The 54,419-nt window shown below is 68.6% G+C and carries 53 protein-coding genes and 1 riboswitch (2 of these 54 cut by a window edge); of the genes, 30 read left to right on the top strand and 23 right to left on the bottom strand.

Annotation, left to right across the window (positions count from 1 at the left end; translation table 11 throughout):
* A protein-coding gene (locus ACXRVZ_RS02320; protein ID WP_457419172.1) for a LysR substrate-binding domain-containing protein crosses the window boundary here: on the bottom strand, positions 1-853 show its 5' portion. 95 nt of this gene lie to the left of the window's left edge; only the first 853 of its 948 coding nucleotides appear in the window; the start codon lies at positions 851-853; its stop codon lies beyond the left edge, outside the window.
* Positions 854-943: 90 nt separating this feature from the next.
* Between ACXRVZ_RS02320 and ACXRVZ_RS02315 the strand changes: the two genes are divergently transcribed.
* Positions 944-1,255, top strand: a complete 312-nt coding sequence (locus ACXRVZ_RS02315; RefSeq protein WP_457419170.1) for a DUF2917 domain-containing protein — start codon at positions 944-946, stop codon at positions 1,253-1,255.
* Here the strand turns inward: ACXRVZ_RS02315 and ACXRVZ_RS02310 are convergent.
* Both ACXRVZ_RS02310 and ACXRVZ_RS02305 read right to left on the bottom strand, forming a co-directional pair.
* The gene (locus tag ACXRVZ_RS02310) at positions 1,196-1,642 is read right to left on the bottom strand and encodes a TfoX/Sxy family protein (protein WP_457419168.1); all 447 of its coding nucleotides are present in this window, start codon (positions 1,640-1,642) and stop codon (positions 1,196-1,198) included. The two genes, ACXRVZ_RS02315 and ACXRVZ_RS02310, sit on opposite strands and share 60 nt — an antisense overlap.
* An 8-nt stretch (positions 1,643-1,650) precedes the next feature.
* Positions 1,651-2,778, bottom strand: a complete 1,128-nt coding sequence (locus ACXRVZ_RS02305; RefSeq protein WP_457419166.1) for a sterol desaturase family protein — start codon at positions 2,776-2,778, stop codon at positions 1,651-1,653.
* A gap of 101 nt (positions 2,779-2,879) precedes the next feature.
* Here ACXRVZ_RS02305 and ACXRVZ_RS02300 point away from each other — a divergent pair, with 101 nt between their 5' ends.
* From ACXRVZ_RS02300 to ACXRVZ_RS02280, 5 genes are all read left to right on the top strand, one after another.
* Positions 2,880-3,449, top strand: a complete 570-nt coding sequence (locus ACXRVZ_RS02300) for a 5-formyltetrahydrofolate cyclo-ligase (protein WP_457419164.1) — start codon at positions 2,880-2,882, stop codon at positions 3,447-3,449.
* Positions 3,450-4,139: 690 nt separating this feature from the next.
* Positions 4,140-4,373, top strand: coding sequence for a DUF1161 domain-containing protein (locus ACXRVZ_RS02295; protein ID WP_457419163.1), 234 nt, complete (start codon positions 4,140-4,142; stop codon positions 4,371-4,373).
* A gap of 10 nt (positions 4,374-4,383) precedes the next feature.
* Positions 4,384-5,703 (top strand): Xaa-Pro dipeptidase, encoded by a 1,320-nt coding sequence (gene pepQ / locus ACXRVZ_RS02290; protein WP_457419161.1) that lies wholly within the window; start codon positions 4,384-4,386, stop codon positions 5,701-5,703.
* The gene (locus ACXRVZ_RS02285; RefSeq protein ID WP_457419159.1) at positions 5,700-7,427 is read left to right on the top strand and encodes a VanW family protein; all 1,728 of its coding nucleotides are present in this window, start codon (positions 5,700-5,702) and stop codon (positions 7,425-7,427) included. Before pepQ ends, ACXRVZ_RS02285 begins: the two co-directional genes overlap by 4 nt.
* Positions 7,420-8,466 carry a hypothetical protein gene (locus ACXRVZ_RS02280; protein ID WP_457419157.1) on the top strand — a complete coding sequence of 349 codons (1,047 nt, stop codon included), beginning with the start codon at positions 7,420-7,422 and terminating at the stop codon, positions 8,464-8,466. The genes ACXRVZ_RS02285 and ACXRVZ_RS02280 overlap by 8 nt, the downstream gene beginning before the upstream one ends.
* A 6-nt stretch (positions 8,467-8,472) precedes the next feature.
* Here the strand turns inward: ACXRVZ_RS02280 and ACXRVZ_RS02275 are convergent, their stop codons facing one another.
* On the bottom strand, positions 8,473-9,504 hold the full coding sequence (locus tag ACXRVZ_RS02275) for an RNA polymerase subunit sigma-70 (protein ID WP_457419155.1): 1,032 nt from the start codon (positions 9,502-9,504) through the stop codon (positions 8,473-8,475).
* 111 nt (positions 9,505-9,615) lie between these two features.
* Between ACXRVZ_RS02275 and ACXRVZ_RS02270 the strand changes: the two genes are divergently transcribed.
* Complete coding sequence (locus ACXRVZ_RS02270) at positions 9,616-10,407, top strand: SDR family NAD(P)-dependent oxidoreductase (protein WP_457419153.1); 792 nt, start codon at positions 9,616-9,618, stop codon at positions 10,405-10,407.
* Here ACXRVZ_RS02270 and ACXRVZ_RS02265 read toward each other — a convergent pair.
* Complete coding sequence (locus tag ACXRVZ_RS02265; protein WP_457419151.1) at positions 10,404-12,662, bottom strand: WD40/YVTN/BNR-like repeat-containing protein; 2,259 nt, start codon at positions 12,660-12,662, stop codon at positions 10,404-10,406. The two genes, ACXRVZ_RS02270 and ACXRVZ_RS02265, sit on opposite strands and share 4 nt — an antisense overlap.
* Before the next feature lie 224 nt (positions 12,663-12,886).
* On the opposite strand from ACXRVZ_RS02265, the gene ACXRVZ_RS02260 reads away from it, so the two are divergent.
* The 3 genes from ACXRVZ_RS02260 (at position 12,887) to ACXRVZ_RS02250 (ending at position 15,923) form a co-directional block, all read left to right on the top strand.
* Complete coding sequence (locus tag ACXRVZ_RS02260) at positions 12,887-14,398, top strand: MFS transporter (RefSeq protein ID WP_457419149.1); 1,512 nt, start codon at positions 12,887-12,889, stop codon at positions 14,396-14,398.
* Positions 14,399-14,504: 106 nt separating this feature from the next.
* Positions 14,505-15,269: a hypothetical protein gene (locus ACXRVZ_RS02255; RefSeq protein WP_457419146.1), complete on the top strand. Its 765-nt coding sequence runs from the start codon at positions 14,505-14,507 to the stop codon at positions 15,267-15,269.
* A gap of 6 nt (positions 15,270-15,275) precedes the next feature.
* Positions 15,276-15,923, top strand: coding sequence for a hypothetical protein (locus ACXRVZ_RS02250; RefSeq protein ID WP_457419144.1), 648 nt, complete (start codon positions 15,276-15,278; stop codon positions 15,921-15,923).
* Here ACXRVZ_RS02250 and ACXRVZ_RS02245 read toward each other — a convergent pair.
* From ACXRVZ_RS02245 to ahcY, 5 genes are all read right to left on the bottom strand, one after another.
* Positions 15,920-16,393: a low molecular weight protein-tyrosine-phosphatase gene (locus tag ACXRVZ_RS02245; RefSeq protein WP_457419142.1), complete on the bottom strand. Its 474-nt coding sequence runs from the start codon at positions 16,391-16,393 to the stop codon at positions 15,920-15,922. The two genes, ACXRVZ_RS02250 and ACXRVZ_RS02245, sit on opposite strands and share 4 nt — an antisense overlap.
* A gap of 21 nt (positions 16,394-16,414) precedes the next feature.
* Complete coding sequence (locus tag ACXRVZ_RS02240; RefSeq protein WP_457419140.1) at positions 16,415-18,718, bottom strand: TonB-dependent receptor plug domain-containing protein; 2,304 nt, start codon at positions 18,716-18,718, stop codon at positions 16,415-16,417.
* 71 nt (positions 18,719-18,789) lie between these two features.
* Positions 18,790-19,623: a methylenetetrahydrofolate reductase [NAD(P)H] gene (metF, locus tag ACXRVZ_RS02235; RefSeq protein WP_457419138.1), complete on the bottom strand. Its 834-nt coding sequence runs from the start codon at positions 19,621-19,623 to the stop codon at positions 18,790-18,792.
* Positions 19,620-20,366: a TlyA family RNA methyltransferase gene (locus ACXRVZ_RS02230; protein ID WP_457419136.1), complete on the bottom strand. Its 747-nt coding sequence runs from the start codon at positions 20,364-20,366 to the stop codon at positions 19,620-19,622. Before ACXRVZ_RS02230 ends, metF begins: the two co-directional genes overlap by 4 nt.
* 10 nt (positions 20,367-20,376) lie before the next feature.
* A complete protein-coding gene (gene ahcY / locus ACXRVZ_RS02225; protein WP_457419134.1) occupies positions 20,377-21,789 on the bottom strand; it encodes an adenosylhomocysteinase in 1,413 nt (470 codons plus the stop codon).
* A gap of 76 nt (positions 21,790-21,865) precedes the next feature.
* Positions 21,866-21,944: riboswitch (S-adenosyl-L-homocysteine riboswitch) on the bottom strand.
* A gap of 68 nt (positions 21,945-22,012) precedes the next feature.
* Here ahcY and ACXRVZ_RS02220 point away from each other — a divergent pair.
* Positions 22,013-23,026: an aldo/keto reductase gene (locus ACXRVZ_RS02220; RefSeq protein WP_457419132.1), complete on the top strand. Its 1,014-nt coding sequence runs from the start codon at positions 22,013-22,015 to the stop codon at positions 23,024-23,026.
* Here ACXRVZ_RS02220 and ACXRVZ_RS02215 read toward each other — a convergent pair.
* The 5 genes from ACXRVZ_RS02215 to ACXRVZ_RS02195 form a co-directional block, all read right to left on the bottom strand.
* Positions 23,023-24,252 carry an MFS transporter gene (locus ACXRVZ_RS02215; protein WP_457419130.1) on the bottom strand — a complete coding sequence of 410 codons (1,230 nt, stop codon included), beginning with the start codon at positions 24,250-24,252 and terminating at the stop codon, positions 23,023-23,025. The genes ACXRVZ_RS02220 and ACXRVZ_RS02215 overlap by 4 nt on opposite strands.
* Before the next feature lie 106 nt (positions 24,253-24,358).
* Positions 24,359-24,709, bottom strand: coding sequence for an RNA recognition motif domain-containing protein (locus tag ACXRVZ_RS02210; protein ID WP_457419128.1), 351 nt, complete (start codon positions 24,707-24,709; stop codon positions 24,359-24,361).
* Between the two features lie 120 nt (positions 24,710-24,829).
* Positions 24,830-25,039 carry a hypothetical protein gene (locus ACXRVZ_RS02205; RefSeq protein ID WP_457419126.1) on the bottom strand — a complete coding sequence of 70 codons (210 nt, stop codon included), beginning with the start codon at positions 25,037-25,039 and terminating at the stop codon, positions 24,830-24,832.
* Between the two features lie 236 nt (positions 25,040-25,275).
* A complete protein-coding gene (locus ACXRVZ_RS02200) occupies positions 25,276-26,373 on the bottom strand; it encodes a DNA glycosylase AlkZ-like family protein (protein WP_457419124.1) in 1,098 nt (365 codons plus the stop codon).
* Positions 26,354-28,078: a diguanylate cyclase domain-containing protein gene (locus ACXRVZ_RS02195; protein ID WP_457419122.1), complete on the bottom strand. Its 1,725-nt coding sequence runs from the start codon at positions 28,076-28,078 to the stop codon at positions 26,354-26,356. The genes ACXRVZ_RS02200 and ACXRVZ_RS02195 overlap by 20 nt, the downstream gene beginning before the upstream one ends.
* A gap of 129 nt (positions 28,079-28,207) precedes the next feature.
* Between ACXRVZ_RS02195 and yajC the strand changes: the two genes are divergently transcribed.
* From yajC to ACXRVZ_RS02175, 4 genes are read left to right on the top strand one after another with little or no spacing between them, the layout of a single operon-like run.
* Positions 28,208-28,537, top strand: coding sequence for a preprotein translocase subunit YajC (gene yajC / locus ACXRVZ_RS02190; protein WP_457419120.1), 330 nt, complete (start codon positions 28,208-28,210; stop codon positions 28,535-28,537).
* A 49-nt stretch (positions 28,538-28,586) separates the two neighbouring features.
* On the top strand, positions 28,587-30,473 hold the full coding sequence (gene secD / locus ACXRVZ_RS02185) for a protein translocase subunit SecD (protein WP_457419118.1): 1,887 nt from the start codon (positions 28,587-28,589) through the stop codon (positions 30,471-30,473).
* Positions 30,474-30,482: 9 nt separating this feature from the next.
* Positions 30,483-31,517 carry a protein translocase subunit SecF gene (gene secF, locus ACXRVZ_RS02180; RefSeq protein WP_457419116.1) on the top strand — a complete coding sequence of 345 codons (1,035 nt, stop codon included), beginning with the start codon at positions 30,483-30,485 and terminating at the stop codon, positions 31,515-31,517.
* 45 nt (positions 31,518-31,562) lie between these two features.
* Positions 31,563-34,016, top strand: a complete 2,454-nt coding sequence (locus ACXRVZ_RS02175; RefSeq protein ID WP_457419114.1) for a DUF1631 family protein — start codon at positions 31,563-31,565, stop codon at positions 34,014-34,016.
* Between the two features lie 44 nt (positions 34,017-34,060).
* On the opposite strand, the gene ACXRVZ_RS02170 is transcribed toward ACXRVZ_RS02175, so the two are convergent.
* From ACXRVZ_RS02170 to ACXRVZ_RS02160, 3 genes are all read right to left on the bottom strand, one after another.
* Entirely contained in the window at positions 34,061-34,513 is a 453-nt protein-coding gene (locus tag ACXRVZ_RS02170; protein ID WP_457419112.1) for a DUF494 family protein, read from the bottom strand.
* Positions 34,514-34,623: 110 nt separating this feature from the next.
* Complete coding sequence (dprA, locus tag ACXRVZ_RS02165) at positions 34,624-35,715, bottom strand: DNA-processing protein DprA (RefSeq protein ID WP_457419229.1); 1,092 nt, start codon at positions 35,713-35,715, stop codon at positions 34,624-34,626.
* Positions 35,716-35,717: 2 nt separating this feature from the next.
* Positions 35,718-36,878 carry a LysM peptidoglycan-binding domain-containing protein gene (locus ACXRVZ_RS02160; RefSeq protein WP_457419110.1) on the bottom strand — a complete coding sequence of 387 codons (1,161 nt, stop codon included), beginning with the start codon at positions 36,876-36,878 and terminating at the stop codon, positions 35,718-35,720.
* A 116-nt stretch (positions 36,879-36,994) separates the two neighbouring features.
* Here ACXRVZ_RS02160 and def point away from each other — a divergent pair, with 116 nt between their 5' ends.
* The 9 genes from def (at position 36,995) to ACXRVZ_RS02115 (ending at position 45,451) form a co-directional block, all read left to right on the top strand.
* Positions 36,995-37,531 (top strand): peptide deformylase, encoded by a 537-nt coding sequence (def, locus tag ACXRVZ_RS02155; protein WP_458232163.1) that lies wholly within the window; start codon positions 36,995-36,997, stop codon positions 37,529-37,531.
* Positions 37,531-38,463, top strand: coding sequence for a methionyl-tRNA formyltransferase (fmt, locus tag ACXRVZ_RS02150; protein WP_457419106.1), 933 nt, complete (start codon positions 37,531-37,533; stop codon positions 38,461-38,463). The genes def and fmt overlap by 1 nt, the downstream gene beginning before the upstream one ends.
* 58 nt (positions 38,464-38,521) lie before the next feature.
* Positions 38,522-39,367, top strand: a complete 846-nt coding sequence (htpX, locus tag ACXRVZ_RS02145) for a zinc metalloprotease HtpX (protein ID WP_457419104.1) — start codon at positions 38,522-38,524, stop codon at positions 39,365-39,367.
* A gap of 36 nt (positions 39,368-39,403) precedes the next feature.
* Positions 39,404-39,781: a hypothetical protein gene (locus ACXRVZ_RS02140; RefSeq protein WP_457419102.1), complete on the top strand. Its 378-nt coding sequence runs from the start codon at positions 39,404-39,406 to the stop codon at positions 39,779-39,781.
* Positions 39,782-39,896: 115 nt separating this feature from the next.
* A complete protein-coding gene (locus ACXRVZ_RS02135; RefSeq protein WP_457419100.1) occupies positions 39,897-40,649 on the top strand; it encodes a head GIN domain-containing protein in 753 nt (250 codons plus the stop codon).
* A gap of 25 nt (positions 40,650-40,674) precedes the next feature.
* Positions 40,675-41,394 (top strand): AzlC family ABC transporter permease, encoded by a 720-nt coding sequence (locus ACXRVZ_RS02130; protein WP_457419098.1) that lies wholly within the window; start codon positions 40,675-40,677, stop codon positions 41,392-41,394.
* Positions 41,387-41,716, top strand: coding sequence for an AzlD domain-containing protein (locus ACXRVZ_RS02125; protein ID WP_457419096.1), 330 nt, complete (start codon positions 41,387-41,389; stop codon positions 41,714-41,716). The genes ACXRVZ_RS02130 and ACXRVZ_RS02125 overlap by 8 nt, the downstream gene beginning before the upstream one ends.
* Positions 41,717-41,777: 61 nt before the next feature.
* The gene (locus ACXRVZ_RS02120) at positions 41,778-42,971 is read left to right on the top strand and encodes a phosphoglycerate kinase (protein ID WP_457419094.1); all 1,194 of its coding nucleotides are present in this window, start codon (positions 41,778-41,780) and stop codon (positions 42,969-42,971) included.
* Between the two features lie 152 nt (positions 42,972-43,123).
* Complete coding sequence (locus tag ACXRVZ_RS02115) at positions 43,124-45,451, top strand: NADP-dependent malic enzyme (RefSeq protein ID WP_457419092.1); 2,328 nt, start codon at positions 43,124-43,126, stop codon at positions 45,449-45,451.
* Here the strand turns inward: ACXRVZ_RS02115 and ACXRVZ_RS02110 are convergent.
* On the bottom strand, positions 45,393-46,325 hold the full coding sequence (locus ACXRVZ_RS02110; protein WP_457419090.1) for a DMT family transporter: 933 nt from the start codon (positions 46,323-46,325) through the stop codon (positions 45,393-45,395). The two genes, ACXRVZ_RS02115 and ACXRVZ_RS02110, sit on opposite strands and share 59 nt — an antisense overlap.
* A 20-nt stretch (positions 46,326-46,345) precedes the next feature.
* On the opposite strand from ACXRVZ_RS02110, the gene ACXRVZ_RS02105 reads away from it, so the two are divergent.
* The 4 genes from ACXRVZ_RS02105 (at position 46,346) to ACXRVZ_RS02090 (ending at position 49,546) form a co-directional block, all read left to right on the top strand.
* Positions 46,346-46,939: a helix-turn-helix domain-containing protein gene (locus tag ACXRVZ_RS02105; protein WP_457419088.1), complete on the top strand. Its 594-nt coding sequence runs from the start codon at positions 46,346-46,348 to the stop codon at positions 46,937-46,939.
* 15 nt (positions 46,940-46,954) lie between these two features.
* A complete protein-coding gene (locus tag ACXRVZ_RS02100) occupies positions 46,955-47,449 on the top strand; it encodes a GNAT family N-acetyltransferase (RefSeq protein WP_457419086.1) in 495 nt (164 codons plus the stop codon).
* 69 nt (positions 47,450-47,518) lie between these two features.
* Positions 47,519-48,949 carry a pyruvate kinase gene (gene pyk, locus ACXRVZ_RS02095; protein WP_457419084.1) on the top strand — a complete coding sequence of 477 codons (1,431 nt, stop codon included), beginning with the start codon at positions 47,519-47,521 and terminating at the stop codon, positions 48,947-48,949.
* Between the two features lie 15 nt (positions 48,950-48,964).
* On the top strand, positions 48,965-49,546 hold the full coding sequence (locus tag ACXRVZ_RS02090; RefSeq protein WP_457419082.1) for a putative 2OG-Fe(II) oxygenase: 582 nt from the start codon (positions 48,965-48,967) through the stop codon (positions 49,544-49,546).
* A gap of 411 nt (positions 49,547-49,957) precedes the next feature.
* On the opposite strand, the gene ACXRVZ_RS02085 is transcribed toward ACXRVZ_RS02090, so the two are convergent.
* The gene (locus ACXRVZ_RS02085; protein ID WP_457419080.1) at positions 49,958-50,380 is read right to left on the bottom strand and encodes a Cd(II)/Pb(II)-responsive transcriptional regulator; all 423 of its coding nucleotides are present in this window, start codon (positions 50,378-50,380) and stop codon (positions 49,958-49,960) included.
* Between the two features lie 76 nt (positions 50,381-50,456).
* Here ACXRVZ_RS02085 and ACXRVZ_RS02080 point away from each other — a divergent pair, with 76 nt between their 5' ends.
* Positions 50,457-51,089 (top strand): cation transporter, encoded by a 633-nt coding sequence (locus tag ACXRVZ_RS02080; RefSeq protein WP_457419078.1) that lies wholly within the window; start codon positions 50,457-50,459, stop codon positions 51,087-51,089.
* On the opposite strand, the gene ACXRVZ_RS02075 is transcribed toward ACXRVZ_RS02080, so the two are convergent.
* The 3 genes from ACXRVZ_RS02075 to ACXRVZ_RS02065 form a co-directional block, all read right to left on the bottom strand.
* A complete protein-coding gene (locus ACXRVZ_RS02075; protein WP_457419076.1) occupies positions 51,061-52,311 on the bottom strand; it encodes an NRAMP family divalent metal transporter in 1,251 nt (416 codons plus the stop codon). The two genes, ACXRVZ_RS02080 and ACXRVZ_RS02075, sit on opposite strands and share 29 nt — an antisense overlap.
* Before the next feature lie 293 nt (positions 52,312-52,604).
* A complete protein-coding gene (locus tag ACXRVZ_RS02070) occupies positions 52,605-53,606 on the bottom strand; it encodes an MBL fold metallo-hydrolase (RefSeq protein WP_457419074.1) in 1,002 nt (333 codons plus the stop codon).
* Positions 53,603-54,076 carry a group I truncated hemoglobin gene (locus ACXRVZ_RS02065; RefSeq protein WP_457419072.1) on the bottom strand — a complete coding sequence of 158 codons (474 nt, stop codon included), beginning with the start codon at positions 54,074-54,076 and terminating at the stop codon, positions 53,603-53,605. The genes ACXRVZ_RS02070 and ACXRVZ_RS02065 overlap by 4 nt, the downstream gene beginning before the upstream one ends.
* A gap of 117 nt (positions 54,077-54,193) precedes the next feature.
* On the opposite strand from ACXRVZ_RS02065, the gene ACXRVZ_RS02060 reads away from it, so the two are divergent.
* A protein-coding gene (locus tag ACXRVZ_RS02060; RefSeq protein WP_457419070.1) for a substrate-binding periplasmic protein crosses the window boundary here: on the top strand, positions 54,194-54,419 show its 5' portion. Its footprint extends 491 nt past the window's final position; only the first 226 of its 717 coding nucleotides appear in the window; the start codon lies at positions 54,194-54,196; the stop codon falls past the right edge of the window.

The following is a 54,419-nucleotide window of genomic DNA, read 5'->3' as shown; positions in this document are numbered from 1 at the left end:
CGGTGATCAGCCAGTAGCTAAAGGGGCTGCCCAGCCGGCCAGCCTTGCCGAACGGCTCGACGAGTTCACCACGCTCCAGGTGCTCGTGCACGAGCGGCAGGCGGGCCAGGGCCACGCCCTGGCCGGTCAACGCGGCCTGGATCTGCTGGTAGGTGAAGTTCAGGTAGAGCCAGCGGCGCGGTTGCAGGTCCGGCTCGCCGTGCTCGGTCAGCCAGCGCCGCCAGCCCAGGAACTCGGCGCTCGGGCGGGCGTCATCCTCTTCGGCGAGGGCATGGCCGGCCAGATCGGCGGCGCGCCGCAGCGGTGCGGGCGGCTTCTGCAGATACCAGGGGCTGACGGTGGGCGACAGCGTCTCCTCGAAGAGCTGTTCAGCATCTGCCGGCACGGAGGAGCGGTCGTCGTAGCGCAAGGCCAGGTCGCTCTCGCCGTCCTCCAGGTCGACCTTGCGGTCATAGGCGGACACGCGGATGTCGATGTCCTCGTGCGCACGCTGGAATGCCTCCATGCGCGGGATCAACCACAGCGAGGCGAAGGACGCGAAGGTGCTGACGTTGACGATGCGCCGGCCGCGCGTGCGGCGGATCTGGCGCACGGTCTGGTCGAGCTTGGAGAGCACGGCCACGGCGGTCGGCAGCAACACGGCGCCTTCGCCGGACAGCTCGACCTTGCGTGTGCCGCGCAGGAACAGGGTGCAGCCGATCTCCTCCTCCAGCGACTGGATCTGCCGGCTGATGGCCGACTGCGTCAGGCTCAGCTCCTCCGCTGCGGCGCGGAAGGACAGCAGCCGGGCGACGGCCTCGAAGGCGCGAAGCGGGCCGATGGACAAGGGGCGCTGGCGTAGCGGCTGATTCATGCGCGGATGGTATCAATCGGCGCGTCGGAGTCATTGGACCGCCTTGGGTGATCTAAGCAGAATCCCTGACATCAATCCAGGAGTCTCATCATGAGCGACGCGCAATCTGTATGGCATTTGGACGGCGGCCGGGCCATGACCCTGGCCGGTGGCGCCGAGGCGCGCCGCCTGGCGGTGGCCCGTGGCCGCGTCTGGCTGACCTTGTCGGGCACCGTCGAGCAGCCGGCCGAGGACAAGTGGCTGCAAGCCGGCGAGGCCGTCGCGCTCGCGCCTGGCCAGACGGCCGTGCTGGAAGGCTGGCCGGCGGCGGACTTCGAACTGCTGGTGCCGCCCTGCTCAGCCTCAGCGAGCCGCGGTCTTTTTGGCAGCCGGCTTTTTGGCGGCGGACTTCTTGGCCGCTGATATGGCCGCCCGCTTCGCGAGGGCGGCGGCCGCTGATTTCTTTGGTTTCGGTGCCGCCTTGGCATTCGCCGCGCGCAGCGCGGCCTCCAGCGCCAGGCGCGCCCACGGCAGCATCAGCGGCGGCGACTCCAGCGTTTCTTCCGGCGGCTGGTAATAGCTGATCACCTGGCGCTCGCCGTTCTTGGTCGTGTAGCTGAAGGGCTGGCAGCCGGCCGCGACGAAACGCTCGCGCGACACGTCATCGGTCTTCAAGTAGAGCTGGTTCTGGATGACCAGGGCCATGAACAACCCGTCCACATAGATGCCGTGACCCCCGAACATGCGGCGCACGCGCACCGGCCCGAGTGGCGACAGCATCTCCACGCAGAGTTCGATGAAGGCGTCCATGTCAGCCTTCAACCTTTCCAGGTGAACGGAAAGTGCAGCTGGCGCAGGAAGCCGTCCGGCACGTAGTCACCCAGCACGCCGTAATGCTCCGGCCACTTGCGCTCCGACTGCACAGCGGTGCCGAACAGGTGGTCCAGGAAGGCGAAGTGGGCGGCGTAGTTCTTGTCCAGCGCCTCCTGGTCCTGCGAGTGGTGCCAGTGGTGGAAGTTGGGCGTCACGATCACGTAGCGCAGCGGCCCCAGGCGGACGCTAACGTTGGCGTGGTTAAACACGGCCTGGAATCCGACGACCACGATGTAGGCGTCAATGACCTCCTTGCTGAAGCCCAGCACGAAGATGGGCGCCAGCACCAGCGTGCGCGTGATGACCAGCTCCAGGATGTGCTGGCGCGAGCCGGCCAGCCAGTCCATGCTTTTCACGCTGTGATGCACCGCGTGCAGCCGCCACAGCGTCGGCACCTCGTGATAAGCGCGGTGCGTCCAGTACTGCACCAGGTCGGCCACCAGGATGATGAGGAAGAGGGCGATGGGGAAGGGCAGGTCCTGCACCCAGGCGCGGATGCCGTCCTTGGCTGCCCAGCCGAACAGGCGGTGCACCAGCAGATTGGTCGCCAGCATCACGAAACCCACGGCCAGGTGGTTGACGATGAAGTGATGGAAGTCGGTCTGCCATTCGGGGCGGAACACCGGCTGGTCGCGGCGCAGCGCGAACAGCTTCTCGATGAAGACGAAGATCAGCGTCGAACCCAGCAGGTCCAGGATGAACCAGTCCAGGCCGATGTAGGGCGTGTTGTCGGGGAAGTTCGGGTCCACCTCCACCTTGTGCCCGCCCAGGGCCAGCGCCAGGCCCAGCAGCACGAAGGTCCACAGCGCCAGCCAGCGCGAGCGGCTGAAGACGATGTTGAACAGCGCCAGCCCGCCCGACAGCACCAGCGCCCAGTACAGCAGCCGGCGCACCACGTCGACGTCGTAGGACTGGCGCAGCTGTGGTGTCGTCAGGTATTCGGGGAAGTGAAAGGCCAGCACGCCCAGGAAGCACAGGATGGCCAGCGTCAGCGCGATGACGCCGCTGATCAGGCCCTTGCCCGGCTGGAGTGCGCCGCTCGATTCACTGAGCTGATTGATGCGGTTCAGCATGCCTTGTTCTCCCTGGGTTTGCTGTTGCGAGGCGCGACTCTACGAGGCGAGGGCATGGCCCACAATGCCACGATTCCCCAGGCCAGGAAGGAAGCCCGCCCTTGGACGCCAATGACCGCGCCGCCATCCGGCACAAGCTCATCGAACAACGCCTGGCCCTGCCCAACCGGCTGGACCTGGCCGCCGAGTTGCAGGAGGTGCTGAGCGTCTGGCTGCTGCGCCGCCGCGAGACCACCATCGGCGCCTACTGGCCCATCAAGGGTGAGTTCGACCCGCTGCCCGCGCTCTACCGCTGGGGCGAGACCCATCCCCACCGCCGCATCGGCCTGCCGGTGGTGGACAAGGTGCACGGCACGCTGCGCTTTCACGTCTGGTACCCAGGCTGCCCGATGGAGGAAGACGCCTTCCACATCCCCAAGCCCAAGGGCACCGAGGAGTTCAAGCCGCAATTGATGCTGGTGCCCTGCCTGGGCTTCGGGCCCGCCGGTTTGCGTCTGGGCTATGGCGGCGGCTTCATGGACAAGACTTTGACCGAGATGGACCCGCGGCCGGCGTCGGTCGGCATTGGGTATGCGCATGGCTTTTTGCCGTTGCTGAAGCCGAGTCAGCTGGATGTGGCGTTGGATGCGATGTTGACGGAGGAGGGCGTGGTTTGGGATCGGGAGGGGTGAGTTTGGTGGGGTGTTTTTGCGGAGCGTGTGCGTGCTCGGTGCATTGCCGGGAGTCCCGTCCGGCGGCGGGGTAACTTTTCTTCTGCGGCGCCAGAAGCAAGTCACCAAAGAAGAGGCGCTGAACCGCACACCAGCGCCACATGCACGAGTTGCGCCATGCAACAGCCTCTCGGTGAGCGGGACGACGCGATCCGCTTCGCTCTCGCTGCTGTCCTTGTCACCAGCACCATTCATCGCCGCGTCGGGCCGCCTAACGCGCGGCTGCACGCCGTGCTCACGAGCAGCCCCGAATACAGCGTCGCTCGGGCGACGCGATGCGCGCGCCCAACCCCTGTGGCGTCGCCCTAGCGACGCGGTATCCCCTGTTGAGCCCGGCGTGCAGCCGGCGTTAACCGGCGTGAAGAGGCGATGGATGGCGCTCTTCACAGGGACGGCAGCGAGAGCGCAGCGGTTCGCTTCGGGGTGCGGCCCGGTCCGAGCAACGCGAGCGTTTCATCTCACTCGAGTGCGGATTGCATTGAGCGCTCTTCTTTGGTGACTTTCTTCTGGCGCAGTCAGAAGAAAGTTACCCGCCCTCGCGGGGCGGATTCCCGCGGCACTGCATCGGGTCGAAAGGCTCTTCGCAGAAGCAAAACGGATGAGATCACCTGTCACACAATCCAAATCTTCGATTGCCACAAGCAAACCGCCATGACCAAGCCGACCCTGCTGATCCTGTCCACCGCCGCCCTGCTGCTGACCCAAGCCGCCCACGCCGCCCCCAGGCCCTGCGACGAACTCAAGGCCGAGATCGCGACCAAGCTCGATGAAAAAGGCGTCAAGGGCTACGAGCTCACCGCCGTCGAGAACGACAAGGTCGGCGACGCCAAGGTCGTCGGCAGTTGCGACGGCGGCACGAAGAAGCTGACCTACGTGCGCAAGTGAGGTGACGGCCATGAGCCTCTATCTCGACCATCTCGCCACACTGCAGCGCCAAGCGGAAAGCACACTCGAACGCACCGGCTTCGACACGCTGCTGATCGCCTCCGGCATCGAGAAATACGCCTTCCTCGACGACCGGCCCTATCTCTTCCAGGCCAACCCGCATTTCAAGCACTGGCTGCCGCTGACGAACCATCCGCACTCGTGGCTGGCCGTGCGGCCGGGCAGGAAGCCGCGCGTCGTCTACTTCCAGCCCGACGACTACTGGCATGTGCCGCCCAGCGCGCCGAGCGGCGAGTGGGTGGACGCGGTCGAGCTGGTCGTCATTCGCGAGCCCGAGGAAGCAGGCAGGGCGCTGGCCGACGTGGTCACGCCGCGCACGGCCATCGTTGGCGAGGCCGATGCGGCGCTGCCGGGCCTGACCCCGAACAACCCCGAACCCCTGCTGAACCTGCTGCACTGGGCGCGTGGCGTAAAGACGCCGTATGAGCTGGAGCAGATGCGCGCCGCCCAGCGCCGCGCGGTGCCGGCGCACCGGGCCGCGCGCGCCGCCTTTCTGGCCGGCGCCAGCGAGGCCGAGATCCACCGCGCCTACCTCGTCGCCAGCGGCCACACCGACCGCGACCTGCCCTACGGCAACATCGTCGGCCTCAACGAACACGCGGCCGTGCTGCACTACCAGTACCAGGACGAGAGCCCGCCGGCCCAGTCGCGCAGCTTCCTCATCGACGCTGGCGCTCAGGTGAACGGATATGCCAGCGACATCACCCGCACCTGGGCCGCACCCGGCCATGACGAATTTGCGGCGCTGATCGCGGCGATGGAGGTCGAACAGTTGGGCCTCGTCGACGAGGTGCGCGAGGGCGTGGACTACCGCGACATCCACCTCAGCGCCCACCGCCGCACGGCGCGCGTGCTGCGCGGCGCGGGCATCGTCAGCATGAGCGAAGAGGCCATGGTGGTCGAGGGCGTCACCAAGCCCTTCTTCCCGCATGGCATCGGCCATCTGCTGGGCCTGCAGGTGCACGACGTGGGCGGCTTCATGGCCGGCGAGACCGGCGGCGTGGCGGACAAGCCCGAGGGTCACCGCTACCTGCGCCTGACGCGGCCGCTGCAGGCCGGCATGGTGGTCACCATCGAGCCGGGCCTGTACTTCATTCCCATGCTGCTGCGCGAGCTGCGAGCCTCCAAGAATGCGGGACAGGTGGACTGGGCCGTCGTCGAGCGGCTGTCGCGCTACGGCGGCATCCGCATCGAGGATGACGTGGCCTGCCGCTCGGGCGGCGAGGCGCCGGAGAACCTGACGCGGGACGCGTTCGCGACCCCCCCATGACGACTGAATCCTGGCGCGTGCCTCAGCGCCGGGATGCGTTGAGCTATTGGCTGCGGACTCGCTTGCTCAGCCTGCGGGCCTGGCTGCTGGCAGAGTGGCTGCGGCCCGTCGCCCGTTGGCCTGCGGCCTCGTCGCTGGCCGACGCACCCGTCGTCGCCGAGCATCGCAGCCCGCTGTGGTCTGACGGTGATGACGCCGAGTTCGCCCTGGTGGCGGGCAAGGTCGAGAACCTGCGTGTGGCCATTGCGGCCTTTCGGGCCGTGGAGGTGCCCGCGGACGGCGTGCTGAGCTTCTGGGCTCAGCTGGGGCGGCCGAGTGCGCGACGCGGCTTTGTCGTCGGGCGCGAAATTCGCGAGGGCTGTGTCGTGCCCACGGTCGCGGGCGGCATCTGCCAGTTGTCCAACGCGCTGGCCGCCGTGGCCGCGCAGGCCGGCCTCGCGTTTGTCGAACGTCACACCCACAGCGCCCGAGTGCAGGCCGGGCCGCCGACGGCGGCTGATGCGACCGTGTTCTGGCGCCATATCGACCTGAGGTTGCGCGCCGGCCACGCCTGGCGGCTCGATGTCGCGATGGACGCGAACGAATTCGTCGTCTCGCTGCGTGCCCACCTGCCAATGGCGCCGCGCGGCGTTGCCATGTTGCCGCCGCAGGCTTCACGCGCACCGGCCCGTGGCTGCCTGAGCTGCGACCAACGCGAGTGCTTCCGGCATGCCCGGCATCAGGGATTGCGAGGCCAGCAAGGCCGCACGGCTGCGCTGCTGGACGCCTGGAGCCCCGAGTTCGCCGACCACCTCGCCGAGCGGCTGGCCGACCGCTTTGCGCCCTTGCCACTGCGTCTGGCGTTCTGGCGGCCGACTGCGCGCGCTTGGGTCGACACCGCCTGGCGGGCGCGCTGGGCCAGCCTGCGCGGCGCGCTGTGGCGTCGGCTTTGGGCGCGCCACAGCGGTGGCCGTCGCCAGGCGGCCATGCTGGACGCGCAGCGCTGGCTGGCGCAGGCCCATGCCGCCGCGTTGACGCCGCTGCACACCCGCCTCATCGTCGATCAGGCGCTGCTGCCCCATCTGGAGCAATGTGGCGCGTTGGCAGGCCGGGAGGTCGAGGTGCTGGCGCACTCGCTGCCGCTGGGCGAGATCCACGCCCGGCTGGATCGTGCCGCGCAGCAATGGCCACTGGACGACAGCCTGCGCGACTACCGCGCGCCGCCCGGGATGGTGGCGGCCGAAGCGCGTGCGCTGGCACGTGCGCATGCGCTCGTCACGCCGCATGCTGACGTGGCCGCCGCGCTGGCCAGCCGCAATGTGCTGCGTCTGGCTTGGGCGATGCCGCCTGCAAAGACTATCTCGCCGGCCGATCCGGCATTGGCGCCGCTGCTGCTGTTTCCTGCCTCGACGCTGGCGCGCAAGGGGGCGCGCGAACTGGCGGCGGCCTTGCAGGGGCTGGACTGCCGCTTGCGCGTGACGGGCCAGGGCGACGCCTGCGCATGGCCGGGCATCGCGTTGGAGAGCGCCGAGGTGGCGGACCCGCTGGAGGGCGTGGCCGCCGTCGTGCTGCCGGCCCATGTGGAGCATGTGCCGCGCCTGTTGCTGCGGGCGCTGGCCTGCGGGTTGCCCGTCATCGCGACGCCGGCCTGCGGCCTGGCGCCGCAGCCTGGGCTCCACCTTGTCGAGGCGGGCGATGTGGCGGGCCTGCGCGACGCTCTCATGAAGCGGATCGGCGATGGTTGAGCGACGCATCGCCCTGCTCGTGGCGCTGCTGATGGCGCCTTGCGCGCAGGCCCAGCCTGAGGCGAAGCTGGGCCGCGTCGAGGTGCAGGGCGAGTCGGCAATAGCGCGGGAGAAGAAGACGCTGGGCCAGCTCTTCAAGGCCGAGGCGCTGTTCGCGCAGTACCACGCACTCGCGCCGGCCGCCGCGCTCACCTTCAAGGTCTACCCGCGCAAGCAGGCGGAGTCGGCACCCAGCCTGGAGCTGGGCCTGATGACGCCGGCCGGCCGGCAGCCGGTGGTGCTGGATGCCGACGACCGCTTCGTCATCGCCCCGGCCTGGCGCGAGTTGCCCGAGCGCACCGAGCTGCGCAGCCGCCTGGCCGATGGTCGTGTGACGTGGCGGCCCGACATTCGCACGCCCGGCGTGGCGGACGGCGAGCGGCGCCTGGGCGACCTGCGGCTGCAGTGCCGCGTGGGCTTTGGCAGCGGCGTGGCGCGCGGCGCGACCGGCGTTGCCTGGCTGCTGTCCTTTGTCGTCGATGACTGCGCGGACAAGGAATGGAGCCCGAGCAACTTTGCCGACCGGCCCTTGTTTGCCGTGACGCTGGTGCACGGCGAGCGGCGCATGACGATCAGCGAGCGCCTGCTGCACGGCCTGCGCGACAGCGGCGCCGAGGACTACGACTGGGGCTATTCGCTGCGCGACAGCGTATTCCGCGTGCCGCTGGGCGACGCGAGCTGGCCGGACGACACGCGCGTCGTCTTCGAGGCGATGGACGACCCGCCCGCACCGCCCGACCCGGCGCTGCAGGCGCTGCCCGACGACTGGGCACAGGCCGCGCTGGCACTCGCGCCCGGCCTGTCGCCGGCCGACGTGGTGCAGCGCCTGGGCGCGGCCAGCGACGACACGCGCTTCGAGTCGGGCCGGCGGATGCAGCGCCACCTGCATGAGGCCAAGACGCCGGCCGGCCCGCTGCTGCTGGAGCTGGTGAGCCTGTTCGACGCCGAGGACCGGCTGCTGAAGACGTCGCTGCGGCGGCCGGCCCTGAATCGGCCCTGAACGCCGTCAGGCCGGCAGCGACAGCGGCAGCCCGAACCAAGGCAGCACGCTGCTCTCGAAGCGGGTGAGCGCGCAGATGCGCTCGCCGGCCAGCGTCAGCACGAACAGGCCGGCGCCGTGGCGCACGCCGTCGGCCGCGCGGATGTAGGCGCCGAAGGCCGGCTGCCCGTTGGCGCGCGTCGGCACGAGGTGGAAGCGGCGGCCGGCGCCGAAGATGCTGGCGAAGAAGCGCGCGGCGACGTCGCGGCCCTCGTACTCCAGCGGCATCGGCGGCATGGAGACGAAGACGTCGTCGGTCAGCAGCGCCACCAGCGCGTCGAGGTCGGCGGCCTCGTAGGCGCGGGCGAACTTCGCGGCGATGGCGGCTTCGGCGGGCGAGCCTTTGGCGGGCGGTGGTTCGGCCGCCGGCACGGCGCGCTGCAGGCCGGCGCGGGCCCGCTTCAGCGCGCTGTTGACCGAGTCCGGCGTCGCGCCCAGCAGGGCCGCCACCTCGTCCGCCTGGAAGCCGATCACCTCGCACAGGATGAGCACGGACAGCTGCCGCGGCGGCAGCCGTTGCAGCGCGCTGATGAAGGCCAGCGACATGGACTCGGCCCGCTCGGCGCGCGCCTGCGGGCCTGGCGCGGTGCCGAACATGTCATCGGCCAGGTCGTCGGGCCAGGGTTCCAGCCAGGCGACCTCGCCCAGGCGCGTCGGCTCGGGCGGTTCGACGCCGGGCACGTCCCAGGGTTTGGCAGGGCGGCGGCTGGCAGCGCGGCGCAGGTTCAGGCAGCGGTTCGTGGCGATCTGGTAGAGCCAGGTGCGCAGCGACGCGCGCTCCTGGAAGCCGGCCAGGCCCTGCCAGGCGGCCAGCAGGGTGTCCTGCAGCGCGTCCTCGGCGTCCTGCAGCGAGCCGAGCATGCGGTAGCAGTGCCGCTGCAGCTCGCGCCGGTAGGGTGCGACCGCCGCGCGGAAGGCCTCGCCGTCGCCGGCCCTTGCCTTGGCGATTAGTTCCATCGTTGCTTCCTTTGCGCGCGGGCTGTGGTGGTGTGTAGACACCGGCCAAGGGGCGAACTGGGCGGTCGGCGAGCGCCCATTTTGTCGACGTCGCGGTGTCTACAGCTGGGACGGGGTGGCGCTGGGTCGCCCCGCAAGGCCAAGGAGCACGAAATGATGTTGAAGGACAAGGTCGCAGTGGTGTACGGCGCCGCAGGCGCGATCGGCGGGGCGGTGGCGCGCGCGTTTGCGCAGGACGGCGCGCGGGTCTTCGTGACCGGGCGGCGGCAGGCGGCGGTGGACGCGCTCGCCGGCGAGATCGAGGCGGCCGGCGGGCGCGCCCACGCGGCGCAGGTCGACGCGCTGGACGAGCAGGCGGTGGACAGGCACTTGCAGGTGGTCGTCGAGCAGGCGGGGCGGCTGGACATCTCGTTCAACGCGGCCGGCTTCTCGAACGCGCAGGCGCTGGGTGTGCCGCTGGTGGAACTGGATCTCGCGCAGTTCTCGGGGTCGATCGCGGACTACACGCGGTCCTACTTCCTGACGGCGCGCCTGGCCGCGCGGCGCATGCTGCCGAACAAGGCGGGCGTCATCATGACCGTCACCGCGCTGCCCGGGCGCACCGGCACGGCGCTGAACGGCGGCTATGGCGCCGCGCAGGCGGCCAAGGACGCGTTGACGCGGGACCTGTCGACGGAACTGGCGCCGCACGGCATCCGCGTGCTGAACCTGCGCCCGCACGGCATGCCGGAGACGCGGGTGATGCGCGAGGCCTTCGAGCTGAAGGCCGGGCGCGGCGGCATGACGTGGGAGCAGTTCCAGGCCTTCCTGGCCAACTGGAGCCATCCGAAACGGGTCATGAAGCTGCAGGAGATTGCGAACATGGCCGTGTTCGCAGCCTCCGACCGCGCCAGCGGGCTGATGGGCACGACGGTCAACCTGACGATGGGCGGCGTCTCAGACTAACGCGCCGGATCACCGTACTGCACGCCGCGCCCATGCGTGCCGACATAGACGCGGCCGAACAGCTTGGGATCGCCGCTGATCTGCAGGATCAGGCCCCACTGGTGGGCGTCGTCGTTGATGCGCTGCCAGCTGGCCGCGCCGTCGGTGGAGCGGAACACGCCGTACTTGCCTGACACGGTGCCGACGAGATAGACGGCCGGGTCGGCAGCGCCCGGCGCCGCGCGGCCGAAGCCGAAGGCGTGGATCTCAGAGACGGCCGGCAGGCGCTTGAAGGCCTGGCCGCTGCCGCCGCGGTAGAGGCCGTGGAAGGCCGCCACCCACAGGTCGCCCTCGCGGCCGGGCGTGGCGTAGAGCCGGTCCTGGCCGCCACGGTTGTCGCCGCGGCCGGTGATGTTGTGGCTGCCCGTGGCGGTGCGGGCGACAGGCCCGTCGGACAGGGCCAGCGGCTTGGCGCTGAACGTGGCACCGGCGTCGTCGCTGGCGTAGAGCTTGTCGTCGAACAGCGCCATCGCGTGGAAGCGGCGCGGATTCACGCGGTCAGCGATGACGCGGGTGCCCGCAGGCAGGCCTTGCACGGCGGTCCAGGTGTCGCCGCGGTCGTGGCTGACGTGGGGAACACCCCAGTCCTTGGATTTCGGCGTCCACACCCAGGCCTTGCCGTCGGCGGACACGGCGATGAAGCCGTCGCCGGACTTGGGGTCGGGCACGGTGGCGGGCTCGCGCCAGGTCTTGCCGCCGTCCAGCGAGTAGCCGAGGTTCTTGGCGCCATCGCGCGGCTTGCCGATGCGAACCATGACGTCGGGTGCCGCGTCAGCGCCGGTCACGTCGTGCGTGTTGCCGAAGAAGGGCGGCTTGGGGTTGCCGGGGGCGGGCTTGTCGAGGTCGGTGTGGACGAAGCCGGAGTAGTCGCCGATGGCCGTCACCAGCGGCACGCCCTTTGTCGGGCTGTGCAGCGCCAGCGCCACGGTCTCCTCGATGCCGGTGGCCATGACGCGCCAGGTGGTCGGCTTGCCCTTGTCGGCCTGCGTCAGGTCCAGCGTCTCCCAGCCGCCGTAGCCGGTGGTGAACAGGGCGTGGTCGGGGTTGGCGGGATTGATCCTGACGTCGTAGAGCCAGTGCAGGTGGGTGTCGGCGACATAGGGCGCGGCGGCGGCGTCGAAGCGGGCGGCGGGGAAGAGCGGTGTCCACGTCGCGCCGCCGTCGGTGCTGCGGAACAACTGGTCGCCCTTGCCGCGGCCAGCGGTGCTGGTGAGYAGGCGCTGCGGCTGGCTGGGGTCGACGGCCACGGTGGCGTAGCCGAAGGCGTCCGTCGCGCTGGGGCGTTCGGGCGTGATGTCGGCCCAGGCGCCGCTGTGGGTGTCCAGACGCCAGACCGAGCCGTCCGTCATGCGGTGCGGGCCGGGCTCGCTGGCGTAGGCGACGTACAGGCGCCCGTCGCCGGCCAATGCGGCGCGCATGGGGCGGTGTTGGGTGGGCGCGCCGGGCAACGGACCCCAGGTCGCGCCGGCATCGCGGCTGATCCACAGGCTGGGCCGGCCGACGACCGAGACGCCCGCGTAGATGGTGCGGCTGGGCTGGCCGCGCGTGCCACTCGTGGGGTCGAACAGAACGAAGTTGATGGTCGCCTTGCCGTCGCTGCCGCCCCAGCTGGGCAGTGGGCCGTCGGTCTCGTTGCGACGCCAGGCGGCGTCGGGGAAGGCGTCGACACGCTGGAAGCTGGCCGCTGCATCGCCGCTGCGCCACAGGCCGGCGAGGCGGCTGGCCAGGTAGATCACGCGGCCGTCGTTGGGGTCCACGGCCAGGCGTTCGCCGTTGCCGCGCCCGCCCTCGTTGCCGCCGAGCTTAAAGGGAAGGTCGGTGCGCTGGAACGTGCGGCCGCGGTCCTTTGAGCGCAGCACGGCGCCGTTGGGCACGGCGGGGTTGGTGTAGGTGCCGCAGGCCAGATAAAGCGCGTCAGCGTTGTTCGGGTCGACGGCCAGGCTCTCCACGCCCATCAGGTTCACGTCGGCCAGGGGCAGCCAGTCCAGCAGCGGCTGCCAGGCGCCGGTGGCGGTGTCGCGGCGGTAGGCGCCGCCCATGTCGGTGCGGGCGTACATCAGGCCGGGCACGGCAGGCTGGAAGGCAAAGCCGTCGACAAAACCGCCGCCGACGATGGCAACCTCGCGCCAGCGGTAGTGCGCATCCTTGGGCGGCTCGGCCTGGGTTGATGTGACGGCCAACAGCAGGGCGCCCAGCAGGGGCTTAATGGGGTTCATGTCTCCAGCAGGTCTTGTTCGAGTGTCGGTATCGTCGTTTTGTTCGGCGGTCGAACAAATACGGTTTACCCGGGGAAACCGGTCGTTCCCCACAGCCAGCATCACGACCGGCCAGGGTTCACGGCAGGTCCCAAAGCATCCGGAAATGTGATACTTGCGTGCTGGAACAATAGGCCACAAAAAATGGAACGCAATTCCATTTGCATCAAGAGGCAGCAAGAGTCATGAGCAAAACGATCTCGATGAGGCACACGCTGAGCTACGGCAGTGCCAACCTGCTGGGCAGCGGCGCCCTGGCCATCGCGGCGGCATGGCTGCTGTATTTCTACACGACCTTCTGCGGGCTGACGGTCGTCGAGGCGGCCACGATCTTCTCCGTGGCCAGCATCCTGGACGCCATCAGCAACCCGGTGATGGGGTATATCAGCGACAACTTCTACAACACGCGATTGGGGCGCAAGTTCGGGCGCCGACGGTTTTTCGTCTTGCTCGGCATTCCCGCAGTCCTGCTGTATCCGCTGATGTGGATCGAGGGTTTCGGGTTCTGGTACTACCTGAGCATGTACGCCCTCTTCGAGCTGGTCTACACCATGGTCATGGTGCCCTATGAAACCCTGGCGACGGAGATGACCGACGATTTCTCCGTGCGTTCCAAACTGACGGGCTCCAAGGCCATGTTCGGCAAGGCGGCCAACTTCCTGGCCGCCTTTATCCCGGCTCAGTTGTTCCTGGTCTACAGCAAGGAGTCGGCCACGCCCTTCCTGCTCACCGGCATCATCTACGCCCTCATCATGTGCGCGGCCATGACGGCCCTGTACCTCTCCTCCTGGGAGCGGCCCGTGCACGAAGTGGTGCAGGAGCGCGCCGGCAGCCTGGGCCAGGCCCTCCAGAAACTCGGCCGGGACATGCTGTCCACCTTTCATCTCAAGATCTTCCGCAAACACCTGGGCATGTATCTGCTGGGGTTTGGCGCGGAATGGCTGTTTGCTTCGATATTTACCTACTTCATTGTCTTCTGCATGGGGCAGGACAAATCCGTTGTCGGTTATCTGAATAGTTTCAGCTCGGTCATGCAGCTGATATCGACCATGCTGTTCATCGGCCTGTGCATCAAATTCGGTTTTGCCCGGCCCTACCGTATTGCCCTGTTCGTCGTTTGCGGCAGCGTGCTGGCCTATGCCGCGCTGTTCTACCTGGGCTGGTCCAAGCAGACCACCGCCATCGCGCTTTTCGCCATCACGGCGGTGTTCGGCCTGGGCACCGGCGGCGTCTATTACATCCCCTGGACGGTCTACACCTTCCTGGCCGACGTCGACGAAGTGCTGACCGGCCGGCGGCGTGAAGGCATTTATGCCGGCGCCATGACCTTTGCCGGCAAGATCACCCGCTCGGCCATCGTCTTCGCCATGGGTTGGATCCTGGGCCAGTTCGGCTTCCTCTCCGGCCAGGCCACGCAGCCGGACACTGCGATCAACGCCATCATCGGCATCTTCACGCTGGGCGTGATCGGCCTGGGCGCAGGCGGTGTTTACTACACGACCCAGATGAAGCTTGACCGCAAGAACCACGCCGTCCTGCTGGAAGAAATCGCCCGCATCAAGGCCGGTGGCCTGATCGCCGACGCCCCGGCGGAGGCCCGCGCTGTGGCCGAGGAGCTGACCGGCTGGAAGTACGAGCAGTGCTGGGGCAACAACCCGCTGATGCCCAAGGGGATGGACCTGCAGGCGCGGGCCTGAGAGGGCCGGGCATCCCTGCGGTGCGACCTTGGGCTTCGAGCATTCCGCACGCTGGCTGCGCATTCCGTCTGCGCCTGGCTTGAGCTGCGGGGCACAGTGCTGGCCCATGACCCTGCTGACGATTTGCCGACACCTCGGCGCCGCCCTGACGCTGGCTCTTGGCCTGGGCCTCTTCTGCCCGGCCTGGGCCGCGCTCATCGACCACGAGCGCGCGCAGATCGTGCTGCTGCCCTTGCTGCAAGCGCCCAGGCTGGCGGTGGCCGCGCCGCCCGAAGAGCGCTCGCTGCGGGCTGGCGACCTCATCTCGATCTTTGTTTCCGACAAGGCCACGCTCAAGTTCGTCGAGAAGGGCGAGCCGTCAGCCACCCTCGTGGCGCTGGATGAAGCGCGCTACCGTGAACTGTCGGCGCAAGGCGGCGGGCGTGTCCCCGAGCCGGGGTTGCCGCCCGTGCGTGGACACTCCTGGAAGCGCTTGGGCGCCGCCAAGGCCGGCATCGTGCACCTGCAGATCAGCCAGGCGGGTGAGGTGAAGTGGTATCGCTTCGACATCGGCGCGGCGCCGGAGTTCAAGTACGGCCGCGTGGTCAAGCGCAGCGACGCGGAACAGCACGAGGCACTGTCGCTGACCGACTACGACGAACTGGTGCTGGACCTGCCCGGCGAGGCCGGCGACGGTTGGACGGTCGGGCCGGCCGCCACCAGCGGGCTGAAGCTGGTGTCGCTGTCTCAGGCAGCCGTGCACCGGGTCAGCCTGACCTTGGCGGTGGCACGCTCGGAGGGGGTGCCGGCCGAGCCGTCGCTGGTGGTCAGCAACGGCACGAAGCAGTTCGTCTTTGCCTGGCGCCGTGCGGCCGTGCCCTTGTCGCGCTGAGGCCCCATGAAACTTGCCGCCGCCTTGCCCCTGGCCCTGGCGCTCTCCATGGGCGCCGCCCATGCACAGCAGCCCGCCGAAGAGATTGACCGCGCACGAGCCGCCAAGGCGCGTGAGATGCTGGACAGCGATGCCGGCGTCCATGCGCAATACGCGGCCGACGCACCCCGGCGCGAGGCGCAACGGCGCTGGCATGAGAGCCACAGGTCGTGGCGCTTGCTCGTCTTCCATGCGTTCCGGCCCGGCATCCTGTCGCTGTGCGCGAACGCCCACCAATGGCCCGATTTCGAGCGCCTGGCCATGCCCGAGGCTGCCGATCCGCTGAAGGCGCGCTGGCTGGCCGAGGCGGCCAGCATTCAATGGCCGGGCGGGCGCTTCTCCCAAGCGGACGCCAGCGATGCGCCTGCCAAGCCTGGCCTGCTGACCGATGCCTGTTTCACGCTGTTTGTCGATGGCAAGCCCGTGATGTCGGGCGCCGTGGTGTCCAGCTACTCCGCCCGGCGCTTCGACTTCCCCGCCTTGGTCGTCGCGCAGCGCGCGCCTGCCGACGGGCCTCTCGGGCTGACACTGGCGCCACGTTTTCCTGCGCCGCCGGGCGAGCCCGTGCCGGCAGGTTGGGGCGAGTTGCTGAAGGGCCTGGCGGGCGCCGACTAGGGCTTGGTTCGGCGCAGCCCTGTGGCGATGAGCCCGTCGCACGCCGCTTCCACCAGATCCAGCACTTCGTCAAAGCCCGCCGCGCCGCCGTAGTACGGGTCTGGCACATGCGGATTCCCGGCATGCGGCGCGTAATCCATCAGCAGCTTCAGCCGATGGCGCTGGTCCGGCGGGCAAAGGCGCTCGGCATGAGCGAGGTTGTCGCCGTCCATCGCCAGCACAAGGTCGAAGCGCTCGAAGTCCGCAGCCACCAGCTTGCGGGCGCGCAGCGGGCTGAGGTCGTAGCCGCGCAGCGCCGCATGCTCCTGGCTGCGCTCATCCGGCGGCGCGCCGATGTGATAACCGTGGGTGCCAGCGGAGTCGACCTCGACGTCCAGCCCGGCGGCTTTCAGCTTGGCGCGCATGACGCCCTCGGCCGTCGGGCTGCGACAGATGTTGCCCATGCAGAAGAAGAGGATGCGGCGTGTCATGGCCGCATTCTCTCCAGCGCATCAAAAGCGCATGTCGGCACGCAGCGAGATCACCCGGAAGGTCTTGTTGCGCGACCAGCTCTCGTTCAGGTACTCGTGCTGCGTGACGCTGTTGGTGCTGATGCCTTCGGAGGTGGATGCGGCGTCGCGCGGCGTCAGGTTGGCCATGGACAGGCGCCAGTTGATGCCGTCGCGCACGGCGCCGCTGCTCCAGGACAGGTAGGCATCGAACTGGCGGCGCGCGGTTTCGTCGCGGCGCAGCGTCTCGGTCACCTGCTCGCGGGTGGCGGGCACGTAGTTCGCGTTGAAGCCGCTGCCGAACTTCAGTCCCCAGGCGTTCCAGCGGTGGTCGATGCCGAAATTGAAGCTGCCGCGCGGCTGCTGGTCGATGCGGTTGCTGTTGCCTGGCAGGCCCTTCACGTCGTTCTTGAAGACGGCGGCGTTGAAGCGCAGCAGCATCATCTGCAACTCGGCCGGCGCGTCCTCCCAGAGTTCGTCCATGCGGGCCTTGAACTCGAACTCCAGCCCCATCCTGCGGGCGCTGCCCATGTTGCGTGGGCGGCTGACCCAGCGTTGCGCGGTGTCCCAGCTCACGGTTTCCAGCAGCACCTGGCTGCGCATCAGGCCCTTGATGTCGCGCACGAAGGCGGTGCCCGAGATGATGCCGCCGGTGGGCAGCCAGTGCTCCAGGCTCAGGTCGACGCCGGTGGCCAGCTCGGGCTTGAGGTCGGGGTTGCCGGCGCGGTCGGCGTAGGTCTGGTAGTTGGGGCCTTCGGGGTAGGTCGTGTTGACGGTTGGCCGCGCGACCAGGTCGTTGAGGTTGGGCGAGCGGTAGCTGCGCGTCAGGCTCAGGCGCACCTGGTCCTTGGGGAAGGCCTCGGGCTTCCACAGCAGGTGCAGCAGTGGCGACGTGACCTGCGACACGTTGCGCGTCTCGGGCAGCGACCCGGCGGCGGCCGCCGTCGTCTCGATGCGCTCGTAGCGCAGGCCCGCGTAGAGCGACCACTGCTTGCTGGGGCTCCACTCGTCCTGCGTGAAGGCGGCGAAGCGCTGGTTGCGCGAGGCCAGCGTGTTGCCGAAGCGCACCAGGCCCGGCAGCACGGCGCCATTGACCAGCGTGTCGACCACCTGCGTGCGCTGGCTGCGCTCGGCTTCGACGCCGGTGACCCACTGGTGCTCTTGGGCGGTCTTGAGGCTCCAGCGGCCGCTCAGGCTGGTCTGGTCTTCCTCGACCGAGCTGTGGTCGTCCTGCGCGCGTTCGGTGGTGACGCCGCCGATGGTCAGCTTGTCGCGGCGGTGGTTGTTCCGGGTGTTCTTGGTGGTGCCGGTGCCCAGGCGGAGGGTGAAGCTCTCGCCCACCTTGGGTCGGTAGTCGGCCGACAGGTTCAGGCGCAGGTGGTGATTGCGGGCGTCGTTCTCGCCGTGGTTGTCGCGAAAGCGCGTGCCTTCGCCGTTGGTCTGGCTGCTGCCCTCGTTCTGCGACAGGAAGAACGACGGCGTGAGGTTGAAGTTCAGCGTGTCGCTGTACTTCCAGCGCAGCCTGGCATTGCCGTTGAGGCTGGTGTTCTGGCTCTCGCTGTTGCCGACCTGCGTGTTCTGCTCGACGACCTGGCCGGTCTCGGTGTCGGTGATGCGGTTGCCCGTATCGACGTTGTTGTAGAACCGGCGGATCGCGCCGTTGGTGGAGATGGCGCCGACGAACTCGTCGCCGTTGGGGCCGCCCCCCTTCACATTGCGCGTCCAACTGGCGTCGAGCTGGGGCTTGTTGCGGTCCCAGCCCACACCCATGCGCACCTCGTGGTTGGACTTCTGCAGCGGCTCGCGCAGCACGATGTTGATCGTGCCCGCAATGGCCCGCGCGCCGGTGGCGGCAGTGGGCGCGCGGTAGATCTCGATGCGCTCGATCTGGTCGGGCGGCAGGTCTTCCACGGCGAAGCCAGGCGGCGGGCGTTCCTCGTCCACGAGGATCTGCGTGGCGCCGCCGCCCATGCCGCGCATGCGGATGTCGCCGCCGCGCCCTGGGCGGCCGCCGAGGGTCACGCCGGGCAGGCGGCGCAGCACGTCGCCGAGCGACGTGTCGCCGTACTTCTCCAGGTCCTCGCGTTCGATGACGATCTTGCTGGCCGTGCTGTTGCGCCGCCGGCTGTTGGCGCTGGGGCCGCTGCTGACTTCGACGCGGTCCAGGCGGTTGCCCGCGCCGCTGGCGGCGGGCGCCGGGGCACTGGCGGCAGCGGAAGCTGGGACGGGAGACTTGGTGGGCGGGGACTGGGCCGCGCAGACGGCACTGACGCACAGCGCGACCAGCGCGAGAAGGAGACGGCTCATGGCCGCGATTCTCCGTACGCCTGGTTACGTTGAATCACGTAAAGCGCTCATTTACATGAGCGGACAACGAGTTAGCGGTTGAGGCCGAGACGCTTGCAGAGCTCCAGCGTCAACGCCGATTGGTTGAGCGTGTAGAAGTGCACGCCCGGCGCGCCACCGGCAATCAGCCGCTCACAGAGCCGCGTCACCACGTCCAGCCCGAAGGCGCGGATGCTGGCGGCGTCGTCCATGAAACCTTCCATCTTCATCTGCACCCAGCGCGGGATCTCGATGCTGTCGCGCTGCGCGAACTGGGCGATGCGGCCGTAGTTGTGGAAGGGCATGATGCCCGGCACGATGGGCTGGGTGACGCCCAGGCGGCGCGCCTCGTCCACGAAGTGGAAGTAGGCGTCGGGGTTGAAGAAGAACTGCGTGATGGCGCCGTCGGCACCCGCCTTCATCTTGTCGGCAAAGTGCTGCAGGTCGCGTGCGGCATAACGCTGCTGCGGGTGTGTCTCGGGGTAGGCGGCCACCTCGATGTGCCAGTCCTTCCCTTGGGTCTCGCGAATGAAGCTGACCAGCTCCGACGCATAGCGGAACTCGCCCGCCGTAGCCGTGCCGCTGGGCAGGTCGCCGCGCAGCGCCACGACGCGGCTGATGCCGCGCTCGCGGTACGTGACCAGGATCTCGGCGATGTTCTCGCGCGTCGAGCCCACGCAGGAGAGGTGCGGCGCGGCGTTGAAGCCGGCGCCGGCGATGTCCATCACCGCGTTGAGCGTCTTGTCGCGCGTGGAGCCGCCGGCGCCGTAGGTGACGCTGAAGTACTGGGGCGTCAATGCGCCCAGGTCCTGCACGACGGTCTTGAGTTTCTCGACGCCGACCGGCGTGTTCGGGGGGAAGAATTCGAAACTGACAGGGGTGCTCATCGGGAGGCCCACAAAAAGAATTCGCGATTGCCATCACCGCCGGTGATGGGGCTGTCGAAGTAGTCCAGCACCTTGAGCCCGAGCGCCGTGCAGGCCAGGCGCACGCGGCCTTCCAGGCGCGGGTAGTCGGCCTCGTCCTTGACGAGACCGCGCTTGTCCAGCGCCTTCGGCCCCAGCTCGAACTGCGGCTTCACCAGCACCAGCAGGTGGCCGTGCGACTCCAGCCAGGGCAGCAGCTCCGGCAGGCTGCCCACCATGGAGATGAAGCTCAGGTCGCCGACGATGAGCGTGAAGCCGCCCGTCGGTGCGTGCGAGCGCAGCCCGGCCAGTTCACGCACATGCACGCCTTCCAGCGCCGACACGCGCTCGTCGGCCTGCAGGCGTGGGTGCAGCTGGCCGTGGCCCACGTCGATGCCGACGACATGGCGTGCGCCACGCGCCAGCAGGCAGTCGGTGAAGCCGCCGGTGCTCTGGCCGACGTCCAGCACCGTGTGGGTGCTGACGTCGAAACCGGTGCGGTCCAGCGCGCCTTCCAGCTTGAGCCCGCCGCGCGACACATAGCGCAGCTCCGCGTCGTCGGTGACGCGCAGCTGCGCCGTCTCGGGCAGGTCCTCGCCGGCCTTCCTCAGCACGGCCCAGCCGGTGGGCGAGGCCCATTCGGCGGCGCCGTTCTGAATCAGGCGCTGCGCGGCCGAGCGCGTGGGCGCCAGGCCTTGGCCTACGAGGAGCTGGTCTGCGCGCATCAAGGAGCGATCAATAGCGGTAGGTGTCGGGCTTGTAGGGGCCAGACTTGTTCACGCCGATGTAGGTGGCCTGCTCTTCGGTCAGCTCGGTCAGCTGCGCATTCAGCGTGGTCAGCTGCAGGCGGGCGACCTTCTCGTCCAGGTGCTTGGGCAGCACATAGACCTGGCCGACGGCGTAGTTGTCCTTGTGCGCGTACAGCTCGATCTGGGCGATGGTCTGGTTGGCGAAGGACGAGCTCATCACATAGCTCGGGTGGCCCGTGCCGCAGCCCAGGTTCACCAGGCGGCCCTTGGCCAGCAGGATGATGCGCTTGCCGTCCGGGAAGATGACGTGGTCGACCTGGGGCTTGATCTCTTCCCACTCGTACTGCTCCAGCGCCGCGACTTCGATCTCGTTGTCGAAGTGGCCGATGTTGCTGACGATGGCGTTGTTCTTCATCGCCAGCATGTGCTCATGGCGGATGACGTTCTTGTTGCCGGTCGTCGTCACGAAGATGTCGGCCTTGTCCTGGGCGTACTCCATCGTCACGACGCGGTAGCCTTCCATCGCCGCCTGCAGCGCGCAGATGGGGTCGATCTCGGTCACCCAGACTTGCGCCGACAGCGCACGCAGCGCCTGCGCCGAGCCCTTGCCSACGTCGCCGTAGCCGGCCACGACGGCGATCTTGCCGGCGACCATCACGTCGGTCGCGCGCTTGATGCCGTCCACCAGCGATTCGCGGCAGCCGTAGAGGTTGTCGAACTTGCTCTTGGTGACCGAGTCGTTCACGTTGATGGCGCGGAACAGCAGCGTGCCCTTGGCCGACATTTCCTTCAGGCGGTGCACGCCCGTGGTCGTCTCTTCGGTCACGCCGATGATCTCGGCGCTCTTGCGGGTGTACCAGGTCGGGTCTTGAGCGACCTTGGCCTTGATGGCGGCGAACAGGATGCGCTCTTCCTCGCTGCCCGGGTTGGCAAGCACCGACAGATCCTTCTCGGCCTTCTGGCCGAGGTGCATCAGCAGCGTCGCGTCGCCGCCGTCGTCCAGGATCATGTTCGGGCCTTCGCCCGGCTCGTTCTTGCCGGCGAATTCGAAGATGCGGTGGGTGTAGTCCCAGTAGTCTTCCAGCGTCTCGCCCTTGTAGGCGAACACCGGCGTGCCGACGGCGGCCAGCGCGGCGGCGGCGTGGTCTTGCGTCGAGAAGATGTTGCACGAGGCCCAGCGCACTTCGGCGCCCAGGGCTTGCAGCGTCTCGACCAGCACGGCTGTCTGGATGGTCATGTGCAGCGAGCCGGTGACGCGCGCGCCCTTGAGCGGCTGGGTCTGGGCGTGCTCCTTGCGGATGGCCATCAGCGCCGGCATTTCATGCTCGGCGATCTTGATTTCCTTGCGGCCCCAGGCGGCGAGGGACAGGTCTTTGACGAGGTGGTCGGTGGTGCTCATGCAGGCTCCTTCAAGCGAATGAAGCCGCTGACAGACGTGCGAGGGGAGTGGATTCCTCACCCAGGCACGGTCGGCCAGCGGGTGAGCGCAGTTGCAGGGTGAAGTCTCCGAGCCTGGCCTCAATGGGTGCTGAGGTTGCAACGCTCCTCGGAGAGCCGTGCATTCTAGGCGCCTCCGCCAGGGTCTTGTCGATCAGGCGATGATGAAGCGAAGGAGTCCAGTGATGACAAATCCCGTTTCCGCCCAAAACCTGCCACGCCGCCGTCTCGGCGCCGCCGGCCCCGAAGTCTCGGCCCTGGGCCTGGGCTGCATGGGCATGTCCGAGTTCTACGGCCCGGCCGACGATGCGCAGTCGCTGGCCGTGCTGCACCACGCGCTGGACATCGGCGTCAATTTCCTCGACACCGCCGACATGTATGGCATCGGCAGCAACGAGCGCCTGCTGTCCCACCTGCTGGCCCTGCGCCGTGACGAGGTCATCGTGGCGACCAAGTTCGGACACGTCCGCGCGGCGGACGGCACGGTGGTGCGCATCGACGGCAGCGCGGCCTATGTGCGCGAAGCCTGTGATGCGAGCCTGCAGCGCCTGGGCGTGGACCACATCGACCTCTACTACCAGCACCGCGTCGACAAGACCGTGCCCATCGAGGAGACCGTCGGCGCGATGGCCGAGCTGGTCAAGGCCGGCAAGGTGAAGCATCTCGGCCTGTCCGAGGCCGGCGCCGCCACCATCCGCCGCGCCCACGCCGTGCACCCGATTGCCGCCGTGCAGACCGAGTACTCGCTGTGGAGCCGCGACGTCGAGGCCGAGGTCTTGCCCGCCTGCCGCGAGCTGGGCATTGCGCTGGTGCCCTACAGCCCGCTGGGCCGTGGCTTCCTGACCGGCGCCATCCGCTCGGCCAGCCAGCTCAGCCCCGACGACCGCCGCCGTGTGCACCCGCGCTTCCAGGGCGGCAACCTGGACCACAACCTTGCGCTGGCCGATGCACTCGCAGCGCTGGCCGAAGAGTGGAGCTACACGCCCGCCCAGCTCGCACTGGCCTGGCTGCTGGACCAGGGCGACGACATCGTGCCCATCCCCGGCACGCGCAGCATCGCCCGGCTGGACGAGAACGCACTGGCCGCGCACATCCGCTTCGACGCCGGCCGGCGCGAGCGCATCGCCGCGCTGCTCGCCCAGCATGCCGTGGCCGGCACGCGCTATCCGGCGGCGCAGATGGGTTCGGTCAACGTCTAGGTTGGCATCGTCGTGCTTCGGTAGGCCCAGAACCGCGGCAGGCAGAAGCCTGTCGCGATGACGCCCACCAGGCAGATCGCGCCGCCTATCCAGATCGAGGCCGACACGCCCCAGGCATCGGCCATGAAGCCGGCCCGCGCGTTGCCGATCAGCGGGCCGGTCAGATAGCTGATCATCTCGATGCCGGCCAGGCGCCCGCGCAGCGTGTTCGGGATGGTCTCGTTCCAGATCGTGCCGCGGAACACGCCGCTGACCATGTCGGCCGCGCCCGCCACCGCCAGGCAAGCCAGGCCCAGCATCAGGCTGGGCGCAAAGCCTAAGGCGACGATGCCCAGCGCCCACACCGCCGCCGCGATGACGACGGCCCGGCCATGGCGCGTGACCTTGCCCGTCCAGCCGCTGAAGACGCCAATGAGCAGCGCGCCCACCGACATGGCCGACAGCAGCCAGCCGACCGACTCGGTGCGCCCGTCGGCCGCTGCCATCGCCGGGAACAGCGCAATCGGGAAGGCGAAGGCCATGGCGACGATGTCGACGATGTATGTCCCCATCAGCACCGGCCGGGCCCACGCAAAGCGCAGGCCTTCGGCCAGGTCGGCCAGCAGATGCGGGCGTTCGGCGGGGGCATCGACGTGACCGATGCTTTCGCGCGGAATGCGGGCGATGAAGAACAGTGCCGCGATGAAGGTCACGAAGTCGAAGATGTAGGCGCCGACCGCGCCCCATTTCGCCAGCAGCAGGCCCGCGAGCGCCGGCCCTGCCACCATGCCGACCGTGCCGCGCACGGACGACAGCGCCGCGACGGCCGCGTACTCCTCCGGCCGCGCGAGCTTCTGCGTCAGCGCCTCCAGCGCCGGGCGGTGGAAGCCGCTGGCGCCTTGCAGCACCGCCACCAGCGCGTAGATGGCCAGCACGCTGGGCGCGGCGCTCAAGGCGTTCATCAGCAGGCCGGCCAGGCACAGCGCCATCAGCGATTCGGAGCCGATCAGCAGCCGCTTGCGGTCCATCCGGTCCGCCACCGCGCCCCCCAGCAGGCCGCAGACGACGACGGGGATCAACTGCACCAGGCCCAGCAGGCCGACCTGCGCGTTGGAGTGCGTCAGCTCATAGAGCTGCCACGGCACGGCCACGTAGCTGACCATGGTGCCCAGGCCGGAGATGAACTGGCTGGCGAATAGGCGACGGAAGGCGGTATTGCGGCGCAGCGGGCCGATGTCTAGAAACATGCAGTCGTGAAGAGATCAGTGCAGGCTGGCATCTTCAAGCAAGGCCTGCACGGGACGAAAAAAAACCGGCTCAGGAGAGCCGGTCATTCACAGCGAGCCGCTGGGTTCAGTAGCGACCGCCGCCGAAGCCGCCCGTGCCGTAGCCGACATCCGGACGCTTGCTTGCGGTGTAGCCATTGGCGCTGTAGCCGCTTGAATCTTTGCTGGCTTCGCGCGGGCGGGCCAGGCTCACGACGATGGCGCGTCCATCGACGGTCATGCCGTGCAGGGCGGTGATGGCGGCCTGCGCGACTTCGGCAGACGCCATTTCCACAAAGCCAAAGCCCTTGGACGTGCCGGTTTCCCGGTCCATCATGACCTTGGCGGAGGAGACGCTACCGAACTCGGCAAAGTTGCTTTTCAGGCTGGAATCGGTGACGGAGTAGGGCAGGTTGCCCACGTAGATCTTGCTGCTCATGAACGAGCCTTTCTGAGTAGTGGCGCACCTTCGGGATGCGCATCTGCGAATCTGCGGATCAGCGAATTGGGAGTCCGCAGCGAGTGGGACGTGTGGACAGGGTCTGGCAGGACCAGATCGTCAGCACGCGTGGCGGGTCGGCATGCACGCTTGCAGCCAGCCCTGGGTGACGGCGAACAGCCGAGCGGCTTCGCGTGAGGCAAAGGTGGTGTCGAAGCGGAACACGCGGCGGTCACTGCCGTTGCCCTGGGCGCTGCGAACCGAGAAAGAGGCGCGAAAGCGGCCACAGTCGGTCGGGTGTGTCGCGGGCGAAACGACGTACTGGCCCATGGGGATGGTGTTGTTCGAAATCTTGATCAGTCAGGACTGCAGGCTTGAATCGCCCGACAGGGTCACTTTTTGGCTCGGTTGGCTACTGCTGTGCCGGCCAAAAACGTGTGGGAGGTGGCGGAGTGCGCCCCGGGTGAGTCGTGAACGGCCCTCAGAAGGCAGTGTCACGGCGACGGCGGATTATATCTTTTTATTAATATTCCAATGCTTTTATATTTCTTCTGGTATTGAGTGCATCAGATTGGGTCGACTCCCAAGAACTCCGCCAGCCTTGCGCGCTCCGCATCCAGCGCCGCCTTGAACCCCGCCTCACGGGGCGCGCGACCGGTCACATAGCCGCAGTCCATCTGCAACCGGCCGCTCTTGATGCTGGCATTCGCCCAGCCGATGACCTGGTCCCGCCACAGCAGCGGCAGCGCGTAATGCCCGCGCACGCGCTTGGCCGCCGGCGTGTAGGCCTCGAAGCGATAGGCCCAGCCCCACAGCAGCTCGAAGCGGCGGCGATCCCAGACGACCGGGTCGAAGGGCGCCAGCAACCGCACCTGCGCCGGGATGCGCCAGCCACGCGCCGGGTCTTCGCCGGCCGGCCAGTACCAGTCGACGCCGTCGACCTGGGCATGGGCCAGCCTGGCCTTGGCGCGCGCAATGGTCGGCTTGCGCAACCCCTCCCACTGGTGGGCGGCGTGGAAGAGCATGTTGATGAGCTGCGACAGGCTGCCGGCCGGCAGCGGCGCGTACTTCTGCACCAGCACGTCGGTCATCGCATCCATGGCGGCCTGCGGGTCGGGGTGGGCTTCCCACTGCGGCGCCAACCGGTAGACACGCGTGCCGCTGTCGCGCCGCACCACGTCCAACCGGCCGCGGTAGTGCAGGCCGTCGAGCAGCTCGGTGGACAGCCGGCTGTTGCCGCCGAACCAGTTCTTCACCGGGCCATGGCCCAGCGCCGCGTCGACATCGGCGGGGTGGGCCTCGCCCAAGCGCTCGACCTCGGCCAGCACCGCGTCGGCCAGTTTCAGGCGCGGCTTGTCCCAGACGGTGCGCGTGCCACGTGGGTGCATCAGTGCGCGCAGCTCGGGCGTGACGAAGCCGTAGTTGATGAAGAAGTCTTCCTGCAGCGGCAGGCGCGGGTAGCGGCGCTCCAGGTCGCCGGCCTGGTAGCCCTTGACGCGGTGGCGCAGCGTCAGGTCCTGGGCGCGGGCCGGGGCGCGCAGCGGGTCGGCCTGCACGAAGCCGCCGAGCTTCTCGACGGCCTTCACCAGCGTTGTCGGCGTGAAGAGGCTGCGCGCCACGGCGTGGCGGCGCAGCGCGGCGAGATCAAGGCTTGGTGGCGGCATAGTGGCTGGTCTTGCGGGCCAGCATGTCGACGCTGGCATGCTTGAGTAGCGCCTCGGTGTCCTGGCCGTCGTCGGGGTAGAGGGCGATACCGAAGCTGGCGTCGACCGGGGTGTCGCCCAAGGCTTGCAGCGGTGCCCGCAGTGCTGTCGCGAGGTGGGCGCTTGCGGCTTCGGCATCGGCGCGGTTGTCGACCGATTCGAGCAGCAGCAGGAACTCGTCGCCGCCGTGGCGGGCGACGATGTCGCCGATGCGCACGCCGGTGCGCAGGCGCTGGCCGACTTCCTTCAGCACCGCGTCGCCCACCGCGTGGCCGAGGCGGTCGTTGAGCTCTCTGAAGCGGTCGAAGTCGATCAGCATGACGGCGAACGGCCAGCGGTCGCCGCGGCGGCGCTGCTGCAGGATGCGGTCCTCGATGCGGCGCAGCATGGCGCTGCGGTTGGACAGGCCGGTGAGCTGGTCGGTCAGCAGGCGTTGCTGCATGTCCGCCAGGCTGCGCGCCAGTTCGCCCAGCTCGTCGTTGCGGCGCACCTCGGCCGGCGCGTCCAGCACGCCGTCGCCGACGCGCCGGGCCGCCTCCGACAGTCGACGCAACTCGCGCCTGACGATGCCGAACGTGGTCCAGCCCAGCGCCAGCGCGGCCAGCGTCGCCACGCCCGTCAGCACGGCGGATTGCACGGCAGCGCGCTGCACGCCGGCCAGGAAATCGTCGCGCGGCACGGCGACGACGATGAGCCAGTCCAGCCCCAGCGTGGCGTCCAGGCGGGCATGGCCGACCTGCACGCTGCGGCCGTCGGCGCCGTCGAAGCTGAAGGTGCTGGGCACACCGCTGGTACCGCGCTGGCGCACGGCCGCGAAGCTGGCGGCAACCAGGGCGTCGGGGCTTTGCTGCGCGTTCAGCCGCTCGTGCTCGTCCGCCGCCAGCGTCTTCATGTGCGAGCCGCGCGACACGCCGATGAGGCGCCCGTCGGCCTCCACGACCATGGCCACCGCGTTCTCGCCCAGCGTCAGGCGGCCGAGCAGCGCGTTGACCTGCTTGAGCGGCAGGTCAGTCGCCCCTGCTCCCTCGGGTTCGCCGACCTCGTTGACGATGCGCTTGGTGCGCGTGACGATGAGGTCCTGGGTCTTGAAGTCGACATAGACCGGCGTCCAGCCCCGGGCCGCCGGCTGGGCCAGGGCCGCCTGGTACCAGGGCCGCTCGCGCGGGTCGAAGATCTTGTCCTCGGTGACGGGCGAGCGCAGCGCGCCGGTAATGCCGCTGAGCCGGTACAGCGTGCGCGGCCCGGCATCGTCGGTGCGCAGTCGCAGCTCGGCCTCCAGCTCGGAGAAGCGCCACAGGCCGATGAAATGACCCCGGCGGTCGCCGTAGTAGACGTAGTTGTTGGGGTCGCGGTGTACCGAGGTGGCCAGCCAGAAGCGCTCGCGCAGCGCGTTCGACGCCTGGGCCAGGTTCTCGGGCACGGCCAGGCCGGTCGGGAAGGCGGCTTCCAGCACCGCGTCGGCGCCGCCGGCGTGGCGCTCCACCTGCACGGCGATGCGACTGACGGTCTCGACCAGCAGCTGGCCGGAGAGGCTGTCCACCGTGTCCCGGGCGGCGCGCCAGGACAGGGCGCCCATCAGCAGGGCCAGTGCCAGCACCAGCGCCGCATGGGGCAGGGTCAGCAGGCGGCGCAGGCTCAGGCGGTCGGACAGCGTCCTCTTGGGCAAGGGGGCTCCGCAGCGGGGGTTGGGGGCGGCCGGCAGGTTATCAGGCCCGCCGGGGCCTGAAACGGCGCGGCACTAGAATTCAAGGTTGCTTTGGGTGGCCACAGCCGCCTCAACCCCTAGGAAATCACCGTGTTCATCTCCAACGCCTACGCCCAGGCCGCTCCGGCAGCCGCCAGTTCCGATTCGGGCCTGCTCGGCATGCTGCCCCTGGTGCTGATGTTCGTCGTGCTCTATTTCGTGATGATCCGGCCGCAGATGAAGCGCCAGAAGGAGCACAAGGCCATGATCGAGGCGGTCGCCAAGGGCGACGAGGTCGTCACGGCCGGCGGCATCATTGGCAAGGTTAGCAAGCTGGGCGACAACTTCATCCACGTCGAGGTGGCCAGCGGCGTCGAGCTGCAGCTGCAACGCAGCGCCATCACCCAGGTTCTCCCTAAGGGCTCCGTCAAGGCAGCTTGAAGTAAGCCGGCCGAGCGCCATCTCCGTCGGCGCGCACAAGGAAGTCTCAATGAACCGCTATCCGCTCTGGAAGTACGCGATCCTGGTCGTCGCGCTGCTGATTGGCCTGATCTACACCCTGCCCAACCTGTTCGGCGAAGCGCCGGCGGTGCAGGTGTCGTCGGCCAAGGTCACCGTCAAGATCGATACCGCGCTGCAAGGCCGCATCGAGGCCGCGCTGAAGGCTGCCGGCGTCCAGCCGGACTTCGTGCAGTTCGACGGCAACTCCATCAAGGCCCGCTTCGGCGACACCGACACCCAGCTCAAGGCCAAGGACGCGATCAGCAAGGCGCTGAATCCCGATCCGAACGAGCCGGTCTACATCGTCGCGCTGAACCTGCTGTCGCGCTCGCCGCAGTGGCTGACGGCGCTGCATGCCAACCCGATGTACCTGGGCCTGGACCTGCGCGGTGGCGTGCACTTCCTGATGCAGGTCGACATGAAGGCGGCCCTCACCAAGAAGGCCGAGTCGCTGACCGGCGATGTGCGCACCATGCTGCGCGAGAAGAACGTCCGCCATGCCGGCATCAGCCGCGATGGCAATGTGGTGCTGATCGCCTTCCGCGACGCCGAGCAGCGCACTGCTGCGCTCGACGTGCTGAAGAATCAGCTGCCCGAAGTGACCTGGACGCCGCAGGAAGACGGCGGCGTGACCGGCGCGCTGAGCCCGCAGGCCCAGAAGGCCGTGCAGGATGCTGCCATCAAGCAGAACATCACGACGCTGCACAACCGCGTCAACGAACTGGGCGTGGCCGAGCCGGTCATCCAGCAACAAGGTGCCGACCGCGTCGTCGTGCAACTGCCCGGCGTGCAGGACTCGGCCAAGGCCCAGGACATCATCGGCCGCACCGCGACGCTGGAGTTGCGCATGGTGGACGACGGCGCCGAGTCGCTGGAGGCGCTGAAGGGCAACGGCCCCGTGCCGTTTGGCACCGAGCGTTTCATCGACCGCGGCTTCGGCCCCATCATCGTCAAGCGCCAGGTCATCCTGACGGGCGACAACCTGATCGACGCCCAGCCCGGCTTCGGCGAGAACCACGAGCCCGCCGTGCATCTGACCGTGGACGCCAAGGGCGCACGCATCATGAAGGAGGTCTCGCGCGAGAACGTCGGCAAGCGCATGGCCATCCTGCTGTTCGAGAAGGGCAAGGGCGAGGTCGTCACGGCGCCCAAGATCAACAGCGAGCTGAGCAACCGCTTCAACATCTCCGGCTCGATGACCACGCAGGAGGCCGCCGACACCGCGCTGCTGCTGCGCGCCGGCTCGCTGGCCGCGCCGATGGAGATCATCGAATCGCGCACCATCGGCCCGAGCCTGGGCAAGGAAAACATCGAGAAGGGCATCGCCAGCGTCACCTGGGGCTTTGCCGCCGTGGCCGCCTTCATGTGCGTCTACTACCTGCTGTTCGGCGTGTTCTCGTCGCTGGCGCTTGGCTTCAACCTGCTGCTGCTGATCGCGGCGCTGTCGATGATGCAGGCCACGCTGAGCCTGCCGGGCATCGCCGCCATCGCGCTGGTGCTGGGCATGGCCATCGACTCCAACGTGCTGATCAATGAGCGCGTGCGCGAGGAACTGCGCGGCGGTGAATCGCCCCAGCAGGCCATTCGCCTCGGCTACGAGCGCGCCTGGGCCACCATCCTGGACTCCAACGTGACGACGCTGATTGCCGGCGTCTCGCTGCTGGTGTTCGGCTCCGGCCCGATCAAGGGCTTTGCCGTCGTGCACTGCCTGGGCATCCTGACCTCGATGTTCTCGTCCGTCGTGTTCTCACGCGGTCTCGTGAACCTCTGGTACGGCCGCCAGAAGAAGCTCAAGGGCGTGTCCATCGGCCAGATCTGGAGGCCAGACGCCGACAAGCCCGCTGCCGAGACGACCGACGTGGCCGCCAAGGCTTAAGGACAGACCATGGAACTCTTTCGCATCAAGCGCGACCTGCCGCTGATGAAGCATGCGTTGATCTTCAACGCCATCTCCTTCATCACCTTTGCCGCCGCCGTGTTCTTCCTGATCACGCGCCCCCTGCATTTCTCCATCGAGTTCACTGGCGGCACTGTCATCGAAGTGGCCTACCCGCAGGCCGCCGAGATCGAGAAGACCCGCCACACCATCGAGAAGATGGGCTACGGCGAAGTCCAGGTGCAGAACTTCGGTTCCTCACGCGACGTGATGATCCGCCTGCCGGTGCGCGCTGGCGAGAAGCAGACCGAGGTCGTCGACAAGGTCTTCGGTGAGCTTTGCAAGGCCGAGGCCGGCGCGGTCACCCACCACAACCAGGTCACGTCGCAGGGCGAGCAGGTCGACAAGCAGATCTGCGCCAAGGCGGATGGTGCTGAGCCCGTCAAGCTGTCGCGCTCCGAGGTCGTCGGCCCGGCCGTCGGCGCCGAGCTGGCCCATGACGCAGCCGCAGCGCTGGCCGTGACCGTCATCGGCATCATGATCTACTTGGCCATCCGCTTCGAGTGGAAGTTCGCGGTCGCCGGCATCATCGCCAACCTGCACGACGTGGTCATCATCCTGGGCTTCTTCGCCTTCTTCCAGTGGGAGTTCTCGCTGGCGGTCTTGGCGGCCATCCTGGCGGTGCTGGGCTACTCGGTGAACGAGTCCGTCGTCATCTTCGACCGGGTGCGCGAGGCCTTCCGCCGCTTCCGCAAGATGAACACCCACGAGGTCATCGACCACGCGATCACCTCGACGATGAGCCGCACCATCATCACCCACGGCTGCACGCAGCTGATGGTGGTGTCCATGCTGCTGTTCGGCGGCCCCACGCTGCATTACTTCGCGGTTGCGCTGACCATCGGCATCTTGTTCGGCATCTACTCGTCGGTTTTCGTTGCCGCGGCCATCGCGATGTGGCTCGGCGTGAAGCGCGAGGACCTTGTGAAAACGACCGTGAATCGCGACGACCCTGCCGACCCGAATGCCGGGGCCGTCGTGTAGAGTGACCTGCAACTGCCACTCCCGCCGCGCCGCCCTAACGCCCCCATGACCGCCGCCCGCAACCAGGCCCTGGCCACGCAGGCACGGCGCGTCTACCTCGAAGCGCTGGTGCGGGGCATGACCCCCCTGGTGGCCGCCATCGGCCAGGGTGCCGCGCAGCAGCTCTCGCAGGGCGCGGCGCACACGGTCATGGTGGCGCGCCGCGACGCGGTGCAGGCCTGGCAGAAGCTCGGCCCGAACTGGCAGATGGCCGTCGTCGGCGCGCTGCGTCACGCGGCCGTGCACGGCGTCTCCGACAACGCCCGCGAGCAAGACGCTCTGGTGCAGGCCCAGTCGCAGAAGATGAGCCTGGTCGACGACTCCACCATCGAGCGCGAGATCACCAGCTCCCGCCTGGCCCTGGTCATGATGGACCGCGCCACCTGGGAGTTCACTGACCTGCGCACACGCATGCAGTCGCTCGAATCCCACGACGACCTGGAGCCGCTGGACCTGCTGCGCGCCCACGTCATCGCCCGCATCGCGCTGGACGCCTGGACCCGCGTCGGCCTGGGCGTCACCGTCTGGCAGCTGCTGCACCACGAGCTGCATGAGGAGTTCGCCCAGCTCATCAGCGAGGCCTATCACGAGACCAACCGCTGGCTGATCGCGCAGAAGGTGCTGCCGGAGGTCGACCTGCGCCCCTTCATCCGCCGCACGGCCCAGGCTGCGGCCGCTGCGACCGCCGCCGCCGGCGGGCCGCCCGTGCCCACAACGACTCCCGCGCCCGTCGCACCCGCCTCCGGCCTCGCGCCGCTGACCGTGCCTTCGGGCAGCGGCGACCTGCCGCGCAGCCGCGCCAGCTCCCAGGCCGACGAGGTGATGGCCCAGCTGCAGCGCGTGCTGGCCCGCCATGTGCCGGGCTTCCCTGTCGCCAAGAGCCAGGTCAGCCAAGTGCCGGCCCGCCCCGGTGGCGGCAAGCCCAGTCTGGCCGGCTTTGGCAGCGGTGAGCCGGTGGCCCCTGCCGGCGAGACGGGCGCTGCCAGGCCGTCGCTGGCCGATGCCGCGCCTGTCGGCAGCTCAGCCAGCCCCGGCAGCATCGCATCGCCACGCCTCATGGGCGCCATCAAACATGCGCAGGAATCCCTGCAGCGCCGCCCCGCCGTGTCGGCCGCCGGCGAGAGTGGCGGCCAGAGCGCGCCGCGCGCGCTTGAGGAAATCGGCGCCCGCAACCAGGCCTTCAAGCAGGTCCTGAAGCAGGCCGCCAACTCGCCGGCCGAACGCGCCACCATCGAGATCGTCGCGATGATGTTCCAGAGCATCCTGACCGAGGAGCGCATCCCGGCCACGGTGCGGGTTTGGTTCGCCCGGCTGCAGATGCCGGTGCTGCGCGTGGCCGTCAGCGAGCCCGACTTCTTCGCCGCCGCTGACCACCCGGCGCGCCGTCTCATCGACCGCATGGGCGCTTGCGTGATGGGGTTCAACGCCCAGACCAGCTCGGCGCTGAGCGCCAACGAGACGCTGGAGCGCGAGATCAAGCGCGTCGTGCAGGTCGTCGAGGCCTATCCGGACACCGGCCGGCGCGTTTTCGCCACCGTGCTGACCGAGTTTGAGAAATTCCTCGACCACTATTTCGAGAAGGAAAACCAGGCCTCCAAGCGTGGTGTGTCGCTGGCCCAGCAGGTCGAGCAGCGCGAGACGCTGGCCATCCAGTACACCATCGAGCTGCGGAAGATGCTGTCCGAGGTGCCCGTGCAGGACGGCGTGCGCGACTTCCTCTTCCACGTCTGGGCCGATGTGCTGGCCGTCACCGCCGTGCGTTCGGGCGCCCAGTCTGATGTCACCAAGTCCATGAAGCGCGCTGCGGCCGACCTGATCTGGTCCGCCAGCGCCAAGTCATCTCGCGAGGACCGCGCCGATGTCATCCGCCGCCTGCCGCCGCTGCTCAAGACGCTGCGCGACGGCATGAGCCACGCCGGTCTGGCGCTGGACAAGCAGGACGATCATGTGCGCCAGCTCAACAACGCGCTGGCCGCCGCCTTCACAGCCAAGACGGCCGCCATCCCGCGCGAGCGCCTGGACGAGCTGATGGATCAGCTGGAAACGCTGGAGGCCATGCTGCCCGAGGACATCGAGGGCGGCGACAGCCACGTCGACGAGATGCTGGTGCGCGACCTGTCCGGCCACGAGTCCGACGGCATGGAAGTGGTGGCAGAAGGCGGCTCCGCGCCCACGCCGGCGATGGTCGCCTGGGCCCGCGAGCTTCAGGTGGGCGGCTGGTTCATGCTGGACTACCGTGGCCGCAATGAGCAGGTGCAGCTGGCCTGGCGTGGCCTGCGCAAGCAGCTGGCGCTGTTCGTCACGCCGAAGGGCCGTGGCGTGCTGTTCTCGCTGAACCGCATGGCCGCCTTCCTGCAGGCGGGTCTGCTGCTGCCGGCACAGGACGAGGCGCTGACCGTGCAGGCCACGCGCAAGGCGCTGGCCAAGCTGGATGCGGATCCGGATCAATTACTCAAGTAATTGCAGGTCCGGAATTGAAAACGGCGCCGAAGGCGCCGTTTGTTCTAGTGGATCAGCCGGTCTTCCGGCGCGACGAAGAGCTCGTCCAGGATCAGCGCATCGGGCTCCTCACCCAGGCTCCAGAACACCATCAACACGATGATCTTCAGGTCTTCCAGGTCCATGGGCGTGCCGGGGATGGCCATCGCGCGGTCGACAACCATTTCGCGCATCGGCCCCGGCAGCACGCCGGCAGATTCCAGGAAGCTGACGAAACCGATCGAGGCTTCACCGAGGTGCTCGACCTCGGTGGGCGAGTAGACGCGCATGGCGTTCTCGCTCTGCTCGCCCTGGTAGGACTCGCCGGCCGCAGCCAGCCCGTCCAGCCAGGAGAGGGCCTCCTGGATTTCGTCGTTCTCGAAGCCCACCGCCGTCAGCTTGCGCGTCAGCTGCGCATGGTCGGGGCAGGCGTCCGGGCGCCAATAGGTCTCGTAGAGATAAACCAGGACATCGAACATCGTGAGGGGATGATAGCCCAGCGTTTCGGCCGGGCCGGCTCCGAATAACCCCCGGGATCGGGCTCTGATGGGCGCAGCCAGGCGGGCCACGCCCTCTGCCGCCCACGCGCCTAGCCTTGCCGTCTGCGCTGGAACAGCTGGCCTGCCAGACGCGCCACATGGCCGTCCAGTTCCAGCTCCAGCAGCAGCCCGCTCAACTCGGCCGCCGGCCAGCCGCTTCGGGCCATCAGCGCATCCAGGCTGACGGGATCGAACCCCATCGCATCCAGCAGCGCCTGCTGCTCGTGGGGTGTCTCGATTGCCTCGGGCGCCGCCGCAGCCGGTATGCCGAGCGGTGGCAATTCCTCCAGCACATCCTCGGCCGACTCGACCAGCTTGGCGCCCTGGCGGATCAGCGCATGGCAGCCGCGCGCCTGCGGCGAGTGGATGGAGCCCGGAATGGCAAAGACCTCGCGGCCGGCCTCGGCGGCCAGCCGGGCCGTGATGAGCGAACCAGACTGCACCGCCGCCTCGACGACGAGGCAGCCCCGGCTCAAGCCCGCAATGATGCGGTTGCGCTTGGGAAAGTTGGCCTGCATGACCGGCATGCCCAGCGAGTACTCGCTGACGATGAGGCCACCGGCAGCCAGCAGGCGGGCGGCCAGGCCGGCGTTGCGGCGCGGGTAGACCTGGTCCAGCCCCGTGCCGACCACGGCGATGGTGGCGCCGCCGGCGTCCAGCGCGCCTTCGTGGGCGGCGGCGTCCACGCCCAGGGCCAGGCCGGAGACGATGGTGTAGCCGGCCTGGGCCAGCGCGCGGGCGAAGGCGCGGGCGTTGTCGCCGCCCTGGGCGGTCGGGTTGCGGCTGCCGACGATGGCCAGCGACGGCGTCGCCAGCAGTTCGCGGCGACCCTGCAGCCACAGCAGCAGCGGCGGGTCGGCGGTGGCGAGCAGTTGGGCCGGGTAGTCGGCATCGCCCAGCACGAGCAGGTCATGGCCGGGTTCGGCCAGCCAGGCCTGCGCGTTGGTGATCAGTTCGTCGAGATGCTCGGGCGGCTTGTTGAAGGCATCGCGCCGTTTGCCGGCCAAGGCCTGGTCCAGCGCCACGGCGGGCAACTCGAAGACGGCTTGAGGGCTGCCCGCCATCGCCAGCAGCCGCCGCGCGGCGCCGGGGCCGACGCTTTCGGTCAGCCGCAGCCAGGCGGCAAGCTCGGCCGGCGTCAGCATCAGGGCTGGGTGAAGTGATCGCCCGTTTTTACTGGTTCTTTGACCGAGATGATCAGCGCATAGGACACGCGCTCATAGACCTCGAAGACGAACAGCACGCCGTGGCGCTCGTCGGGCAGCTTGATGGCCTGGGGGCGGTCCTGGGTCTTGTCGGTGACGGCTTCGCCGGCACGCCAAAGCGCGAAGACATGGCCGCGCTCGACGCCGTCGCGCTTGCCGCGGTTCAAGGCCACGATCTGGTTCTGGCCGGCGTTCAGCGCGTCGCCGTAGAGGGATGCGATCTGGCCCCTGAGCGCGCGGTCGGGCGCATGCGGCACGTAGCGGTCGAGATTGCGCTGCGGGGCGGGCGCCAGGCGGTCGCCGATGCCGACTTCCTGCTTGACTTCCCGGATCTGCAGCGTCGCCGGCACGATCTCGGTCTTGCCATCGGCGACGCGGCGGTCCTCGCCGGGGCGGATCAGGTCGGCCGTGCCGATATAAGGCGCTTCGTAACCAAGAATTTCCTTGGTCGCCGGGTCAACCAGCGGGCGCGAGTTGCGGAAGACGCGGAAGTCCGTTGCGCCGGCAAAGTCGCCGCGGGCGTAGGCGAGGTCGCCCTTGCCGAGCAGCACATGCCCCTCCTGGGCGGCCACGACGCGCGGCGCGGTGGCGAGCACGTCGGTGTCGAAGACGACGGTATCGGTCAGGAAGGCCTGGATGAGGTGCAGCGGGATGGTCGGGATGGCGTTGCTGTCCAGCGCCGAGATGCGCATCTGCGGGCGCAGCTTGAGCGTGTCTCCGGCATCGCCGCCCACGCGCTGGCCGAATTGCAGCCGCGCGCGGCCGTCAACCTTGACGAGATGCAGGATCTGGCCCGGGTAGATCAGATGCGGGTTGCGAATCTGGTCGCGGTTCATGCCCCACAGCTCGGGCCAGCGCCAGGGGCTCTTCAGGAAGAGCCCGGAGATGTCCCACAGCGTGTCGCCGGGCACCACGGTGTGGCTGTCGGGCGCATTGGGCGCCAGCTCGGACAGGGGCACGCCGTTGACGGCGACCTGCTCGGCCACGCGGCGCTGTTCTTGGGTGACGGGCAGCGTGCTGGCCTGGGCCCATGCCGAGGTCGTCGCAAGGGTCAGACAGGCCGCAAGGACGGAAATTTGGGCGGGGCGGGCAGCGAGCATCAGGCGCGGTCTCCGAAGGGATTGCCGGATCGGCGAAAATCTGGGCGATTCTGCCCGCATTCCCAGGGGGCAACCAACAACCGCTAGCGCTCGTTTGCGAGTGCTTACAAGGCGCTATGGCACAACTCGACATCCTCCGCTACCCCGACCCGCGTCTGCACACCGTCGCCAAACCCGTGGCCGCCGTGGACGAACGCATCCGCCAGCTCGTCGACGACATGCTGGAAACCATGTACGGCGCCGACGGCGTCGGCCTGGCGGCGACGCAGGTGGACGTGCATGAGCGCGTCATCGTCATCGACACCTCGCAGGACCGCGACGCACCGCGCGTGCTGATCAATCCCGAGCTCGTGAAGACCAGCGAACGCATGGTGGAGGGCGAGGAGGGCTGTCTGTCGGTGCCGCAGATCTACGACAAGGTGCCGCGTCATGCCGAGGTCACCGTGCGTGCGACCGGCCGCGATGGCGAGGTCTACGAGTTTGACGCCGAGGGTCTGCTGGCCGTCTGCGTGCAGCACGAGATGGACCACCTGCWGGGCAAGGTCTTCGTCGARTACCTGAGCCCGCTCAAGCGCGACCGCATCAAGACCAAGATGATCAAGAAGACGCGCGAAGACGAGGCCGAGGCGAAGAAGCGCAACCAGCGGTTCTGATGCGCGTCGTCTTTGCTGGAACGCCCGAGTTCGCCGCCGTCGCGCTGGACGCGCTGCTGTCCGCCGGCTTCACCGTGCCGCTGGTGCTGACCCAGCCCGACCGCCCGGCCGGGCGCGGCATGAAGCTGCAAGCCTCCGCCGTGAAGCAGCGCGCCGCCGCTGCCGGCTTGCCCGTAGCCCAGCCGCAGGGCTTGAAGCTGGACGGCAAGTACGCGCTTGACGCCGCAGCGGCGCGCGAAGCGCTGCTGGCGGCGGATGCCGACGTGATGGTCGTCGCCGCCTATGGCTTGATCCTGCCGCAATGGGTGCTGGACCTGCCGCGCCGTGGCTGCCTGAACATCCACGCCTCGCTGCTGCCCCGCTGGCGCGGCGCGGCGCCCATCCACCGCGCCATCGAGGCGGGCGACGCCGAGACCGGCATCACCATCATGCAGATGGATGCGGGCCTGGACACCGGCGACATGCTGCTCATCGGCCGCGAGGCTGTTCGGCCCGGCGACACGACCGCCACGCTGCATGACCGGCTGGCCGAGCTGGGTGGCCGCTTGATCGTCGAGGCGTTGCAGGCCGGCAGCCTGGTGCGCACGCCGCAGCCGGCGGAAGGCATCACCTACGCACACAAGATCGACAAGGCCGAGAGCGTTATCGACTGGCGCCAGCCGGCCGCCGAGATCGAACGCCGCCTGCGCGCTTTCGACCCCTTTCCCGGTGGCGTTGCGACGCTGGCCGGCGAGGCGGTCAAGGTCTGGCGCGTCGAGGTCGTCGATGGCAGCGGCATGCCGGGCGAGGTCATCGCCGCCGGCCCGGTTGTCGCCTGCGGCCAGGGCGCATTGAAGCTGATCGAACTGCAGCGTGCCGGCGGCAAGCGCGGCCCGGCGGCGGCCTTCCTGCAGGCGCGGCCCATCGGCGTCGGCGAGCGCTTCGACGCTTGAAAGGCGGCCGACATGGCACCATCTGCCACGTCGTTCCCACTTGCTAAAGCGACCTGACATGTTCAACCTCGTGAAGACTGCCGTGCTGATGGCCGCCATCACGGCGCTGTTCATGGCCGTCGGCGCCATGATTGGCGGCCAGACCGGCATGCTGGTGGCGCTGCTGGTGGCCGTCGGCCTGAACTTCTACAGCTACTGGTTCTCCGACAAGCTGGTGCTGAAGATGTACAACGCCCGCGAGGTCGACGCGACTTCGGCGCCGCAGTTCTACGCCATGGTGCGCGACCTCAGCGCACGAGCCAGTCTGCCCATGCCCAAGGTCTACCTGATCGACGAGGCCGCGCCCAACGCCTTCGCCACCGGCCGCAACCCCGAGAACGCCGCCGTCGCCGCGACGACCGGCATCCTGCGCGTGCTGTCCGAGCGCGAGCTGCGCGGCGTGATGGCGCATGAGCTGGCGCACGTGGCGCACCGGGACATCCTCATCAGCACCGTCAGCGCGACGATGGCCGGCGCGATCGGCATGCTGGCCCAAGTCGCGATGATCTTTGGCGGCCGCGATGAGAATGGCCGCCCGACCAATCCCATCGCGGGCATCGCCGTTGCCATCCTGGCGCCGATTGCCGCCGGCCTGATCCAGATGGCCATCAGCCGCGCCCGCGAGTTCGAAGCCGACCGCGGCGGCGCGGAGATCTCCGGCGACCCGCAGGCGCTGGCCTCGGCGCTGGACAAGATCCACCGCTATGCCCAGGGCACGCCGCTGCCCACCACCGAGGCCCACCCGGAAACCGCGCAGATGATGATCATGAACCCGCTGTCCGGCGGCGGCCTGCGCGGCCTGTTCTCCACGCACCCGGCGACGGAGGAGCGCGTTGCGCGCCTGCTCGCGATGGTCAAGCGCTGATTCAAGTTGCCGCCGCCGCAGCCGATATCTGAGCCAATGAAGCGCATTCTTCTTGCCCTGCCCCTGCTCGCAGCCCTGTCCGCCTGCGAGCAGCTGGGCATTGACGACCCGGTCAAGACGGCCGCGAACAAGGAGGCCGAGGGCAAGGCCATCGGCAGTGCCTGCCGGCACGCCGTGCGCGCCATCGAGGATTGCTATGTGCTCAACCCCAAGGCGCAGAAGGCCGCCATTTACACCGGCTGGCGCGAGATGGACGAGTACATGCGCGAGAACAAGCTGGAGGGCGTCACGCCCGTCGTGCCGCGCCCCGGTGCGGTGAAGCCGGCGGCGGTCGAGGAAGAGGTTGAGAAGCCGGCCGCGAAGGCTGCTGAAAAGCCCATCGAGAAGCCCGCCGACAAGGCAAAAGCGCACTGACCAGCGCAGCCAGGCGCATTTCGCGCCTTCGATCCTGCGGGCTGTCGCGCGGCCATCGGCGGGCGCCGGGCGGCTCGGCAACATGCCGTCCATCGCAATCTTGATGGAGCCCGACATGAACCCCACCCGCCGTCTTTTCGCCCTCGGTCTCGTCGCCGCCAGCCTGTGCGGCACCGCCCAGGCCTGGAGCTGGAACAAGGGCGAACGCATCTCCGGCAACGGCGACATCGCCACGGAAGCCCGCGACACCGGCGCCTTCGACAGCGTGTCGCTGACCGGCGGCTTCAACGTCGTCATCCGCCAAGGGGCAGGCAACAAGGTCGAGGTCAAGGCTGACCGCAACCTGCTGCCCTACATCGAGACCCGCGTCGTCGACGGCAGCCGGGGCCGCACGCTGCAGATCGGGCCCAAGAAGAACACCAACCTGTCCACGTCGACCAACCCCAGCTTCGTCATCGAGATGCCGGCGCTGCGCGGCGTGTCGGTGGCGGGCTCGGGCAAGGTCAATGTCGAGGCCATGAAGACGGGCGGCGTCGATGCCGACATCGCCGGCTCGGGCGACATCCGCTTCGTCAACCTGGACGCCGAGCGCCTGGCGATGAAGGTCGCCGGCAGCGGCGACATCGTCGCGGCCGGCCGCGCGGGCAATGCCAGCGTTTCCATCGCCGGCAGCGGCGACGTGAAGGCCGCCGACCTGGCCGCCGAGGAGGTCAAGGTCAGCATCGCCGGCAGCGGCGACGCGCAGGTCAACGCGAGCAAGAAGCTCCATGTCTCCATCGCCGGCTCGGGCGACGTGAAGTACGCCGGCTCGCCGGAGATCACTTCGTCGATTGCCGGCAGCGGCAAAGTCCGGCGCATCGAGAAGTGATTCGCCTCCCGCCGACAATGGCGGGATGCAGTTGATAGACAAACTGCGCGCGCTGACGGCCGACGCCGATTTCCGCAGCGGCGCGCGTGACATGGCCTCGCCTTCGCTGGGCCTGGCCGCCTGGGGCCTGGTGACCGGCGTGACGATGGTCAAGAGCGGCCTCAGCATCCCGCTGGCTTGTGGCATGTCGCTGCTGGTGTTTGCCGGCAGCGCGCAGCTGACGGCCCTGCCGCTGATCGCCTCCGGTGCGCCGCTGTGGGTGCTGTTGGCCACGGCCTTCTGCGTGAACCTGCGCTTCGTCATCTTCAGCGCGCAGTGGCGCAGCTACTGGGCGCACCTGCCGCGCTGGCGCCGCCTGCTGAGCGGCTACCTGTCGGCCGACCTGAACTTCGTCTACTTCGTGAAGCGCTACCCCGACCCGGTGCCGCAGCCCGGCCAGCAGCGCTACTTCTGGGGCGGCGTGGCCGTGAACTGGCCGACCTGGCAGGTCTGCTCCTTCACCGGCATCCTGCTGGCCGACCGCATCCCGACGCACTGGGGCATCGGCTTCGCCGGCGTGCTGGCGTTGCTGGGGCTGTCCTATGCCCTGCTGACAGAGCGCATGCTGTGGTGGGTGGCAGTGATGGCCGGCGCCGTGTCGATCGCGACCTACTCGCTGCCACTCAAGCTCAACATCCTGTGCGCCATCGTCGCGGCGGGCGCCGTCGGCTGGTGGCTGGACGCACGCAAGGCCCGCCATGAGTGAAGCCATCACCTGGGTGGCCCTCGTCGGCCTGGCCGCGATCAGCGTCGTCACGCGCAGCTTCTTCATGATCAGCAATCGGCCGCTGCCCATTCCCGACTGGCTGCGCGAGCTGCTGAAGGTCGCGCCGCTGGCCGCGCTCGTTGCGGTGGTGGCGCCCGAGATCTTCATGACGCAGGGCCACGTCATCACGACCTGGCAGGACGCCCGCTGGCCTGCCGCGCTGGCCGCCACGGCCTACTACTTCTGGCGCCCCGGTGTGCTCGGCACCATCCTCGTCGGCATGGCCGTCATGCTGCCCTTGAAGCTCGGCCTCGGCTGGTAACCGCGCTGGAACCCGGGGCGGAGAGAATGCCGGCAGTTTTTCTACTCACTGCCCGCACACCATGAACGTCATCCGCTTCTCCGACCTGATCGCCGCCGGCAAGGTGTCCGGCCAGCGCGTCTTCATCCGCGCCGACCTCAACGTGCCGCAGGACGACAGCGGCAAGATCACCGAGGACACCCGCATCCGCGCGTCCATCCCGGCCATCGAGGCGGCGCTGAAGGCCGGTGCCGCCGTCATGGTCACGTCACACCTGGGCCGCCCGACCGAGGGCGAGTTCAAGCCCGAGGATTCGCTGGCTCCGGTGGCCGCGCGCATGGGCGAGCTGATGGGCCGTGAGATCCCCGTCGTCGCCAACTGGGTGGACGGCGTGCAGGTCGCGCCGGGCCAGCTGGTCATGCTGGAGAACTGCCGCCTGAACAAGGGCGAGAAGAAGAACAACGAAGAGCTGGCCAGCAAGATGGCAGCCCTGTGCGACATCTTCGTCAACGACGCCTTCGGCACCGCCCACCGCGCCGAGGGCACAACCTATGGCATCGCCCAGTTCGCGCCCATCGCCTGCGCCGGCCCGCTGCTGGCGGCCGAGATCGACGCCATCACCAAGGCGCTGGCTAGCCCGAAGCGCCCGCTGGTGGCCATCGTCGCCGGCTCCAAGGTCTCGACCAAGCTGACCATCCTGAAGTCGCTGTCCGCCAATGTCGACGGCCTCATCGTCGGCGGCGGCATCGCCAACACCTTCATGCTGGCGGCCGGGCTGAAGATCGGCAAGTCGCTGGCCGAGCCCGACCTCGTCGACCAGGCCAAGGCCGTCATCGAGTCGATGAAGGCGCGCGGCGCGGCCGTGCCCATCCCCGTGGACGTGGTCTGCGCCAAGAGCTTCTCGGCCGACGCCGTGGCCACCGTCAAGGCGGCCGATGACGTCGCCGCCGACGACCTCATCCTCGACATCGGCCCCAAGACGTCGGCCATCCTGGCCGAACAGCTCAAGTCCGCCGGCACCATCGTCTGGAACGGCCCGGTCGGCGTGTTCGAGTTCGACGCCTTCTCGCACGGCACCGAAGCGATTGCTCGCGCCATCGCCGACAGCAGCGCTTTCAGCATTGCCGGTGGCGGCGACACGCTGGCGGCCATCGCCAAGTACGGCATCGAAAAGGATGTCGGCTACATCTCCACCGGCGGCGGCGCCTTCCTGGAAGTGCTGGAAGGCAAGACGCTGCCGGCGTTCGAGATCCTGAGCAAGCGCGCAGCCGATTAAGCGAGCCCACCTCGGAACGAAGCCCGGCCGATGGCCGGGTTTTTTGTTGCCCGGGTGATATCGCCTTCGGCATGGATCGCCAAAAAACCTGCATCGGCAGCGGGTGAAACCCGGCGTAACCTCATGGGTTCCCCTCCGCGAGACCCGCTGTCATGGAAAAGAACAACGCACCCTTGTCGCCCGCCGAAGCCGCGCTGCGCGATGCCGCTCTTGAGTACCACCGCAGCCCGACGCGCGGCAAGATTTCGGTCACGCCGACCAAGGCGCTCAGCAACCAGCGCGACCTGTCGCTGGCCTACTCGCCGGGGGTGGCCTACCCGTGCCTGGACATCGAGCGCGACCCGTCGCTGGCGGTCGAGTACACGTCGCGCGGCAACCTGGTCGGCGTCATCACCAACGGCACCGCCGTGCTGGGCCTGGGCGACATCGGCCCGCTGGCGGCCAAGCCTGTCATGGAAGGCAAGGGCTGCCTGTTCAAGAAGTTCGCCGGCATCGACGTCTTCGACATCGAGCTGGCCGAGCGCGACCCGGACAAGCTGATCGACATCATTGCCGCGATGGAGCCGACGCTGGGCGGCATCAACCTCGAGGACATCAAGGCGCCCGAGTGCTTCTACATCGAGCGCGAGCTGTCCAAGCGCATGAACATCCCGGTGTTCCATGATGACCAGCACGGCACGGCCATCATCTCGTCGGCCGCGCTGCTGAACGGGCTGGAGCTGGTGGGCAAGGACATTGGCAAGGTCAAGGTGGCCGTGTCCGGCGCGGGCGCCGCGGCCATCGCCTGCCTGGACGTCATGGTGGGCCTGGGCGTGAAGCGCGAGAACGTCTTTGTCTGCGACTCGCGCGGCGTCATCCAGAGCGAACGTGAGGACGCCAAGGCGGGCAAGCTGGACGAGTCCAAGCAGCGCTACTGCCAGCTGACGAAGGCGCGCACGCTGGCCGATGTGGTCGACGGCGCGGACGTCTTCCTCGGCTGCTCGGCGGCCGGCGTGCTGACGGCCGAGATGGTCAAGACCATGGGCACGCAGCCCATCATCCTGGCGCTGGCCAACCCCGAGCCGGAGATCCGCCCCGAGCTGGCCAAGGCCGTGCGGCCGGACTGCATCGTGGCCACCGGCCGCAGCGACTACCCCAACCAGGTCAACAACGTCCTGTGCTTCCCCTACATCTTCCGTGGCGCGCTGGACTGCGGCGCGAGCAAGATCACCGAAGGCATGAAGCTGGCCTGCGTGCGTGAGATCGCGGCGCTAGCGAAAGCGGAGACGTCGGATGAAGTGGCAGCCGCTTATGCCGGCCAGGAGTTGGCGTTCGGGCCGGAGTACCTGATCCCCAAGCCCTTCGACGCCCGCCTCATCCTGCGCATCGCGCCCGCCGTCGCGGCGGCAGCGGCAGCCGATGGTGTCGCCACGCGGCCCATCGCCGATCTCGTGCACTACCGCCAATCGCTGGAGCGCTTCGTCTACCAGACCGGCATGTTCATGCGCCCGGTGTTCTCCGCCGCCAAGGCCGCGCCCGCCCGCGTCATCTACGCCGAGGGCGAGGACGAGCGCGTGCTGCGCGCCGTGCAGGTGGCGCTGGACGAAGGCATCGCCAAGCCGACGCTGATCGGCCGCCCCGCCGTGCTCGAAGCGCGCATCCAGCGCGCCGGCCTGCGCCTGAAGCTGGGCGACGACGTGGCCGTCATCGACCCCGAGGAAGACCCGCGCTTCCGCCTCTACTGGGAGGCGTACCACGCGCGCATGAAGCGCAATGGCGTGACGCCCGAGATGGCCAAGTCGGCCGTCCGGCGCTCCAACACCGCCATCGGCGCGCTGGCCATCGAGCTGGGCGATGCAGACGCCATGATCTGCGGCATGGTCGGCCGCTTCGACCGCCACCTGGAGCAGGTGCGCGAGCTCGTCGGACTGCGCCCGGGTGCGCGCCAGTTCGCGGCGATGAACGCGCTGATGCTGGACAAGATGACGCTGTTCATCACCGACACCTTCGTCAATGACGACCCGAGCGCCGAAGAGCTGGCCGACATCGCCGCCATGGCCGCCGACGAGCTGCGCCGTTTCGGCCTGCCGCCCAAGCTTGCGTTTGTGAGCCACTCGATGTTCGGCTCCAGCACGCGCCCGTCGGCCGTGAAGATGCGCCGCGCCTACCAGCTGTTCTCGGCGGCCCACCCCGAGGTGGAGTGCGACGGCGAGATGCACGGTGACGCGGCGCTGTCCGAGAGCGTGCGCCAGGCCTTCCTGCCCGACAGCAAGCTCACCGGCGCAGCCAACCTGCTCGTGCTGCCGACGCTGGACGCCGCCAACATCCTCTTCAACGTGCTGAAGATCAGCGCCAGCCAGGGCGTGACCATCGGGCCCATCCTGCTGGGCGCTGCCGCGCCGGTGCACATCCTGACGCCGTCGGCCACGGTGCGCCGCATCGTCAACATGACGGCTCTGGCGGTGGCTGACGTGCTGGAGGCGAAGCAGAGCCGGGACTGAACTGGGCGAGAGCGACGCCGGCGAGGATCACGCCGGCGCCCAGCAGCTTGTGGGCGGTGAACTGCTCGCCGCCCCAGGCCCACGCAGTGAGGCCGGCGATCAGCGGCATCAGGTAGATCAGCGGCGCGGTGCGCGCCACGCCGCGTTTCTCATTGGCCCAGCCCCAGGCCAGCCAGCCGATGAAACCGCCGCCGGCGACCTGCCAGGCGGTGCCCGTCCAGACCCAGGCCGGTTGCGCCGACCAATCGAGCGCGGCGAGCGACGGGGCGCACCAGAGCAGCATGGGCAGCGTGCAGATCAGGCCGCCATAGCCCAGCACCGTCACGCCGCCATGGTGCTGGATCAGCGGCTTGCTGGCGACGGTGTAATAGCTGAACAACGCGGCGGCGGCCAGCAGAGTCAGGTCGCCCAGGCCGGCATGCCAGTCGGCGGCCAGCAGCTTGTCGGACGTGAAGACCAGCGCGCCGGTCGCTGCCATGACGACCCCGGCAACCTGGCCGCGCGAGAGTCGTTCGACGCCTGTGGCACGCAGGATCAGCAGCGTGAACACCGGCCCGCAGGCCAGCAGCACGCTGGCGCTGAAGGCCGTCGAGCCCTGCATGCCGTAGGCCGACAGCAGCAGGTGCAGGCCTTGGCCGATCAGCGTCAGCCGCACCAGCGGCCCCACCTCGCTGCGGTCCAGCCTGGGCCAGCGCAGACCGAAGCGCCAGCACAGCAGCGCCAGCGCGCAGAAGGGCACGAGCAGATAGCGCAGGCCCAGAAAGCCCACCGGTCCGACCTCGCCGAACAACGCCTTCTGCAGCGGGAAGTTCATGCCCCAGGTCAGCACGACGGCCAGCGCGGCGAGCAAAGGGGCGGTGTGGCTGTCCTGCATTTCGGCTAGCATATTCCCACATGAGAGAAGAATTCTCTGAATTGAGCGAAGAGGGCCGGTTCGAAGCGCAGCTCGCCGAGCGCCTGGCTTCACTGCGCCTGGCGGCGGGCTGGTCGCTGGACGAACTGGCCACGCGCAGCGGCGTCAGCCGCGCCACGCTCTCCCGGCTGGAGCGCGCCGAGACCAGCCCGACCGCCACGCTGCTGTCCCGCCTGGCCCGCGCCCACGGCCTGCCGCTGAGCCGCTTGCTGGCCGACGCCGAGGCCCTGCCGGTGCGCCTGCTGCGTGCGGCCGACCAACCGCGCTGGCACGACCAGCAAAGCGGCTTCGAGCGCCTGATGCGCTGCCCGCCGCTGGCCGGCTTCGCCACCGAGGTCATCGAGGCCCGCCTCGCGCCCGGCGCCGAGCTGGCCTACGACGAGCCCACCGTCGCGCGGCTGGAGCACCACCTCTGCCTGCTCGACGGCCAGCTGAGCCTGACGCTGCAGAGCCAGGTCTTCACGCTGGAGGCTGGCGACTCGATCAGCTTCCGCTGTCTGGGCCGAAGCGTCTTCGCCAACCCGGGCGCCGGTGCCGCGCGATATCTGCTGGCGATGACCGTGCCTTCTCTGTAACTGGTAGCAAACCACATGACTGCCGACCTGCCCACCCGCCTCGCCCCGCTGGACCCTGGCCACCGCGATGCGCAAGCGCTGATGGCCCAGTCCGAGGCCTTGATGAGCGCCCTCTACCCGAGCGAGAGCAACCATTTCGAGCCCGCCGACGGCCTGCGCCCGCCTAACGGCGCGTTCTGGGGGCTGTGGCTGGGCGAGGTGCTGGTGGGCTGTGGCGGCGTCAAGTTTCATGCGCCCGAGGGCGAGCCAGCCTACGGGGAGATCAAGCGCGTTTTCGTGCTCGACAGCGCGCGCGGCCGAGGCGGCGCCAAGCAGATCATGGCGCAGCTCGAAGCCGAGCTGATGGACCGCGGCGTGCACCTCGCACGGCTGGAGACGGGCATCCACCAGCCCGAGGCCCTGGGCCTGTACAAGCGCCTCGGCTACGTCGAATGCCCGCCCTTCGGTGGCTACGCGGTCGACCCGCTGAGTGTTTTCTTCGAGAAGGTCTTGCGACCCGCCGCGCACTGAAATGCGGCGAAACTTCTGGGGGCTTCAGCGGACCATAATTCCGCGCCCCCAAGAAAGTTGAGACAAGCCATGACCCGCGCTACCAAGATCGTCGCCACCCTCGGCCCTGCTTCCAACACGCCGGAGGTGCTGGAGCAGATGATCCGCGCCGGTGTCGACGTGGTGCGGCTGAACTTCTCTCACGGCAAGGCCCAGGACCACATTGATCGCGCAACCATGGTTCGCGCGGCGGCCGAGCGCGTCGGCAAGTCGGTGGCCATCATGGCCGACCTGCAAGGCCCCAAGATCCGCGTCGGCAAATTCGACGGCGGCAAGATCGAGCTGATCCCCGGCAACAAGTTCATCCTCGACGCCGACCGCACCGAGCTGGGCAACCAGGACATCGCCAGCCTCGACTACAAGGAACTGCCGCGCGACGTGAAGCCCGGCGACACGCTGCTGCTCAACGACGGCCTGCTGGTGCTGATCGTCGAGCACGTGCGCGGCGCGCAGGTGCACACCGTCGTCAAGCTCGGCGGTGAGCTGTCCAACAACAAGGGCATCAACAAGCAGGGCGGCGGCCTCACGGCCCCGGCGCTGACGGGCAAGGACATGGAGGACATCAAGACCGCGATGTCCTTCCAGTGCGAATACCTGGCCGTAAGCTTCCCCAAGAACGCCACCGACATGGAGATGGCGCGCCAGCTGGCCAACGTGGCCGGCGAGCCCTATCGCCACAAGCCGGCCATGATCGCCAAGATCGAGCGCTACGAGGCCATCCCCCACCTGGAAGCCATCCTGAAGGCCAGCGACGGCATCATGGTGGCGCGCGGCGATCTGGCCGTTGAGGTCGGCAACGCGGCCGTGCCGGCGCTGCAAAAGCGCATGATCAAGATGGCCCGAGCGCTGGACAAGGTGTCCATCACCGCCACGCAGATGATGGAGTCCATGATCGTCAACCCGGTGCCCACGCGCGCCGAGGTCAGCGACGTGGCCAACGCCGTGCTGGACGGCACCGACGCCGTCATGCTGTCCGCCGAAACGGCCGCCGGCAAGTTCCCCATCGAGACCGTCGAGCAGATGGCCAACATCTCGCTGGAGGCCGAGCGCGCTGAAGAAGTGACGCTGGACACCGACTTCGCCGGCCGCCAGTTCGGCCGCATCGACCAGTCCATCGCCATGGGCGCGCTGTTCACGGCGCACCACCTCGGCTGCAAGGCCATCCTGGCGCTGACCGAGTCCGGCTCCACGGCGCTGTGGATGAGCCGCCACCGCATCAATGTGCCCATCTTCGGCCTGACGACCCAGGTCATCAGCCAGCGCCGCATGGCGCTGTACCGCAACGTCACGCCGCTGCTGATGCCCCAGTTCCAGGACCGCGACCAGGCCCTGGCCGCCGCCGAGAAGATCCTCGTCGACCGCGGCGTGCTGCGCCCGGGCGACACCTATGCCATCACCTGCGGCGAGCCGATGGGCTACCCGGGCGGCACGAACATGCTGAAGGTCTGCAGGGTCGGCTGAGCGGCTGAACTGCCGATGGACATCAAGGTCCTGTTCCCGACCGTCGTCGCGGTCAGCCAGGCCGACGACGCCACTTTTGCCCAGATCGAGGCGGAGGTACTGGCCCACGAGGCCCAGATCAAGTCCCTGCTCGCTCCTGCCTGGGGCGACCACGTCTACTCGTCCTTCGGCGCCGAGCAGCACCTCTTCGTAGCAGCTGGCCTGCACCGGCTGCGCGAATTCGTCGAGGCCAGCATCCTGGCGTTCGTGGCCCGCACGCGCGAGTCGGCGGGCTGGGTGTTCGACGAGGCCTACTCGCAGAGCTGGATCAACGTGACGACGCGCTACGGCTACCAGGAGCGCCACAGCCACGAGCGCGAGGCCGTCGGCCTGCCGGTCAGCGGCGCCTTCTACTTCCGCACCAATGGCCGGGATGGCGATCTGTCCATCATGCCGGTGGACATGCACACCAAGCTATTCGAGCCCGAGGTCATCGCGCCGGCCGTCGGGCGGCTGGTGCTGTTCCGCTCCGAGGTCTTCCACCGCGTCGCGGCGAACCTGACCGACTCGGACCGCGTGTCCTTCAGCTTCAACTACCTGCTGCGCCAGCCGGACTGACGCCTACCGAGCACGTCTGGCACCGCTTCGGGCATGGCCGCGCACAGCCGCACCTGGCGTGCTCTCTGCCCGCGCGTTGCTGTTCGGTGTGGCTGACGCATTGACCGGGGATGAATCCCTGCGCTCCGGTAGTCGATCAACGCCCGTACAGGCGGCCTCGGTCTGCGTCCAGATCAGGTGGTGACCTGGAAAGGCGGCAGCCATGGCGTCGGAGATGTTCTTCGACAAATCGATCGGGTTGCGGTTTGACTTGTAGACGACGTCACCTCGTGGATCGATCACCGTGAAGCAGTCAAACGCAGCAGCAGCGGCGTGTTGGCTCAACAACGTTGTGAGCACTACGCAAAGCAATCTCATCCTCAGCCTCCCTATTGGTGGGGCCGCATTTTGGGCCTGCCAGGCCGCTCGGTTTTAGTGACTATGACCAATGTGGCTCTTGGGCGGCAGTTCGGCACCTGGCTCGGCCAGGCTTTCAAGAATCGCGCAGGCCGGCTCGTCGCCCTGGCAGCGCGCCCGCAACGCCAGCAGCTCCTTCTCCAGTTCCTGCAACGCCGCGATGCGCGCGCTGACGTGGCCGATGTGCGCGTCCAGCAAGGCATGCGCCTCGCCAGCATGCTCGCCGCCTTGCAGTGCTAGCAGCGCGCGCACTTCGGCGAGGTTCATGTCCAGCGACCGGCAGCGGCGGATGAAGTGCAGGCGTTCGGCGTCCGCCGGGCGGTAGACGCGGTAACCGGCGTCCGTGCGCGGCGGCGGCGGCAGCAGGCCTTCGCGCTCATAGTGGCGGATGGTGTCGACTGGCGTTCCAGTCAGGCGGCTGAGTTCCCCGATGCGCATGCTTGCATTTTGAGGTTGACTCTGGTGTGGCTCCAGGGTTTGAAATGGCCGCAGTTTCCAACCAAGGTCTTTGTCCATGAGCCACGCCTGCCACCATCACCACGACGAACCCAGCCCCGGCAACTCGCCTGCCTACCGCCGCGTGCTGTGGGCGGCGCTGCTCATCAACGCGGCGATGGCCGTGGTCGAGATCACCTGGGGCTGGCGGGCCGGCTCGTTGTCCCTGTGGGCCGACGCGCTGGACTTCATCGGCGACGCGGCCAATTACGGCGCCTCGCTGGCCGTGCTGTCGGCCGGCCTGCTGTGGCGGGCGCGGATGGCCTGGGTCAAGGGCTGGGCGATGGCGATCTTCGGCGTGGGTGTGCTGGCCCGTGCGGCCTGGGCCGTGCTGAACGGCGCGCCGCCGCAGGCCGAGACCATGGGTATAGTCGGCACGCTGGCGCTGCTGGCCAATGTGGGCGTGGCGGTCATGCTCTACGCCTGGCGCGAAGGCGACGCCAACATGCGCGCCGTCTGGCTGTGCAGCCGCAACGATGCGCTGGGCAACATCGCCGTGCTGGGCGCAGCGGGTGCCGTTGCGTTCACCGGCCAGGCCTGGCCCGACCTGCTCGTTGCCGTGGCGATGGCCAGCCTGGCCCTGCACTCGTCTCGCGAGGTGCTGCGCCATGCAGGCGCCGAACTCAGCTCAGCGCAAGCGCCAGCACCGTGAACGCCATGACGGCCGTGGCCAGCCAGCCCATCACGCGCAGCCGCTTGCCGATGGCGTGGCCATCCATGATGGCCGGTCGCGAGGCCAGCACCATCATCGCCACCATGATGGGCACGGCCGTGACGCCGTTGAACACGGCCGACCAGAACAGCTCCTTGACCGGGTCTAGCGGCGTGAAGCACAGCGCCACGCCGCCCAACGTGGCCGTGGCAATGACGCCGTAGAAGCCGCGGCCCTCGCCGCGCTCCAGCTTGAGGCTGAGCGAGCCGCGCCAGCCCGCCACCTCGGCCACCGCATAGGCCGCCGAGCCCGCCAGTACCGGCACCGCCAGCAGCCCGGTGCCGATGATGCCCAGCGCGAACAGCAGCGCCGCATGTTCGCCGGCCACGGGCCGCAGCGCTTCCACGGCCTGGGCCGAGGTCTGGATGTCTGTCACGCCGGCCGCATGCAGCGTGGCGGCGGTGGACAGCATGATGAAGAAGGCGATGAGGTTGGAGAAGCCCATGCCGATGTTGGTGTCGATCTTGATGCGGCGCAGATGCTTCTTGACCTCCTGCGGCGTGTGCGGCTCGCCCGGGCCGGCGGCGGCGTCTTCCACCTCCTGGCTGGCCTGCCAGAAGAACAGGTAGGGGCTGATCGTCGTGCCGAACACGGCCACCAGCATCAGCAGCGTGTCGCGGTTCCAGTGGATGTCGGGGTGCACGGTGCGCATCAGCACGTCGCCCCAGTCCAGGCCCAGCACGAGCACGACGCCGACATAGGCCAGCAGCGCCAGCGTCAGCCATTTGAGCCAGCGCACATAGGCGTGATACGGCAGGAAGACCTGCATCACCGCGCAGGCCAGGCCGAAGCCGAGAGCGTAGACATGGGCCGAGCCGCCCACCAGCAGGCGCAGCGCCTCGGCCATGGCGGCGATGTCGGCAGCGATGTTCAGCGTGTTGGCCACCAGCAGCAGGCCGACGAGGGCCAGCAGCACCGGGCGCGGGAAGGCACGCTTGAAGTTGGCGGCCAGGCCCTGGCCCGTGACGTAGCCGATGCGCGCGCTGACGACCTGGATGGCCGTCATCAGCGGCAGCGTGAAGACCAGGCTCCACAGCATCGAATAGCCGAACTGCGCGCCGGCCTGGGAGTAGGTGGCGATGCCGCTGGGGTCGTCGTCCGCAGCGCCGGTGATGAGGCCGGGGCCGAGCTGGCGCAGGTGGAGGCGGATGCGGCTGAACATGGGCGAGCCTAACCGCCGGCCACCTGTGGGGGTGTCGGCAGGCTTGCCGATGAGCCTAGATCCGGCAGTTGACCGCTCGCTACTCAGCGAATGTCTCGATGCGCCAACACGCTGAGCATTGCGCGACGTTCACCACTCCGGTGACCAGCGCTGCACACCCGCTGGTCTGGCGCTTCGGGCCGCTGGCGGCGTTGCTTCTCCTTGTGGGCAGGGGCCCACTGCGTCGTCGTGCCTTGCCAGTGACCCGCCTCGCCAGCCCCTCGGGCGCGCCCAACTGCCGGATCTAGGCTGCGTCAAGAACTGTTGCGCGGCGGCAGGCGGCGCGTCTCGCCGATGGCCAGCGTGAAGAAGGCCTCTTCCGCCAGGCCCAGTTCGGCGCGCTGGCGGACCAGCTGGCGCGGCGGCTCGTCCAGCGCCTCGTCGGTCAGCTCGAAGGTGCCCCAGTGCACGCCCAGCGACCGCTTCGCGCCGAGGTCGGCGTGGATCTTCAGCGCCTCTTCCACGTTGATGTGCTGGGACTGCATGAACCAGCGCGGCTCGTAGGCGCCGATGGGAATCAGCGCGATGTCGAAGCCGCCGTCCTGTTGGCGTTCGGCGAAGCGCTCGCGGATGTCGGCGAAGTCGCGCGAGTAGCCGGTGTCGCCAGCGAAGAAGAGCTGGCAGTCTGGCGCGAACACGGCGAAGCCGCCCCACAGCGTCTTCATGCGGTCGTTCAGGCCGCGCGCCGACCAGTGCTGGGCCGGCACGAGGACGATCTCCGCGCCGTCCAGCGTTTCGGCCTGCCACCAGTCCAGCTCGACAACTCGCTGGATGCCGCGCGCTTGGAACCATGCCTTCAGCCCCAGCGGCACGACGAACAGCGGGCTGCCGCCGACCTGCGCGGCGAGCGTGCGGCAGGAGGCCAGGTCGAGGTGGTCGTAGTGGTTGTGCGAGACGACGACGGCGTCGATGTGCGGCAGCTCGGCCAGTGCGACGCCGGGCGGCTGCTCGCGCTTCGGCCCGGCGAACGAGAACGGCGAGGCGCGCTCGGAAAAGATCGGGTCGGTCAGCACATTCAACCCGCCGAGCCGCGCCAGCACCGTCGCGTGGCCTATCCAGGTCACTGCCGGTTCGGTGTTGCTGCGAATCAAGGCCAGGTCCGCCGGCTGCGTCGGGATGGGCGCTACCGGCCGCTTCGGCAGGCCCAGCCGCGAGGCGGTCCAGCGCCAGCGCAGCACATCGGCCAGTGATTTGGGCTCGAAGTCGCCGTGGTTGTTCTGGAAGCCGCCGTCACGGTGGTGAGGGGGCCGGCTCATTTCGTGACGATGTCACGGTGGGAGAACGCCAGCCGCGCCAGCAGCCGGTTCTGCGTCGCGAAGGGCAGGCCGGCGGCGTCCATCGCGGCTTGCAGGTGTTCGACCAGCCGGTTGAAGTCAGCCTTGGTGATGCCCAGGTGGGCATGCGAGTCCTTCATGCCCACGCCGTCGTACACGCAAGGCCCGCCGGCGACGACGCAGAAGTAGTCCGCCAGCACGCCCTTCAAGTGCTTCTGGTTGATGCCGTCGAAGAAGGGCGCGAGGCGCGCGTCTTTCAGCAGGCGCTCGTAGAAGTCGTTGGTGAAGCGCTGGATGTTCTCGCGGCCGCCCAGCTCCTGGTAGAGCTTGTCGTCGGCCGGGATGGGAGCGGTGCCCGGGACGACGGTGCTGGGCGGGGTCTGCGCCTGCGCCTGCGCCAGCGGGGTGGCGAGCGCAATGGCCAGGGCAGCGAGCAACAGGCGGGACTTCATCGGGCCAGTCTAGCCCGGACATTTCGCAAGGTCGCGCCGTTCGACAGCAGATCCAGGTAGCGCGGCGCGGCATGATGCGGCCCCATGGGCAGGATGTGGCGTCATTGGAGGCGGTGGATGCTGGGCGGCGCGTCGGCGCTGCTGCTGTGTCCGCTCGTGGCTGCCGAGCCGGCCCGGCCGCTGGTGATGCTGGTGGAGACCAGCGCGCTGATGCCGCATGCCCGCATCGAGGCCAACCGTGTCGTCGAAGGCCTGAACCTGGATATCGGCCGGGCCCTGGCGCGCCGCCTGGGCCGCGAGCTGGTGGCCAGGCCCACGCCGCGCAAGCGGCTGGCCGAGGCGC

This window comes from Roseateles sp. P5_E8, from assembly GCF_054177665.1.
The sequence above is the reverse complement of the archived record's forward strand: the minus strand, read 5'-3'. Positions and strand labels throughout refer to the sequence as shown.

Excerpts from the sequence above, each read along its gene's own strand:
- ACXRVZ_RS02270 (WP_457419153.1), top strand. The coding sequence starts at position 9,616 with ATGATGTTGAAGGACAAGGTCGCAGTGGTGTACGGCGCCGCAGGCGCG.
- fmt (WP_457419106.1), top strand. The coding sequence starts at position 37,531 with ATGCGCGTCGTCTTTGCTGGAACGCCCGAGTTCGCCGCCGTCGCGCTG.
- ACXRVZ_RS02295 (WP_457419163.1), top strand. The coding sequence starts at position 4,140 with ATGACCAAGCCGACCCTGCTGATCCTGTCCACCGCCGCCCTGCTGCTG.
- pepQ (WP_457419161.1), top strand. The coding sequence starts at position 4,384 with ATGAGCCTCTATCTCGACCATCTCGCCACACTGCAGCGCCAAGCGGAA.
- ACXRVZ_RS02130 (WP_457419098.1), top strand. The coding sequence starts at position 40,675 with ATGCAGTTGATAGACAAACTGCGCGCGCTGACGGCCGACGCCGATTTC.
- ACXRVZ_RS02215 (WP_457419130.1), bottom strand. The coding sequence starts at position 24,252 with ATGTTTCTAGACATCGGCCCGCTGCGCCGCAATACCGCCTTCCGTCGC.
- ACXRVZ_RS02125 (WP_457419096.1), top strand. The coding sequence starts at position 41,387 with ATGAGTGAAGCCATCACCTGGGTGGCCCTCGTCGGCCTGGCCGCGATC.
- ACXRVZ_RS02070 (WP_457419074.1), bottom strand. The coding sequence starts at position 53,606 with ATGAGCCGGCCCCCTCACCACCGTGACGGCGGCTTCCAGAACAACCAC.
- ACXRVZ_RS02315 (WP_457419170.1), top strand. The coding sequence starts at position 944 with ATGAGCGACGCGCAATCTGTATGGCATTTGGACGGCGGCCGGGCCATG.
- ACXRVZ_RS02200 (WP_457419124.1), bottom strand. The coding sequence starts at position 26,373 with ATGCCGCCACCAAGCCTTGATCTCGCCGCGCTGCGCCGCCACGCCGTG.
- ACXRVZ_RS02255 (WP_457419146.1), top strand. The coding sequence starts at position 14,505 with ATGACCCTGCTGACGATTTGCCGACACCTCGGCGCCGCCCTGACGCTG.
- ACXRVZ_RS02220 (WP_457419132.1), top strand. The coding sequence starts at position 22,013 with ATGACAAATCCCGTTTCCGCCCAAAACCTGCCACGCCGCCGTCTCGGC.
- htpX (WP_457419104.1), top strand. The coding sequence starts at position 38,522 with ATGTTCAACCTCGTGAAGACTGCCGTGCTGATGGCCGCCATCACGGCG.
- ACXRVZ_RS02100 (WP_457419086.1), top strand. The coding sequence starts at position 46,955 with ATGACTGCCGACCTGCCCACCCGCCTCGCCCCGCTGGACCCTGGCCAC.
- ACXRVZ_RS02285 (WP_457419159.1), top strand. The coding sequence starts at position 5,700 with ATGACGACTGAATCCTGGCGCGTGCCTCAGCGCCGGGATGCGTTGAGC.
- ACXRVZ_RS02065 (WP_457419072.1), bottom strand. The coding sequence starts at position 54,076 with ATGAAGTCCCGCCTGTTGCTCGCTGCCCTGGCCATTGCGCTCGCCACC.
- ACXRVZ_RS02305 (WP_457419166.1), bottom strand. The coding sequence starts at position 2,778 with ATGCTGAACCGCATCAATCAGCTCAGTGAATCGAGCGGCGCACTCCAG.
- ACXRVZ_RS02250 (WP_457419144.1), top strand. The coding sequence starts at position 15,276 with ATGAAACTTGCCGCCGCCTTGCCCCTGGCCCTGGCGCTCTCCATGGGC.
- secD (WP_457419118.1), top strand. The coding sequence starts at position 28,587 with ATGAACCGCTATCCGCTCTGGAAGTACGCGATCCTGGTCGTCGCGCTG.
- ACXRVZ_RS02230 (WP_457419136.1), bottom strand. The coding sequence starts at position 20,366 with ATGCGCGCAGACCAGCTCCTCGTAGGCCAAGGCCTGGCGCCCACGCGC.
- ACXRVZ_RS02245 (WP_457419142.1), bottom strand. The coding sequence starts at position 16,393 with ATGACACGCCGCATCCTCTTCTTCTGCATGGGCAACATCTGTCGCAGC.
- secF (WP_457419116.1), top strand. The coding sequence starts at position 30,483 with ATGGAACTCTTTCGCATCAAGCGCGACCTGCCGCTGATGAAGCATGCG.
- ACXRVZ_RS02160 (WP_457419110.1), bottom strand. The coding sequence starts at position 36,878 with ATGCTCGCTGCCCGCCCCGCCCAAATTTCCGTCCTTGCGGCCTGTCTG.
- ACXRVZ_RS02075 (WP_457419076.1), bottom strand. The coding sequence starts at position 52,311 with ATGTTCAGCCGCATCCGCCTCCACCTGCGCCAGCTCGGCCCCGGCCTC.
- ACXRVZ_RS02090 (WP_457419082.1), top strand. The coding sequence starts at position 48,965 with ATGGACATCAAGGTCCTGTTCCCGACCGTCGTCGCGGTCAGCCAGGCC.
- ACXRVZ_RS02110 (WP_457419090.1), bottom strand. The coding sequence starts at position 46,325 with ATGCAGGACAGCCACACCGCCCCTTTGCTCGCCGCGCTGGCCGTCGTG.
- ACXRVZ_RS02205 (WP_457419126.1), bottom strand. The coding sequence starts at position 25,039 with ATGGGCCAGTACGTCGTTTCGCCCGCGACACACCCGACCGACTGTGGC.
- ACXRVZ_RS02175 (WP_457419114.1), top strand. The coding sequence starts at position 31,563 with ATGACCGCCGCCCGCAACCAGGCCCTGGCCACGCAGGCACGGCGCGTC.
- pyk (WP_457419084.1), top strand. The coding sequence starts at position 47,519 with ATGACCCGCGCTACCAAGATCGTCGCCACCCTCGGCCCTGCTTCCAAC.
- ACXRVZ_RS02135 (WP_457419100.1), top strand. The coding sequence starts at position 39,897 with ATGAACCCCACCCGCCGTCTTTTCGCCCTCGGTCTCGTCGCCGCCAGC.
- ACXRVZ_RS02085 (WP_457419080.1), bottom strand. The coding sequence starts at position 50,380 with ATGCGCATCGGGGAACTCAGCCGCCTGACTGGAACGCCAGTCGACACC.
- ACXRVZ_RS02170 (WP_457419112.1), bottom strand. The coding sequence starts at position 34,513 with ATGTTCGATGTCCTGGTTTATCTCTACGAGACCTATTGGCGCCCGGAC.
- ACXRVZ_RS02310 (WP_457419168.1), bottom strand. The coding sequence starts at position 1,642 with ATGGACGCCTTCATCGAACTCTGCGTGGAGATGCTGTCGCCACTCGGG.
- ACXRVZ_RS02240 (WP_457419140.1), bottom strand. The coding sequence starts at position 18,718 with ATGAGCCGTCTCCTTCTCGCGCTGGTCGCGCTGTGCGTCAGTGCCGTC.
- ACXRVZ_RS02140 (WP_457419102.1), top strand. The coding sequence starts at position 39,404 with ATGAAGCGCATTCTTCTTGCCCTGCCCCTGCTCGCAGCCCTGTCCGCC.
- ACXRVZ_RS02210 (WP_457419128.1), bottom strand. The coding sequence starts at position 24,709 with ATGAGCAGCAAGATCTACGTGGGCAACCTGCCCTACTCCGTCACCGAT.
- ACXRVZ_RS02105 (WP_457419088.1), top strand. The coding sequence starts at position 46,346 with ATGAGAGAAGAATTCTCTGAATTGAGCGAAGAGGGCCGGTTCGAAGCG.
- ACXRVZ_RS02080 (WP_457419078.1), top strand. The coding sequence starts at position 50,457 with ATGAGCCACGCCTGCCACCATCACCACGACGAACCCAGCCCCGGCAAC.
- ACXRVZ_RS02115 (WP_457419092.1), top strand. The coding sequence starts at position 43,124 with ATGGAAAAGAACAACGCACCCTTGTCGCCCGCCGAAGCCGCGCTGCGC.
- ACXRVZ_RS02260 (WP_457419149.1), top strand. The coding sequence starts at position 12,887 with ATGAGCAAAACGATCTCGATGAGGCACACGCTGAGCTACGGCAGTGCC.
- ACXRVZ_RS02120 (WP_457419094.1), top strand. The coding sequence starts at position 41,778 with ATGAACGTCATCCGCTTCTCCGACCTGATCGCCGCCGGCAAGGTGTCC.
- metF (WP_457419138.1), bottom strand. The coding sequence starts at position 19,623 with ATGAGCACCCCTGTCAGTTTCGAATTCTTCCCCCCGAACACGCCGGTC.
- ACXRVZ_RS02280 (WP_457419157.1), top strand. The coding sequence starts at position 7,420 with ATGGTTGAGCGACGCATCGCCCTGCTCGTGGCGCTGCTGATGGCGCCT.